Raw genomic sequence first — 57671 nt, forward strand, 5'->3', positions numbered from 1 at the left:
GACTCGTTCGTCGGGCACTCAGGGGAAACCAACAGAAGCTTGCAAGCACTTGACAAATCAATCTTTGGCGAATGATAGCCGGCTAATCTATCTGGATGAATCAACTCCCAAGTGCTGATCCCCATCTCATGTAAATACTGTTTCTCGTTAATCGACATTTTTCGTCACCTGTTTGAACCAGGCAATACTATCAAATAATGGTAGCGATACCCAATAACCTCGATTATTTGAGTCTATAAGAAGTGGTCTGAGAAAGTTAGGAAGGATAGTGATAAGAGTTGGGAATCGAAAGTAAGAGAAAAATCTATTCACTTTAATGTTTGATGGAACGAGAATACAGCCAGCTCATGTAAACTGGCTGCTTTATTGCTTATAACTCTGAGAACTCTGGTGAATACTCAATACGTCCAGAAAGTCCTGCGCATTGGCCTTCGACTAACTCTGCAACTCGAAATGCACCATCTGGCACTTCCCAAGCGCATTCAAATCCCATCTCTTCGCTGGCTTTAAAACCTTGACGGGCATAGTAGTCTGAATCCCCAAGGACGACACACACTGGATAACCAAAAACGCGTAAGGTTTCGAAGCCTTCTTTAATCAATTCGGCACCGATACCTTGACGGCGATAATCCTCATGAACAGCCAATGGTGCAAGCCCTTGCCATAACAAATCTTCACCATTTAATGTAACTGGACTAAACAAAGCATGACCAATTACCTCGCCTTCATCCGTACACGCCACCAGCGACAAGGTAAGCTTGCCGTTCTCACGTAAACGCATTACCAAATTGGCTTCTGCATCCGTTGGAAATGCGTGTTTCAATAAGCGGTCAATAGTAAGAATGTCCGCAGGGGCTTCAGTTCGAATAAGCATTCGCTACTCCGGGTTGTTGTGCAGGCTCTTGAACCCCTTTTTGGACAAAGTCAGCCAGTTGGTTCAGCGCTACTTGCATTGCTTTTGGTAGCTGCTCTAAGTCGACACTGTCCATCAGGTTTTTCACTTCTAAGCCAAGCTCAGTGTCACCTTCTATAGAAAGGCGACGTTGGAAGAACAGCGTGTCAGGGTCTTCTTTACGACCAGCAATCAGTACTAGGTCGTTTAGATTACCACTAAAACTCACATCTTCCTGAACTGCTTTTTCAGCTACGACTAATATTTCATCTTGATAGCTGATATACCATGCTAAGTTCAAGTCTTTAATCGCAACTTTTAACCACTTATCTTCCAAAAATTCAAAGTCGCCATCTTCCAAGGCCTCTTTAAATACCATTTTAAGCCCTTCAAGCAAGGCTTTTTTCTGAACCGTTTGTGGTAATAACTGGACTGGAGAACGCAAGATGTTGGCTGCGTTCTTGACTAGTTGACTGCGAATCTTGTTTAACACGTTCATTATCCGTTACTTTATCATCAGAACGGTCATATTACGCAAATGCGTGTGTCTCATACCTGTTATGTATCAATAAACAGTTTGTTTTCATATGGCGGTTTATTCTCCATTAATGTATCGTTTTTTGAACTTACGTGAATTATTGAAGCCAACAGAGAGATAAACGCTTTAATTGCCGTATTTTCAAAGTTATAGTTATCAAGCGCATATATTCAGTTGATTTCAAGTAGCCAATTAAGTCAAAGACTTAGTTGCGCACAATACAAACTTGAAACCACCGAGGCTAACTTACTCGACTCGCGCGTTTAAAAAACGGATGAATTATCTGGCTCATCGGAGATCGGTAAGAACCTCATGCCTTCCCAACAATTACAACATTGGTTTGCCACGCTAACCTCAAACAGCCCCTTCTTCTTTTCCATTCTTGATAAAAAACACAGTTATCGAATGGTGAGTGACCGCTATTGTGATATCGCTGGCTTAAGTAATGAAGAACTCATTGGGTTAACCGATAAACATGTGCTGGGAGAAGAGTTTTACAAGAAACTCGCGCCTTATTATCAACGTGCTTTTGACGGCGCACATATTGAAGCGGAAATAACCCTGGATGAAACCGATCTAGAAACCAGCCTGCATTTCAGCTTGTCGCCAGTCTATGAAGGAAGTGACGTAAAATGCGTGATTTTTCATGCTGTTGATACGTCCGAAAAACAAATTCTTGTCCGTTCACTAGAAGAGTCAGAAAGTAAATTTGCCAAGCTCACGCAGCTTTTACCCGATGGTTTGTTACTCATCGAAGATGACATCATCATCTCAGCCAACCCGGCATCTGCAAGACTGTTGGGGCTAAACTCCCCCCACGATTTGCTTGGCGAAAAGCTCAGTCGCTTGTTCATTGATGAAAACACGAAGAGAGTCTTTAGCCACCCTTTAAATACTCTGATTTCAGATAAACCATTTGTCTGTTTAACCAGTGCGCGATGCGGATTTGAGCGCAAAGTACAACTGCACGCGGACTCGACGGCAATATTAGGTAACACGTCGCAAATCATTCTGATACAAGATGCTGACGATACACCTAAAAACTTATCGTCGGCGTTCAATGAAGACGCTCACATTGATTCACTGACAAAACTCTACAACCGTTTTGGTTTTACTATGCGTCTGGAACAACTGCTCAAAAGCCAGACACCATTACTGCTTTTTTATCTGGATATAGATAACTTCAAAAACATCAATGACTCACTGGGTCACCACATTGGTGACAAAGTGATCCAAGAGGTCGCGACTCGCCTAAAACGCCTGCTCCCGAGTCAGGCAATCATTGGCCATCTTGGCAGTGATGAGTTCGGAATTCTGCTACCTGAACCTGAAAACTCTCGCATGGCCGAAATTCTTTCAGACCGCATTATCTCATTGATCAACCAACCTTTTGATTTGCACCATTTTAGCAAGCGTCTTGCGTGCTCAATTGGGAGTGTTCGTTATCCTGAAGACGGTAACGATGCCAGAATTTTGCTGCAAAACGCCGATACCGCGATGTATGAAGCGAAAGATCGCGGACGTAATCGTCTCATCAAGTTTAATGACCAGATGAATAAAGAAGCACGCATGCGTTTGTGGCTGGAAATCGAATTGCAAAAAGCACTGCAGCAAAATGGCTTGGAAGTCTGGTATCAGCCAAAAGTGAACGCTCGCGATTTCAGTATCAACGGTGCGGAAGCCTTGGTTCGCTGGAAACATCCGGTCGAAGGTTACATCAGCCCGGGGGCATTCATTCCCGTAGCGGAGCGCGCGGGATTAATTGAACACTTGGGTCGTGTGGTAATGCGCGATGTATTTAACACCGTCAAACGCTGGAAACAGCAAGGCATTTTACCGGGTCGTGTGGCGATCAACTTGTCTCCAGAACAGTTTGGTAATCCGCTGCTTATCGACTTCATGGAGAAGTTACTGCGCACTACCGATCTCGATCCTGGCTGCATTACTTTTGAGCTCACTGAAACCGCTGTTATGAGCGACAGTGATCATACACTGCAAATGCTCAACGCCATCAAGAAACTTGGCTTTGCCCTGTCTATCGATGACTTCGGAACTGGCTACTCTTCGCTGTCTTATTTGGCTCGCTTCCCTATCGATGAGCTCAAAATTGACCGGGCTTTTATTAATGATATCGATGCCTTACCGAAGCAAGTTACTGTGATTGAAAACATCATCAATCTGGGTAAATCACTCGATTTATCCGTCGTCGCTGAAGGGGTAGAAACCCATCAGCAAGCCACATTGCTTTCTAATCTGCAATGTAACTCGATTCAGGGGTTTCATTTTTATCGACCTCAGCCTAAACAGGAAATCGAAGAACTCTTTGTACAAAACCGCCGACATAAGAACTAAGTCCTTACTCTCAAGGGGTAAATATTAAGTTTATTGAGCTAAACCTAACTTAGGTCAAATTAGCTATTAATAATTCTTCATAAAATGCGAACACCTTTTTATTCTCAATGATTGTGAGCATATGGAACTCTTGTGTCCTGCGGGTAACCTGCCTGCGTTAAAAACCGCTATTGATTGCGGTGCAGACGCCGTATACATCGGCTTCAAAGACGATACAAACGCTCGTCACTTTGCTGGCTTGAACTTTCACGGTAAAAAACTAGATAAAGCGGTGCAGTACGTTCATGACCACAACAAAAAGATCCACGTTGCACTCAACACGTTTGCCCACCCTAACGGATTTGAACGCTGGACTAATGCGGTCGACAACGCGGCAGCTTTAGGTGTGGATGCTCTGATCGTCGCTGATATTGCAGTACTGGAATACGCGTCTCGAAAATACCCGGAATTAGAACTTCATTTATCGGTACAAGCGTCAGCAACCAACGTTGCGGCTATCGAGTTTTATAAGCAAAACTTCAACGTAAAACGAGTAGTACTTCCACGTGTGTTGTCTATTCATCAGGTAAAACAGTTATCTCGTAATGTCACCAGCGATGTAGAGCTGGAGGTGTTTGCCTTTGGGAGTTTATGCATCATGTCCGAAGGTCGCTGTTATTTATCGTCTTACATGACAGGTGAATCGCCAAATACCGTTGGCGCTTGCTCTCCGGCTAAATACGTACGCTGGCAAGAGACCGAGCAAGGTTTAGAATCACGACTCAACAACATTCTGATTGATCGTTACAGCGCAGGTGAAAATGCGGGTTACCCAACCTTATGCAAAGGCCGTTTCGAGGCTGAGATCGAAGGTGAGAAAAAACGCTATCACGCACTGGAAGAACCAACCAGTCTGAATACCCTTTCTATGCTTCCTGAACTTTTTGCCGCTAACGTTGCATCGGTAAAAATTGAAGGTCGTCAGCGCAGTCCCGCCTATGTGGAGCAAGTGACTCGCACATGGCGTGCCGCGATTGATCGCTACCAAGCAAATCCTGAGGCTTATCATGTAGAAGCAGCGTGGGAAGCGGCACTGGCCAACGTATCTGAAGGCACACAAACCACGTTAGGTGCTTATCACCGCCAATGGCAATAGAGGTTTAGATGGATAATTCAATGAAATACGCACTTGGTCCATTACTGTACTTCTGGCCAAAACAAGACGTCGAAGCGTTCTACCAACAAGCAAAAGAGAGTGCAGCCGACATCATCTACTTAGGCGAAACCGTCTGTTCAAAACGCCGAGAAATGAAACCTGCTCACTGGTTTGACATTGCGAAAGAGTTGTCATCAGCAGGCAAACAAGTAGTGCTATCGACCATGGCTCTGCTAGAAGCGCCAAGTGAAGTTAACATCATGAAGAAGTATATCGACAATGGTGACTTTGCTATCGAGGCCAATGATGTCTCTGCGGTTCAGCTCGCCTCTGAGCATAAAGTGCCTTTTGTCGTTGGCCCAGCTATCAATACCTACAACGCGCACACCCTGAATCTGTTTCTCAAGCAAGGCATGACTCGCTGGTGTATGCCGGTAGAACTATCACGTGATTGGCTAAGTGGTACATTGGCGCAGTGCGAGGAGCTTGGTATTCGCAATAAATTTGAAGTAGAAGTGTTCAGCCATGGTTACCTGCCGTTAGCCTACTCTGCACGCTGCTTTACTGCTCGTGCCGAAAACCGTGCTAAAGACGATTGTGAAACCTGCTGTATTAAATACCCAACCGGCATTCAGGTAAGCAGCCAGGAGGGACAAGAAGTGTTCAACCTCAATGGAATCCAAACTCAATCTGGTTACTGCTACAACTTAATCAATGACTTGCCGAGTATGCGAGGACTGGTGGATGTGGTGCGTCTGAGTCCACTTGGCATCAGTACCTTTTCTGAGCTTGAACAGTTCCGTGCCAATGAAAAAGGCGAAAAGCCTCAGAAGCTCGAAAACCGTCAATGTAATGGTTACTGGCACCAACTTGCTGGTCTCGATGTTAAAAATATCTAGCTCTGGATGTAAAAAAGCGAGGTTAACGCCTCGCTTTTTGTACGACTCTATCAATGTTAAGAAGCTTGTAAGGTTGGTTCAACTGAGCCCTCTCGGAGCAATTTCTTAACGTCACGCCATAACATGGTCATCACCACTAAACTTAACGCTATGTTAGACAGTGGGAAGGCGATCCAAATACCAACCATGCCAAATATTTTGGGCATGATGAACAGAAATGGAAGCTGAACCATCATATTGCCAACCGTGATAAACATCGCCTTACTACCTTTGTTCATCGATTGATAATAAGCGGCAGAAACCATCAAAAATCCATCTAGAAACAGCGCAAACATATGAAGTCTGATGCCCAATACTGCGTTCTCAATCAGTTGTTGATCTGTGCTGTTGAACACCGATACCAACTCGTAAGCAAAAATATTCATCAAGACAACAAAGGCGACACCACCAAGCACCGCAGTTCCCATAGCTATTTTAAGTAACTTACGAATATTTTCCGGCTTGCGCGCTCCGTGAGCGTAACTCACTAATGGTTGCATACCGTTGGCTATGCCCTCAGCAACCAAGAAATAGACAGTTACGATATACCCTAAGATCGCATAGGCACCGATTAATAGTGCGCTGCCATATTGGGCAAACAACGAGTTATGTAGCGCAACCATCGTAGAGCCATAAGCGTACATAAAGAAACTCGAACCACCAATCTTCACAATCTTAGGCACAATGTCCAACTGAACTTTTACGTCGCTCAAGCTTAAACGCAGTTTGGCCTTTGATGTAAAGAAATAGTAGATTCCCAGCACGGTCACGACCATTTGCGCCGTCGCGGTCGCAATCGCCGCCCCTGTTAATTCCCAGTCAAGCCAGGCAATAAAAACATAATCCAACACAATATTGGTGATAGCGCCTGTCACCATTAGCATCGTAGCTAAATTAGGACTGTCGTCATTACGTAATAAAAAAGGCATCGCTATTGAGCCAAGCGTGAAAATGCATGAAACAATAAGTATGTGTAAATACTGAAGGCCAAGCTCATACACCCTGCCTTCCGCTCCCTGCAAGTGAATAAACACATCTGAAAAGTAGAACAACGTTGTTGCAACTAGTGGCATCAAGGCAACTAACAATAGCAGCCCAGTAGTCAAAATCCGCTTGGCGCCTTCCTGATCTTGCTCGCCCCGCTTGATAGACACGAGCGCTCCGGTTCCAACCCCAACCATCATGCCAATTCCGAGAATAGAGCCGATGACCGGCCAAGCCACATTGATACCTGCTAATCCTTCGGCACCGACATAACGACCAATAAAAATGCCATCAATCACTTGATACAAACCGTTCACCAACATTGCGGCGACGGTTGGAATGGTATATTTCCAAAATTGTTTATAAATCGAGCCTTGCATAACTACCACCTACAGTTAGCACCGCTAACTCGTTTAACTGAAAATCAAATTTTGTCATGAGGTTATTTGTATTTACGCAGAAAAATGCCGTGTGAACGTAGCATGAACTGACGTTAACGAAGAGTTCTAACTTCAAGCTAACTAACCTGCGAATATGATTAGATTTTGATAGTGAGCGACAAAGTAAAAAATACCCTGCCTATCAAAAAGCCGCTCAGTAAGCGGCTTTAAACTATTTTTCTATTGCTCTGCGGCTTTTAACTTAGCCATCCTATCTTGCTGAAGCTGCTCATAAATCTGGGCTAATTCCAGAAATGAGTATCGATGTTCCACGTAATCATAGACATTGAGGGATATCGCTAGTTTGTAGAGTGATATCGCGCTCGCAAAATCGCCCTCAAGCTGATGACGTTTACCTAAATAAAAGTAGGTTTCGGTTAATCGCTCAGCGAGTCGGTAGTTCTCTCTCGTACCATCCATTATGACTTTCAGAGCCTTATCGTCTGAAACATCGCGCAGCATAATCGCGACCAAAACCCAGCCCCACTCTTCGCTGCGATCGCGTTGATAGTGTTTCTTGAGATTCGCTTTCGCTTTTTCTGGATCCTGATCGGCTTCAATAATATACAACCACAACGCTCGGAATGGATCGCTCGGCATCTCTTCGTAGTGCTTGGTCATATCTTCCAGCGCAAGATCGATACGGCCACCATAGTACAACGCAATCGCACGGTTGCGTTCAGCGTAGGTGTTATCTGGAGCAAGTTCTAAGGTCGAGTCAAAGGCTTCATAAGCAGCGTCAAACTCCCCAACCTGAGTAAAATAAACGCCCAACAAATTGAAGATATCTGGTTGAGCAGGGTTCAACTGTAAAGATTGGTTGAAATCCAAACGAGCAAGATCACGCAAACCCACACTGTCATAGTAATTGCCACGCTCGAAATGCATTTTTGCACGAACTTCATCACTGAGATCAGGTCGTTGTAAGAGCTGTGATAAACGCGCAATTTGAACTTCCTGCTGCACACTAGGTTGCAGAGGAACAGCCATTGGCGGATAAGCCAACTTCTGTTCTGGTTGCTGAGAAATATTTGCACAACCAGTCAGCACGATAGCAACACATAAACTTGCGGTTTGAAACCATTTCACTAATTGATACTCCTGTTGGGACCGCTCCGGGCCTGCTTCTCTTATGCACCATAGGTCATATAGCCTCATGTGAGGCTAAGCTTCTCGAAACAGACCAAAAAAAAGGGAGCAAAAATGCTCCCCTTTATAGCATGCTTTCAGTCTCTTAAGCTATTAAAAGACCGAAAGGCTATCTGTAGATTACTCGTCTTTAGCTGCAGGTGCTTCAGCCGCTGCTTCTTCAGCTGGCTTTTCTACCGCTTCTTTCATGCTCAGACGTACACGGCCCTGACGGTCGATTTCAAGAACTTTAACTTGAACTTCTTGACCTTCAGTCAGGTAATCAGACACTTTCTCAACACGCTTTTCAGCAATTTGAGAAATGTGCACAAGACCATCTTTACCAGGAAGTACAGTTACGAACGCACCAAAGTCTGCTAGACGTGCAACTTTACCAGTGTAGATACGGCCTACTTCAACTTCAGCAGTGATCTCTTCAATACGACGGATCGCTTCTTTCGCTGCCGCACCTTCAGTTGCTGCAATCTTGATAGTACCGTCGTCTTCGATTTCGATTGTTGTGCCAGTTTCTTCCGTTAGAGCACGGATAACTGCACCACCTTTACCGATAACGTCTTTGATCTTCTCTGCGCTGATCTTCATTGTGTGAATGCGAGGAGCAAACTCAGAGATATCGTCACGAGCACCAGAAATTGCTTCATCCATTACAGATAGGATGTGCTTACGCGCACCTTGTGCTTGGTTAAGCGCAATTTGCATGATCTCTTTCGTGATACCTTCGATCTTGATGTCCATTTGAAGAGCAGTAACACCAGTGCTAGTACCTGCTACTTTAAAGTCCATATCACCTAGGTGGTCTTCATCACCAAGGATGTCAGAAAGAACAACGAAGTCATCGCCTTCTTTAACAAGACCCATCGCGATACCCGCAACAGATGCTTTGATTGGCACACCAGCATCCATAAGTGCTAGAGATGTACCACATACAGAAGCCATTGAAGATGAACCGTTAGATTCAGTGATTTCCGATACAACACGTACTGTGTATGGGAACTCATCAATAGAAGGCATTACTGCTGCAATACCACGTTTCGCTAGCTTACCGTGACCGATTTCACGACGCTTAGGAGAACCTACGAAACCAGTCTCACCCACACAGTATGGAGGGAAGTTGTAGTGTAGTAGGAAGTGATCTTTACGCTCACCAGTTAGCTCATCGATGATTTGCGCATCACGTTGAGTACCTAGAGTCGCAGTCACTAGAGCCTGAGTTTCACCACGAGTGAATAGCGCAGATCCGTGTGTACGTGGAAGAACACCTGTACGTACGTCTAGCGCACGAACCATGTCTTTCTCACGACCGTCGATACGTGGGTTACCCGCGATGATACTACGACGTACCACAGTCTTCTCTAAATCATGGAAGATAGTGTGAATTTCTTTAGTGTCAGCTTCTGGATCTTCAGCAAGTAGTGCTTCGTTTACTTGTGCCGCAATCTCATGGATACGGTCGTAACGAGCCATCTTCTCAGTGATTTGGTAAGCCTCAACAAGCTTAGCTTCTGCTAGTACAGCAATCTTATCGTTAAGCGCTGTGTTTGCTTCAGGTGCAACCCAATCCCAAGCTGGAGTTGCAACTTCAGCTTTGAACTCGTTGATTGCGTTGATAACAACTTGTTGCTGATCGTGGCCGAATACAACCGCTGCTAGCATTTCTTCTTCAGTTAGGTTGTCTGCTTCTGACTCAACCATTAGTACTGCTGATTCTGTACCTGCTACCACAAGGTCTAGACGAGACGCACCTAGTTCTTTCTCACTTGGGTTAAGTACTAGTTGACCATCAATGTGACCAACACGTGCTGCACCGATAGGACCGTTGAACGGGATACCAGAGATAGCAAGTGCTGCAGACGTACCAATCATTGTTGGGATATCTGGTTGAACATCTGGGTTTACAGATACAACAGTAGCGATAACTTGAACTTCATTAGTGAAACCGTCTGGGAATAGAGGACGGATTGGGCGGTCGATTAGACGAGCTGTTAGCGTTTCACCTTCAGATGGACGGCCTTCACGCTTAAAGAAACCACCAGGAATTTTACCTGCTGCGTAAGTACGCTCTTGGTAGTTAACGGTAAGAGGGAAGAAGTCTTGACCTGCTACCGCTTCTTTTTTACCAACTACAGAAACGAATACTGCTGTATCGTCCATAGTAACCATTACTGCTGCTGTAGCTTGACGTGCGATAACGCCAGTTTCTAGAGTAACCGTGTGGTTACCATACTGGAACGTTTTAACAACTGGTTTTTCGAACATTGTTATTCCTTGTTTCTAAGTGTACTGATAAACAGCCACTTAGGTGTGTTAATAAACACTCAAGGCATTACGAATCGCGACTAGTAAAAAGAAATTCAAACAAATTTCCTTTTAATAGCCGCGACCTTTTGGTCGACGAGGTTGACTGTAATGCAATGAGCTAATTGAAACTTAGATATACCGGCTTAAGCCGTGACCTGCACTTATCTAGAACAGTATCAAAAGATTAAGCCGCCAGTATTATAACGGCTTAAGGATGATTTGGCTAAGCTATAGCAGTCAAAATAAGTAACGGGCAACAAAAAAGGGGCATAAAGCCCCTTTTTTGACAAACTGCTATGCAGTCGCTGATTAGCGACGTAGGCCTAGACGCTTGATTAGGTCTTGGTAACGATCTAGGTTTTTACCTTTTAGGTAATCTAGAAGCTTACGACGACGAGAAACCATACGTAGAAGACCTCGACGGCTGTGGTGATCGCCTTTGTGAGCTTTGAAGTGACCTTGTAGGTGGTTGATAGAAGCTGTAAGTAGAGCTACTTGAACTTCTGGTGAACCAGTGTCGCCTTCGCCTTGTGCGTATTCTGCAACGATTGCTGCTTTAGTTTCTGCATTCAGAGACATAATTCTCTCCTAATAAGAGTAAGTTAATATTTGTGCCAGCCAATCTCTGATTCAGCCGACACGAGGAGCGCGAATTATAAGGAAGTTTCCTTACTCGCGCAATATAAAAATACCGACTTAAAAGCCGGTATTTTTCAAACTTCACAGAGGTTACTCTTCGTCGCGAAAAACGACTAAACGTTTTGGCGCGATTTTTCCGTCGTTGTTCATCTCGCCAACGCCGATAAATAAGCGCTCTTCTCCCATGGTAAGGCGAAGAGAGCCTTCTGTAGGAGAACCACTCACTTGAACAGGCTGGCCATGTTGAACCATGTCAGCAAGCTCTGGTATCAAGTTCACTTCTGGTAAGTCTTCTACAGCCGTGTCCATTGGCATAAGCAGCGGGTCCAAAAGTTCACGTGGAGCGAGTTCTTGACGATGCGCTTGCTCTAGTAACTCGTTAAGTTGCTCAAGTGTCACCATCTTTTCATATGGGTATTTAGCAACGCCTGTACGACGCAGCATAGTGACGTGAGCACCACAGCCTAGCATTTCCCCAAGATCATCAACGATAGTGCGAATGTAAGTACCTTTCGAGCAGTGTACTTCCATCTCTACTTCGTCACCTTCAAATCGATGAAGAATGATTTCGTAGACCGTAATTTTACGAGATTCGCGCGGAACTTCGATTCCCTTACGCGCATACTCGTACAACGGTTTACCTTGGTATTTAAGCGCAGAGAACATAGAAGGTACTTGATCCGATTCACCTCGGAATTTTTCAATGCACGCTTCTAGCTTCTCAAGATCTACATCAACCGGACGAGTTTCGACGACTTCACCATCAGAGTCTGATGTATTTGTACGCTCACCCAGTTTCGCAATCACTCGGTAACGCTTGTCTGAATCCAATAGGAACTGAGAAAACTTGGTCGCCTCACCCAAACAGATCGGCAACATGCCCGTCGCTAGAGGATCCAAAGCACCAGTGTGACCCGCTTTTTCAGCAAAGTAGATTCGCTTTACTTTTTGCAGCGCGTCATTGGAAGAAATACCTGTTGGTTTATCCAACAAGATAACACCGTTAATTGGACGACCTTTACGACGACGAGCCATTATTCCTCGTCCTCACGGCCAGAGTTTTTTTGCTTTTGCTTGTCTGAGTTAACGACTTCAGTAACCAGATTAGACATACGCATACCTTCTACGAGTGTGTTGTCGTAGTAGAAACGGATTTCTGGAGTCAGACGAAGACGAATACGCTTGCCTAACATCATACGGATGTGAACTTCGTGTTCACGAAGTGCTGCCAGACAAGATTCAGGCGTCTGCTCACCCACACATAGAAAAGTAACGAATACTTTTGCGTAAGCCAGATCGCGAGATACTTCTACATCTGAGATAGTAACCATTCCCAGACGTGAATCACGAACTTCACGCTGAAGAATCATGGCAAGTTCTTTTTGCAGCTGCTGTGAAACACGCTGCGTGCGGCTAAATTCTTTTGACATATCTTTTCTCTTATATAGAAAGAATGGGGGGTTGGTCAAAGCCAGCCCCCCATGGTGTATTCAACAACCAATTACTACTTATCTATCAAAGACTGTTCTATCCAAGATAATAGGTGTAATTTTAGTCAATTAGTCTAGAGTACGTTGAATCTCAACGATTTCGAATACTTCGATTTGGTCACCAACGCGAACATCATTGTAGTTCTTAACGCCGATACCACACTCGTAGCCATTCTTAACTTCTTGAACGTCATCTTTAAAGCGACGTAGTGATTCTAGCTCACCTTCGTAAATAACAACGTTATCACGTAGAACACGGATTGGATTGTTACGCTTAATCAGACCTTCAGTAACCATACAACCAGCGATTGCACCCAGTTTCGGAGACTTAAATACGTCACGAACTTCAGCAAGACCAATGATTTCTTGCTTGAATTCTGGAGCAAGCATACCGCTCATCGCCTGTTTAACTTCATCGATTAGCTGGTAGATGATTGAGTAGTAACGTAGATCAACACTTGCTGCTTCAATAGCACGACGAGCAGAAGCATCAGCACGTACGTTAAAGCCAAGAATGATCGCGTTTGAAGCTTCTGCAAGTACTGCATCAGTTTCAGTAATACCACCAACACCAGAACCAACGATGTTTACTTTCACTTCGTCAGTAGATAGTTTCACTAGTGAGTCAGCGATAGCTTCCACAGAACCTTGTACGTCTGCTTTAAGAACTACGTTCAGTTCAGCAACTTCACCAGCAGTCATGTTAGAGAACATGTTCTCTAGTTTAGATTTCTGCTGACGAGCAAGTTTCACTTCACGGAACTTGCCTGCACGGTAGTTTGCAACTTCGCGAGCTTTACGCTCATCACGTACTACTGTTGCTTCGTCACCTGAAGATGGCACACCAGAAAGACCTAGAATCTCTACAGGAATTGATGGACCTGCTTCTGTGATCTCCTGACCTACTTCATCACGCATCGCACGAACGCGGCCGTATTCCTGACCACAAAGAACGATATCACCTTTACGAAGTGTACCAGACTGAACAAGTACGGTAGCAACTGGACCACGACCTTTATCAAGGCGAGATTCAACTACAACACCAGATGCCATGCCTTCTTTAACTGCTGTAAGTTCTAGAACTTCAGATTGTAGAAGGATTGCTTCTAGTAGACCGTCGATGTTTGTACCCTGTTTTGCAGAGATGTGAACAAACATGTTCTCACCGCCCCACTCTTCAGGAATAACGTCGTACTGAGCTAGCTCGTTCTTAACGTTATCTGGGTTTGCATCTTCTTTATCGATCTTGTTTACAGCAACAATCAAAGGTACGCCCGCCGCTTTCGCGTGCTGGATAGCTTCAACTGTTTGTGGCATTACACCATCATCTGCAGCAACAACAAGAACAACGATATCTGTCGCTTGAGCACCACGTGCACGCATAGCAGTAAACGCTGCGTGTCCCGGAGTATCAAGGAACGTGATCATGCCGTTCTCAGTTTCTACGTGGTATGCACCGATGTGCTGTGTAATACCACCAGCTTCGCCTGACGCAACGTGTGTGCGACGAATGTAGTCCAGTGTTGAAGTTTTACCGTGGTCAACGTGACCCATGATAGTAACAACAGGAGCACGAGGAAGTGCTTCTGCGTTTGTATCACGATCTGACAGTACCGCTTCTTCTAGTTCATTCTCTTTACGAAGAACAACTTTGTGACCCATTTCTTCAGCCACAAGCTGTGCAGTTTCTTGATCAATCACTTGGTTGATAGTCGCCATTGCGCCCATCTTCATCATCACTTTGATAACTTCTGTCGCTTTCACAGACATTTTGTTAGCAAGTTCAGATAGAACGATCGTTTCACCAATCACAACATCTTGCTTAGCAACTGTCGCAGACTTATCAAAGCCGTGCTGCATTGATGTTGGCTTAGCTAGTTTGCCTTTACGACCGCCTTTTCCGCCACGCTGGGCGCGAACACCATTACGTGCCTGATCATCCTTTTGAGAAGGTTTTGTCTTCTTCTTATTACGACGACCAGCTTCTTCTCTGCGATCTGCTTCATCTTCGGCTTCACGTGCGTATCGTGAAGTCGTTACATGGTAATCTGTATCTTCCATATCACCCTTTTTCTCTTCTGCAGCAGACCAACGCTCTTTATTTTTCTCAGCCAATTCGCGAGCCTCTTCGAGCTTGCGCTGACTTTCCTCTTCAGCCTTACGCTTAGCTTCTTCTTCCTGACGACGTTTAAGCTCGTCGGCCTCTTTTCGCGCTGCTTCTTGCTTAATTTTATCTTCAGCGTCACGTTTCGCTTTTTCTTCAGCGTCACGTTGTGCTTTCGTATCTACGTCACGTTTCACCATTTCTTCAGCTTCACGTTTCGCTTTCTCTTCAGCTTCACGTTGTGCTGCTTCTTCAGCTTCACGTTTTACAGCTTCTTCAGCTTCACGCTTTGCTGCTTCTTCAGCTGCGCGTGTTGCTGTTTCTTCTGCTTCACGTTGTGCTGCTTCTTCAGCTTCACGTTTCGCTTCATCTTCAATTGTGCTGCGCTTCACGTACGTACGTTTCTTGCGCACCTCAACCTGAACATTCTTACTCTTACCACCACCCGCGTTTACACTAAGTGTACTACGAGTCTTACGCTGTAGCGTAAGGCGAGTCGGCTCTGAATCACCAGATTTATCACCGTGTTCTTTTTTCAGATGAGAGAGAAGCTTTTGCTTCTCATCATCAGTAACATTATCAGAGCTCGCCTTGTTAATACCAGCGTCAGCAAGTTGCTCAATCAAGCGGTCGACTGGAGTACCAATCTCATCACTCAGTGCTTTAACTGTTAATTGTGTCATGCCGCTTCCTCCTTGCTGAAATTATGCTTCTTCGCCGAACCAACAGATGTTACGTGCGGCCATAATTAGCTCACCTGCACGCTCTTCGGTCAGGCCTTCAATACCTTCTAAATCGTCAATGCCTTGGTCAGCTAGATCTTCAAGTGTTGCAACACCTTTCGCTGCCAATTTGAATGCCATTTCACGTTCTAGGCCTTCAAGACCAAGCAGGTCTTCAGCAGGCTCAAGACCTTCAAAGGATTCTTCTTGCGCTAACGCAATTGTGGTTAGCGCGTCTTTCGCACGACCACGTAGCTCTTCAATAAGCTCTTCGTTCAGACCATCGATTTCAAGCAATTCGTTAACCGGAACGTATGCAACTTCTTCTAATGTTGAGAAACCTTCTTCAACAAGTAGTTGTGCGAAATCCTCTTCAATATCAAGGTATTTCATGAAGTTGTCGATAGACGCTTGTGATTCTTCAGCGTGTTTCTTCTGAAGATCAGCAACAGTCATAACATTCAATTCCCAACCAGTCAGTTGAGAAGCAAGACGAACGTTCTGACCGTTACGACCGATAGCCTGTGCTAGGTTATCTGCTTCTACAGCGATGTCCATTGAGTGTGCATCTTCATCAACGATGATTGAAGCAACGTCAGCAGGCGCCATTGCGTTGATAACAAACTGAGCAGGGTTATCATCCCAAAGAACGATATCGATACGCTCACCACCAAGCTCGCCAGAAACAGCTTGTACACGTGCACCACGCATACCAACACACGCACCAACAGGGTCAATACGCTTGTCATTCGTTTTTACTGCGATCTTTGCGCGAGAACCAGGATCACGAGCCGCACCTTTAAGTTCGATGATTTCTTCTGCGATCTCAGGAACTTCTACACGGAATAGCTCTGCAAGCATTTCTGGCTTAGAGCGAGTAATAAACAGTTGGAAACCGCGAGCTTCTGGAGCAACTTTGTACAGCAGACCACGTACACGGTCACCTGGACGGAAGTTTTCACGAGGAAGTTGATCATCACGTAGGATAACGGCTTCAGCGTTGTTGCCAAGGTCAAGAATGATAGCGTCACGGTTTACTTTTTTAACAACACCGGTGATCAAATCACCTTCATTGTCAATAAACTGCTCAACGATTTGTGCACGTTCAGCTTCACGAACTTTTTGTACGATAACTTGTTTAGCAGTTTGAGTCGTAATACGGTCGAAAGTTACTGATTCGATCTCGTCTTCTACGTAGTCGCCTAGCTGAACTGAATCATCTTCATATTGTGCTGCTTCGATAGAGATCTCTTTTGTTGGGTTCTCTACATGGTCAACAACCAACCAACGACGGTAAGTAACGAACTCGCCTGTTTTACGGTCAATAGCAACACGTACGTCGATTTCAATTTCGTATTTTTTCTTTGTAGAAGTTGCTAGAGCAATCTCAAGAGCTTCAAAGATACGCTCACGAGGTACCGCTTTTTCGTTCGATACTGCTTCTGCTACCGCTAAAATTTCTTTACTCATTGTATTTAGCCTCTAAGCTTAAACTTTTTTAGGGAACTAAAATTTAGGGATCAGGTTAGCTTTTGAAATGTTACTTAAAGCAAACTCTTCTTGTTGACCATCAACAGTAACTGTCACTGTTTCACCATCAACGCCGTGGATAATACCTTTCCACTTACGACGGTTTGCTACAGCCATTTTCAAAACGATGCTGACCTCGTGACCAATAAATTGCTCGTAATGTGCTGCTTTGAAAAGCGGTCTTTCTAGACCTGGAGAAGACACTTCTAAGCTGTAAGCCACCGAAATTGGATCTTCAACGTCTAATACCGCACTCACTTGGTGGCTAACTTCTGCACAGTCGTCCACGTTAATACCATTCTCATGGTCAATATAGATGCGTAACGTTGAGTGCGCGCCTGCTCGAATGAATTCTAATCCAACCAACTCATAGCCCGATGCCTCAACAGGTGCTTCAAGCATTTCAGTAAGTTGTCTTTCTAAACCAGTCATTTAAACCACTCCAGAAACAAAAAAAGGGCTCAGAGCCCAATCAAAAAACCAAGCAGTGACCTGAGTAAAATAAAAAACTCAGATAACAAAAAACCCCGATAGTCGGGGTTTTGTGCTGCTGGACCCTGATACGTTAAGAATAGTCAAAAATACTCTTCTTAACTCGTAGTGTGGTTAGCACTACGCAAACTTGCCAATCATCTTTTTCTAATATTTAGAAGATATTTTCTAACATTTAGAAAAGATTGGTTGCGGGGGCCGGATTTGAACCGACGACCTTCGGGTTATGAGCCCGACGAGCTACCAAGCTGCTCCACCCCGCGTCCGACTTGCTGAGCATTATACTCGCAAACAAGTGATTTACAAGTTTGTAAATACATGGTGCCGAGAGAGGGACTCGAACCCTCACACCTAAGGCACTAGCACCTCATGCTAGCGTGTCTACCAATTTCACCATCTCGGCATCAAAACCTTGCAGCTTACTGAGGAATCTCATCACCAGTTGGTGCTGGCACTTCACTCGCTGCATCTTTAACTTGTTCTACAACTGGCTGACCTTGTGTCGGGTTTACCCATTGTGACTCAGTCTTATGTGTAGACATACGACCAAGTGCCAAGCTAACGATAAAAAATACGGTTGCTAAAATAGCAGTTGTTCGGGTTAAGAAATTACCTGAGCCGCTAGCACCAAACACTGTGTTTGAAGCACCAGCACCGAACGAAGCTCCCATATCTGCGCCTTTACCTTGTTGAATCAACACAAGGCCAATCACACCAAGCGCTGCCAACAGGTAAATCACAAGTAGAACTTGAAACATTTTTCCACCTATGTCCTAATTGTTGAGCCAGCGCCGCTCAAAAATAATCAGCTGATTAAATGAACAAGGCTAGCGACCTCCTGACGGGAGGCGCTGCAATACTAGCGAAAGCCAGTAACGCTGACAAGGGAAAATTAGTAAAAAATCAACCTTAGCGCATCAAGCGCTCAAAAAAAGGGCAAAATATACCCTTTTCTTTTGATAATTGAATTAAGGTGATGATTAGAAACTTGCTTTTACAGCCTCAGCAATTTTTAGCGCGGAGTTCTGTACAAGCTCTGCATCTTCACCTTCTACCATGACACGTATCAGTGGTTCTGTGCCTGATTTGCGTAGCAACACTCGCCCTTTCTCACCCAGCTCAGCTTCAACTTCTGCGACAGAATCAAGCACCGCCTTTGCTTCAAGTGGATTACTATCGCCGGAGAAACGAACATTCTCTAAGACTTGAGGGTAAAGAGTCATGCCTTTTGAAAGCTCATACAGAGACATATCACTACCCACGATAGAAGCAAGAACTTGTAGTGCTGCCACAATAGCATCACCGGTTGTCACCTTATCTAGCAGGATAATGTGGCCTGAGTTTTCAGCACCGATTTTCCAGCCTTTTTCTAGAAGTTTCTCCATTACATAGCGGTCACCGACTGCGGCGCGTGCAAATGGAATACCTAACTGTTTCAGGCCGTTTTCCATGCCCAGGTTAGTCATCAGCGTACCAACAACACCACCCTTGAGCTCACCACGACGTAGCGCATCGCGAGCAATGATATAGGCAATTTGATCGCCGTCGACTTTATTGCCTAGATGATCCACCATGATCAGGCGATCGCCATCACCATCAAATGCCAGACCTAAATGCGCTTGTTCATCTACTACACGCTTCTGCAGAGCTCTTACATCCGTTGCACCCACTTCATGGTTAATATTAGTACCATTAGGCTCAACGCCCATCGCGATCACGTCAGCACCAAGTTCGCTGAATACGTTTGGAGCGATGTGGTAAGTGGCGCCATGTGCACAGTCGACAACAATCTTTAGATTCGAAAGGCTCAATACCGATGGAAACGTACTTTTACAGAACTCAATGTAACGACCAGCAGCGTCGTTTAATCGTGTTGCTTTACCTAACAGCGCAGACTCAACACATTCGATATCTTTATCAAGTTCCGCTTCGATGGCTAGTTCGATATCATCAGGAAGCTTGGTGCCTTCAGATGAGAAAAATTTGATGCCATTATCGTAGTAAGGGTTATGAGATGCTGAGATTACAATGCCAGCTTCCGCTCGGAACGTTTGAGTTAAATAAGCAACGGCAGGCGTTGGCATCGGACCGGTAAAGGTCGCTTTAAGGCCAGCGGCAGCCAGACCAGCTTCTAGCGCTGATTCCAGCATATAGCCAGAGATACGAGTATCTTTGCCGATAATCACTTTCTTTGTGCCTTGTTTCGCTAATACGCGACCAGCAGCCCAACCAAGCTTAAGTACGAAATCAGGTGTGATGGGATATTGTCCAACCTTGCCACGTACACCGTCTGTACCAAAGTAGCGTCTTTTATCAGACATACACTTTCCTTTGTTATTTTTTAAATATTGTTTAGTGTCATCTCAACGATTTTCAATGCTTCAATTGTTTCTTCAAAATCGTGAACTCGAATGATCTGCGCGCCTTTCATGGCTGCTATCGTGGCACAAACGACACTCGCATTTGTACATTCAGCTGCAGGTTTATCCAGCACTTTGAAAATCATCGATTTACGAGACATACCCGCCAAAATAGGTAAGCCAAACTCATGAAACTTCTCAAGATGAGCGAGCATATGATAATTGTGTTCTACCGTTTTTCCAAAGCCAAAGCCGGGATCAAGAATGAGATTCTCACGAGCAATCCCCGCAGCCTCACACACTGCCATACGCTCAACCAGAAACTGTTCTACCTCTTGCATCAGATCATCATACTGAGGATTCTGTTGCATCGTCTTAGGCTGGCCTTTCATATGCATTATGCAAACTGGAACATTCGCTTTTGCTGCAACTTCCAGTGCACCCGGTTCGGTCAAAGAACGGATGTCGTTGATCAGATCAGCGCCCGCTTCCACCGATTGACGTATCACTTCAGCTTTACTGGTATCGACAGAGATCCACACTTCCGGGAACTTAGCTCGAATCGCTTTAACTACCGGAATCACCCGTTGGAGTTCATCTTCCAAAGTCACTTCTGGTGCACCTGGTCGGGTAGATTCCCCACCAACGTCGATAATACTGACACCTGCCTTTATCATGCACTCGACTCGCGTAAGAGCTAAGTCCAGTGAATTATATTTCCCACCATCAGAGAACGAATCAGGTGTGACGTTAAGGATTGCCATTACGTGTGGACGAGAAAGGTCCAAAGATTTGTTTTTTGCTTTAATAATCATAATAAATACAAAAACCCCGAGCGAACTCGGGGTTTATTAATGTCAACGATTGTTATTCAGAATCTTTCTTTTCTGGAGTTTCAGTTGAAGTTGTTTCTTGCGAAGCTGACTGCTCAGTATTTTCAACAGTATTCGCCTTTTTCTCTTCTTCTTTCACTTCAGTTGCAGCCTGAACTTTGTCATCGGCCGGTGTCTTATTAGAAGGATTATCCCCCCAACCAGCTGGATCACGAATTTCAGCTTTGCGTTCCATTAGGTCATCGATTTGGTGTGCATCAATGGTCTCATACTTCATCAGCGCATCTTTCATCGCATGCATGATATCCATGTTATCTTCCAGAATCTTTTTCGCTCGATAGTAGTTGCGGTCAATGATTTGACGAACTTCATCATCGATAAGTTTCGCTGTGTCGTCAGACATGTGTTTTGTCTGAGTCACGCTACGACCTAGGAACACTTCACCTTCATCTTCTGCGTATAGTAGAGGACCAAGTTTTTCTGAGAAGCCCCATTGCGTCACCATCTTACGAGCAATCTCTGTTGCACGTTCGATATCGTTAGAAGCACCGGTAGATACTTTGTCCACACCGTAAATCAGCTCTTCTGCAAGGCGACCACCGTATAGACTAGAAATCATCGATTCTAGATGCTGACGAGACATGCTCACACGGTCTTGCTCAGGTAAGTACATCGTTACACCTAACGCACGACCACGTGGAATAATAGATACCTTGTACACAGGATCGTGCTCAGGAACTAAACGGCCAACAATTGCGTGACCAGCTTCGTGGTACGCGGTTGATTCTTTAGTCTCTTCCGACATTACCATCGAACGGCGCTCTGCACCCATCATGATCTTGTCTTTCGCAAGCTCGAACTCAACCATAGATACATTGCGCTTGTTACCACGTGCAGCAAACAACGCAGCTTCGTTGACAAGGTTTGCTAGATCCGCACCAGAAAAGCCCGGTGTACCACGCGCAATTAGAGACGGTTCAACATCGCCAGCCAGAGGCACTTTACGCATGTGAACTTTAAGAATTTGCTCACGGCCACGAACATCTGGTAGACCAACCACAACTTGACGGTCGAATCGACCAGGACGCAATAGTGCAGGGTCAAGTACATCCGGACGGTTAGTCGCTGCAATAACGATAATACCTTCGTTACCTTCGAAACCATCCATTTCAACCAACATTTGGTTCAGTGTTTGTTCGCGCTCATCGTGACCGCCACCTACGCCAGCACCACGCTGACGGCCTACTGCGTCAATCTCATCGATAAAGATGATACAAGGTGCCGCTTTTTTCGCTTGTTCAAACATGTCACGCACACGAGATGCACCAACACCCACAAACATTTCTACAAAGTCAGAACCAGAGATAGTAAAGAATGGTACTTTAGCTTCACCAGCAATAGCTTTAGCAAGCAGCGTTTTACCTGTACCAGGAGGACCAACCATTAGTACACCAGTTGGGATCTTACCACCCAACTTCTGGAAACGACTTGGGTCACGTAGGTAGTCAACCAGTTCTTTTACGTCTTCTTTTGCTTCGTCACAGCCAGCGACATCAGCAAACGTAGTTTTGATTTGATCTTCGCTCATCATTCGAGCTTTGCTCTTACCGAAAGACATAGCGCCTTTACCGCCACCGCCTTGCATTTGACGCATGAAGAAAATCCATACACCAATCAGTAAGATCATTGGGAACCAAGAAATGAAAATTGTACCTAGCAAGCTTTGCTCTTCAGGAGGCGTACCTTGCACTTTCACGTTTTGATTAATGAGGTCATCCAGAAGCTTTTGATCGTACACTGGCATGTACGTAACCATTTTGGCACCACCGCCACGACGAACGAAGCTAATCTCACCGTCTTTAAATGTTGCTTCTTGAATCTGGCCTTGGCCAACTTCCTGTACAAACGTGGTGTAATCCACGGTTCTGCCATTACTTTCTCCAGGGCCAAAGCTCTGGAATACCGACATCAGAACGACAGCGATAACAAGCCACAGAATTAAATTTTTTGCCATGTCACTCAAGGTGTAAGCCTCTCGATAACTAATTGTAATTAAAGGTAGGGTACTACAGTTCATTGACTGTAGCCATAGTGTTAACACGCTCCTATGGGAGCAAAATGGTTAACCTTTGTAACCAGTGGCTACTACAAAGACCTCTCGTGAGCGAGCTCGCGATGAGTCTGGTTTTCTGACTTTTACGACTTTAAACATGTCGCGGACTTCTTTCACATATTGATCAAAGCCTTCACCCTGGAAAACTTTAACAACAAAGCTACCATTAGGCGCTAGAACTTGTCGACACATATCTAAAGCCAATTCAACTAAATACATAGCCCTAGGCTGATCGACAGAGTTATTACCCGCAATATTAGGTGCCATATCAGACATTACCACGTCTACCATTGACGGTTGGATTCTGTCTAACAAAGCTTCTAATACTGCATCGTCACGAAAGTCACCTTGTAAAAAGCTTACACCAGCAATTGGATCCATTGGTAACAAATCACAAGCAATAATTTGACCGTTATCTCCTACTATTTTAGCAGCATATTGAGACCAACCACCCGGTGCAGCGCCTAAATCGACAACTGTCATACCCGGCTTCAGCAGCTTATCTTTCGTTTGGATCTCATCGATCTTGAAATAAGCGCGTGAGCGGTAGCCTTTTTTACGAGCTTCATTCGCGTATTTATCATCAAAGTGTTCTTTCAACCAGCGACCAGAACTAGCCGAATGTTTTTGTTTACTCATTTTAATCCTAACAAAGCGCAAATAGGAGCTATTGTTTCAATTGGCGTAACCTATTACTCAATAAATTATAGTCTTCAGCAATAGATGGCGTTAAAATAGCTTTTTTCAACCCTTATTTTAAAGAAAATTGGCCGCGTAATGAACCTAAGCACCAAACAAAAGCAGCACCTAAAAGGCCTGGCTCACAGTTTAAAACCTGTTGTGCTAATGGGCGCAAATGGACTTACAGAAGCCGTGCTAGCAGAAATTGAAATCGCTCTAAACCATCACGAATTGATCAAAGTAAAAGTTGCTTCAGAAGATCGTGAAACAAAACAGCTAATCATCGACGCTATCGTACGTGAGACGGGCGCTGAAAAAGTTCAGACCATCGGTAAAGTACTTGTGCTGTACCGTCAATCTGAAGAGCGTAAAATTGAAATCCCTCGTAAGTAGCATCTACTAACGTAAAGAAAACACTTACGTTGCAGAATAAAAAGGTCGCCGATGGCGACCTTTTTACGTTTGATCAGCAGATGAATGATCTAATTAAAGATATTCAACTCGGTCAATCTCGAAGTCTTTTGCACCGCCGGGGGTTTGGATAGCAACTTCGTCGCCTTCCATTTTACCGATAAGACCACGAGCGATTGGAGAACTGACTGAAATACGGCCAGATTTAATGTCAGCTTCATCATCACCGACAATCTGGTAGGTTTTTTCTTCATCAGTATCGATATCAATCAAAGTCACGGTTGCGCCAAAAATGACCTTACCAGTGTTTTCCATCTTAGTCACATCAATAACCTGAGCGACAGATAGTTTGTATTCGATATCACGGATCTGTGCTTCACAAATCCCCTGCTCTTCACGTGCAGCATGGTATTCAGCGTTTTCTTTTAAATCACCTAGCTCACGAGCTTCAGCAATTGCCTGTGAAATTTGAGGACGCAGCTTAAGTAGACGCTCTAGTTCTTCACGTAGCATTTTTTCGCCACGTAGTGTCATAGGAACTTTTTCCATTATATAACCTCAAGCCCAATTTGTTTTTGGACAAAATAACCCTACCCTGCCGTTAGACTGGGTAGTGTGTTTGAAGATGTGTTTTCCCTAGTGTAAACAAACTCAGAAGCGAAATCACCCAAATTCGAGATCGAGTATTCCTTAGGTTTCTCAATCGAATCATACAACTCATTCTGCGATGAATACATTGTCGTAATTTGTTGAAAAACAGCACTATTCACTGCGTAAAAAACATCAAAAAAAGTAAAATCTAATCAACATCAAATAAACAAACAAAATTGAAAATCACTTAATTTACAGATAGATACCAAACAAAACACAGTAATGGAACAGTGTTCAAAACAGAAATTTATATCATTTTACTAACTCATCATGAAACTTTAGCGGTAAAACGTGTCCAGCAAGTCGACTTATCAATGAGTTACCAGCTCCGGCTATCTAGCAAATAGAACAATTTGATACTGATGACTTTTGAGAGCAGGCCTCTCCCCCATACAAAAATTATTATGGACAAGCTTACTAGGACAAATAAGATGAAAAAGACTCTAATTGCTCTTTCTGTATCTGCAGCAGCAATGGCAACTGGCGTAAACGCAGCTGAACTTTACAACCAAGACGGTACTTCTCTAGAAATGGGCGGCCGCGCTGAAGCACGCCTATCTATGAAAGATGGCGATGCTCAAGACAACTCTCGCATCCGTCTAAACTTCCTTGGCAAACAAGTAATCAGTGACGAACTATACGGCTTTGGTTTCTGGGAAGGTGAATTCACTACAGCTGATTTTGACGACCAAGGTAACGACATCAGCGGCGAAGACTCTCTAGACACACGTCTTGCATACGCTGGTCTAGGCGGCGCTTGGGGTGAGTTCTCTTACGGCAAAAACGAAGGTGCACTAGGCGTTATTACCGATTTTACAGATATCATGGCTTACCACGGTAACTCAGCGGCTGACAAACTAGCAGTAGCTGACCGTTCAGACAACATGATGTCTTACAAAGGTCAATTCGAGAACCTAAGCGTGAAAGCAAGCTACCGCTTTGCTGACCGTGTAGAAAACGAACAAGCTGGTACAATCTCAGACAATGACCAAGATGGCTACTCTCTATCTGCTATCTACGCTCTGGCAAACACTGGCCTTGAGCTAGGTGCTGGTTACGCAGAGCAAGACGAAGCTAACGAATATATGCTAGCTGCATCTTACACTATGGGTGATCTGTACTTCGCAGGTATCTTCACTGACGGTGAGAAGATGACTGACAACTTCCAAGATACTGTTGACTACACAGGTTACGAGCTAGCGGGTGCATACACTCTAGGTCAAACTGTATTCACAACATCGTACAACAACGCAGAAACTAATGACGAGACTTCTGCGGACAACATCGCTATTGATGCGTCTTACTACTTCAAGCCTAACTTCCGTGGTTACGTTTCATACAACTTTAACCTAATCGACTCTGGCGATAAGTTTGGCTCTACAGGTACTAAAACAGTCGCGACTAAGATCGACGCAGAAGACGAGCTAGCTCTAGGTCTACGTTACGACTTCTAATTCCAGTCTTTCGACTAGAATACTAAGTGCCCGCATCTTGCGGGCATTTTTATATCTTTAGTTTAATATCATACCCTTGGTTTATTAATTTTTGTCTCATCTATAGATGACCAGAAAACGATTATTCCTTCACCTAGCATCTTGGTTTAACTCGGGTATACTCATTTACATAACTCATCTCAGAAAGTGTCACTATGCGTTTACGTTGGTCCCTATTCTTACTTTCCCTGCTTAGTCCCTTAGCCTCACAAGCCTACCCTCATCAGGAAGTGTTGCCAGAAGGTGCACGCATCAGTTTGGTTGCACAAAAACTTAGTGGAAATGCTGAGCTCACAGGTATTCACCCAACAGAGCAGCTTTTTCCTCCTGCAAGTACACTAAAGATCGTGACCGCTTTGGCAGCAAAACTAGAGTTGGGTGATACATTCAGATTTCGTACCGCTATTGAAACATCAAGTTCAGATGCCGTTATTCGTTTCGTTGGTGACCCGACACTGCAAACAGAAGACTTAAAAAATCTGCTCATCCTTGCAAAGAAAAATGGCTTAAACCGAATTGAAGGCGATTTGTGGCTCGATAACAGCTTGTTTACTGGTTATAACCGAGCGATAGGATGGCCGTGGGATATTCTTGGTGTCTGTTATAGCGCTCCGGCATCAACCATCACACTCGATAGAAACTGCGTGCAAGCTTCTATTTACACGCAAAAGAATGGCGGGACTCGAGTATTCGTCCCCGAGCACCAGCCAATCTATGTTAAAAGTTCTGTAGAGACGGTATCAAGAGCAATTCAGAAAAGCCGACACTGTGATTTGGACTTACTCGCCAACCCTGACAACCGCTACGAACTAAAAGGTTGCCTGGTTGACAGAAAGGATCCGCTACCACTCAAATTTGCGGTTCAAGACCCAGATCTCTATACCAGTAAAAAGCTGGCTACTTTACTTAGACAACTCAATATTGAATTGAAAGGTAAAATACGAGTCGGGGAGGCTCCAAAAAAACAGCGTAAACTTTTGGCACAACATCAGTCAAAGTCACTACCCGACTTACTCGATCAGATGCTCAAGCACTCAGACAACCTAATTGCTGACACCCTAACGAAAACACTTGGCGCTAAGTTTTTTGTCCAGCCAGGCAGTTTTACTAACGGCACAGAAGCCATCAAACAAATCATATTTGCTAATACTGGGGTGGACATTCGTCAGGCACGACTAGAAGATGGCTCAGGCTTGTCGCGCAACAACCGTATATCTGCAACAAAAATGGCCGACATACTGCGCTATATCTGGAAACATGAGAAAGAACTTAACCTGATTGCCATCATGCCAAAATCAGGTGAGTCTGGCACTCTGCAGTATCGCCAAAGCATGCGTAATGCTCCGATCAAAGGACAACTGATAGCGAAAAGCGGCTCTATATACGGTACCTATAATATGGCGGGATATGGGCTAGATAAAAATGGCAAACCAGCTACCATTTTTGTCCAGTTTGTTTCTGATTATTTCCCAGAAAAAAGGGACGGTAATAAACCTGCCGTTGCCCCAATTACACATTTTGAGAAACTATTTTATAGCGATGTGGTGAATTTTAGTCAGGCAATGCCCAAGAAGTAACTCACGTCAATGAAGTCCATCTACATCCCTGATAACACACCCTAAATAAAAAGCGCCCTTTTGGCGCTTTTTATTTCAGATAGTTACGGGTTACTGAATCGTAATACGAGCAAATTTGCGTTTACCTACCTGGAATACGTAGGTACCAGCTTCAGGTGCAAATTTAGCGTCTTCCACCTTCTCGCCTTCCATCTTAGCTGCGCCTTGTTTTACCATGCGCATTGCTTCTGAAGTTGAAGCACACAAGCCCGCTTCTTTCAGTAGGTTAGCAACTGGAGTACCCGCTTCGAAATCAAACTCTGGCATCTCATCAGGAATTTGGTTCTTAGCAAAACGGTTAACGAACTCTTGCTCAGCCGCGTCTGCATCCGCTTCGCTATGGAAACGAGCAATGATTTCTTTAGCAAGTAGCACTTTGATATCGCGAGGGTTTTTACCCGAAGCAACGTCTGCTTTGAACTGAATGATTTCCTCTAGAGGGCGGAAAGAAAGCAGCTCATAGTAGCTCCACATCAGGTCGTCAGAGATCGACATGATCTTACCAAACATCTCACTAGGCGCTTCGCTGATACCGATGTAGTTGTTAGCAGACTTAGACATCTTCTTCTCGCCGTCTAGACCAACAAGTAGAGGCATCATCAGTACAACCTGAGGTTTTTGACCATGAGATTTTTGTAACTCGCGGCCCATTAACAGGTTGAACTTCTGGTCTGTACCACCGAGCTCAACATCCGTTTTCATTTCAACTGAGTCCCAACCTTGCAGTAATGGGTACATGAACTCATGAATTGCGATTGGCTGCCCACCTGTGTAACGCTTTTTAAAATCATCACGCTCTAGCATGCGAGCAACAGTTTGGTTAGCAGCAAGGCGAATCATACCTTCAGCACCAAGCTCGGATAGCCACTCAGAGTTAAACTGAATCTTAGTTTTCGCAGGATCTAGAATTTTAAAAACCTGCTCTTTGTAAGTTTCTGCATTACGAAGCACGTCTTCGCGGCTAAGCGGTGGACGAGTTGTGTTTTTACCTGTTGGATCACCAACCATTGCTGTGAAGTCACCGATAAGGAACGTCACTTCATGACCTAGCTCTTGGAACAAGCGAAGCTTATTGAAAATTACCGTATGGCCTAGGTGAATGTCTGGTGCCGTAGGATCCGCCCCCAATTTAATACGTAAAGGACGGTCTTCTTTTAGTTTTGCGATCAGCTCTTCTTCTGGAATCAGCTCTTCAACACCGCGCTTAATCTCGGCTAATGCAGCTTCAATGCTCGCCATTCTTGTTCACTCCCACAGATTTGGCAAAATATAATAGCTGAACATATTACTTGAATAGCGATGTATTTTGAAACACGTTAGACTATGTAGTTGTCATTTTTTACGTTTAATTGAGCAATCACGTACCCCATGCATTCGATTTTTGTCCGACTTCCACTCTTGCACAAAGTACTGATCGGTTTTTTTAGTGCTCTGATTATCTTTGCACTGTTCTTTTTGCCCGATCCGCAAGACCTGAGCCCACAACAAAGCCGATTAATCGTCGGGCAATCTTATCCTGTGCCGATTTCTATGGGGCTGACAACATTAAATGGTGCTTCGGCTACGTCTTCGGTATTGCGCTGGGAGACTTATAGAGTCAAAGACGGGGAAAGTGCAGCCGTTCTCTTTAGCCGTGTCGGCTTATCACCTCGCATACTGCATGAATTAGTGTCGTCTGATAAAGAAGTGGAAGAACAGTTAACTCGTCTTCGACCAGGAGACAGCCTGCAATTCGGTTTCGATGAGGAGAATAACTTAGTTCAGCTGAGACGCACTTTGAGCGCTTTCGAAACCTTCCGTATAAAACTGCAAAATGGTAAGTACGTATCTGAAATTGATAAAAAAGAGGTCGATTACCAATACAACTTTGCAGAGGCGACCATCAAATCCAACTTCTGGAATGCCGGTATTTCCTCCGGATTAAATGGCAACCAAATCATGGAGTTAGCTGGAATATTTGGCTGGGATATCGACTTTGCCTTAGATATTCGTAAAAACGATACCTTCCGCGTACTTTATCAGGAGGAAGTTGTAGAAGGTGAAGTCATTGGACGCGGTAAAATTATCGCGGCGGTGTTCAAGAACCAAGGCGAGACCTTCACTGCGATTTTAGATGAAAAAACGGGTAAATATTACGATGAGAACGGCCGCGCCATGAGAAAGGCCTTTTTACGTGCTCCATTGGATTTCCGTCGCGTAAGCTCTAACTTTAACCCACGTCGTCTCCACCCAGTGACTGGTCAGGTTCGCCCACACAGAGGGACGGACTATGCAGCACCGGTTGGCACCCCAATTTGGGCGGCAGGTGACGGCGTTGTAGAGAAGTCGTCATACAATAAATTTAACGGTAACTATGTGTTTATCAAACACAGTAATACTTACGTTACCAAGTACTTACACTTAACCAAGCGCACAGTAAAAACGGGGCAGCGTGTAAAGCAAGGCCAAACTATTGGTACGCTAGGTGGTACAGGTCGCGTGACAGGCCCTCACTTGCATTACGAGTTCTTGGTTAATGGCGTTCACAAGAACCCGCGTACGGTTAACTTGCCTCAGTCACAATCCTTAACAGGGCAAGCACGAAAATCGTTTATGGCAAATGCCAAAATTCATATGGCTAAGCTCGATCGTTACAGCGAATTATTAACCATGAAATAACCATCTCAAACGGAAATGAGGCCACTTATGTGGCTTCTTTTTCTTCTGATGGTTGCGACTCTTCAGATGGGGTATCTCTGCCGAGCATCAACAGACATGGTGTTAACACTAAAGTTAGTAAAGTCGCAAACGCCAAACCACCAGCAACGGCCGTTGCTAGCTGAGACCACCACTGCGTGCTGGGTGCACCAAATTCAACTTTCTGATTTACGAAATCGATATTCATTTCTAAAACCATAGGCAATAAGCCCAAAATAGTTGTAATGGTGGTAAGTAATACAGGTCTTAAACGTTGAACACCTGTACGCAAAATGGCCTCAGATTTGTTCATACCTCTTTTACGCATTTGGTTATAAGTATCAATCAACACGATATTGTTATTCACGACAATACCCGCCAGCGCAATCACACCAATACCAGACATGATAATACCAAATGGCTTTTGGAAGATAAGTAAGCCAGCAAACACACCAACTGTTGAGAATAACACTGCACTCAAAATCAAAAAGGCTTGATAAAAACTATTGAACTGAGTGATTAAGATGAGTGCCATCCCCCCCAATGCGACAACAAAAGCACTTTGTAAAAAAGCTGACGAATTATCCTGCTCTTCATTCTGCCCACGAATCTTGTACTCAACGCTTTGAGGCAAACCGAGCTTATCGATTGCTGTTGCTATTTTAGGTAACGCCAAAGCCAGATTGTAACCTTCAGCTATATCAGCCTGAATATTGATAACCCGGTGCCCATCAACGCGACGAATTGTACCTTGCTTATGATCTGGCTTAATTTGAGCAAAATTGGTGATCGGAATCATACCTGCTGCGGTCTTAACTCTGAGCTGGTCAAAGCGACCAATATCGCGTTTATCTTGAGGGTAACGCACCAGAATATCCACTTCTTCATCAACGTCATCCGGCAAGTAGTCACCGATTTTTAGGCCGTTCGTTACAAATTGAACCGTGTTACCGACTAAAGTCGCGTCAGCTGCAAAACGTGCTGCGTCATCTCGTCGAATATCAATTTGCCAATCAATGCCATCTTTATTGGTGGTATCACTCAGGTTGGTCAGTGCGGGATTCGCATCAGCCCAAAGACGTACCATTTTAGCCGCAGAATCTAAATCGCTGATGCTGCTACTCCGAGAAGAAACCTCAATGACTACATCGTGCTCAACTGGGGGACCTGCGTCTGCAAATTTATATTCGAGTTCAACGCCAGAAAAACGGTCGGTGACTTCTTTTAGCTCATCAATGATGATTCTGACTTTACGTCTGTACTGCCAATCAACCGGCGTAATTTGAATCTGGCCGATTTCATCCCCATTGTTACTCGCTCCTGTTCGGGTATATACGCTCTCGAATTCATCATGACCAAGCATCACCTGCTCTATTTGACGCATTACAGTATCTTTTTCATTAATCGAAAGGTCACCATAAGAACGCACTTTCACCGTGAAGAAGGCCGGATCAACTTCCGGGAAAAATTCTGCTCCTAGCCCCGCTTTACTGTACGTAACGCCGATTCCCGCGGCTAATAAAATAGCGCTGAGTAACACCTTCCAAGGGTGACGAATCGCAACCGATAACGTCTGATAATAAAGCTTAGTTATGCCTGTCGCTTTATCAAAATTGCCATGATAGAGCTCAACCATCTCTTCCTTCGCTTTAGAATCAATGGATTGAGGCTTGCCGATAATTCCGCCTATCACGGGTACAAACAGTAAGGCCATCATCAGTGACGCAGCTAATGTAGCAATTAACGTTAGTGGTAAGTATTTCATGAACTCACCCGTGATATCTGGCCAGAAAAGCAGAGGTGCAAACGCAGCTAAGGTCGTAGCCGTCGATGCTGTGATAGGCCAGGCCATGCGTTTAGCAGCATCTCGGTAAGCCGCTTTGCGTGGTGTTCCTTCTTGCATCCGGCGATCGGCAAATTCCGTCACCACAATGGCACCATCCACCAACATCCCCACCGCCATGATCAATGCAAACAACACAACAATGTTGACGGTAAGACCAAATATTGAAAGTACTAGCAACCCTGTAAGGAAAGAGCCGGGAATTGAAATGCCCACCAATAGCGCGGTTCGTACGCCCAAGATCGCAATGATGACTATCACCACCAAAATAATGGCGGAAATAACATTATTTTGCAGATCGCTGAGCATGAGTTTGACATCGTCCGACTGGTCACCAGTATATTTAACCTGCAAATTGTCTGGCCACTCAGCCCGTTTTTTAGCTTGAGTTACCACCTCTTTGATTAATTCTACGGTCTCAATGATGTTCTCCCCTGCTCGCTTCTTCACATCTAAAACGATGGCAGGAGCACCATCCAAGCGGGCAAAGCTTTCCGGATCACGAAATGCCCTGCGTACCACCGCGACATCGCCAAAAGTGATCACTTCTTTACCATTCACTTTGATTGGCAACTCGAGTACATCTTTTAAAGAATCAAACACTGACGGGACTTTTACTGAGAAACGCCCATAGCCGGTATCAATAAAACCAGCAGCCACTACCCGATTGTTCAGAGCGATCAAATTATAAATATCAGCTTGATCCAATCCGTAGCTTTCCATTAGAAGAGGATCAACGGCGATCTCGACTATATCTTCGCGATCCCCAGCGATATCCACTTCTAACACCTGACGAAAACTCTCGAGTTTATCTCTTAACGCTCTGGCAATTTGTACGATCGTCCGCTCGGGGACCGTTCCATAAAGTACGACGGTCAACACTGGCATTTCAGAAGCAAATGTCACTTCATTGACGGTGGGTTCGTCACTTCCTTCCGGCAACTTAGGCTTAGCCAGGTCCACGGCCTCTCGCACATCGGCCATCGCCTTATCAAGATCGACCCCAACACTAAACTCCAAAGTAACTGAAGCATGACCTTCCGACGCAACAGAGGTCATCTCCTTCACTCCTTCAATCGAACGTAATTCTTGCTCTATTGGACGCACCAATAAACGCTCAGCATCGATGGGAGAAATTCCCTGATGAGCAACAGATACATAAATAATTGGAATGGTAATATCCGGGCTGGATTCTTTCGGAATAGTGACGTAAGTAATGACACCAGCAATCAGGATCATTACCAGAAAAGTCATCATGGTGCGTGATCGGGATAAGGCAGCATCGATTAGCGAATACATACCGCCTCCTTATTGCTCGTTTAATGTGCTAGAAACCACATTGTCTGCTCTGGTCGCGATGACAGGGTCACCATCACGAACAAAACCCTGTCCAAGAACGATAATGTCACTCTTCGCTCCCAGACCAGAGAGCCAAACTCCATCTTTTTCTGCCTTAACCAGTTGAATTGGTATAAATTTAACGTGATCATTGAGCAGCGTTTTAACCCCAAGATTCCCTTCTTCGTCCAAAGCCAACATTGCTGCGGTGATTTTTATTGCGAGCACTTCTGTCAAAGGCAGGAGCACTTCTGCACTTATCCCCGCAGGCATCCTCGACTCTCGGTTATCAATCTCGATTTCAATGGGAAAAGTGTTTGTAGAAGCGGAAGAGATACGGCCTATATAACGCAACGTGCCTTGAAAATGCTGCTCGTTAACCATTCTCACATCGGCTTTTAATCCCTCGACCAGATACTGAATGTGCCGCTCACTCACATCTGCTTCTATTACTAAGGTGTCTAAATCAATAACGGTCGCAATGGAGTCTCCAATACCAACAAAATCCCCGACTTCAACGAAGTGATGGTCAACAATGCCATCAAAAGGAGCCTTCACTTCGGTATTCTTCAATGCGGTTTGAACATTACTTAGATTAGCCCGGGCATCCACAAGAGCAGCTTCAGCGGTAGCGAACGCAACCTCACCTTGAAGACCTTTGCTCTTGAGAGAACGAGCCGCATTAAACTCTTTTTGTTTTACCACAAGCATGGCCTGAGCCCGCTGAAGTTGAATGCCAAGATCACGCTTATCAATATTAGCGATGATCTGACCACGCTTAACGGTTTGACCTTTTTCTATATTTAGACTGATGATTTTACCCGCGACTTCAGCCCCTAAGCGTGCCTGACGATTGGGAGCAGTGCGGCCATATAACTCAAGGGTTTTTCGGGTAGGTTGAGCAATAAAGGTGTCAAACATCACCTTCGCAATGGGTGTCTGACTGGATTGATGTGTTGTAGAAATAGACGGTTCGTCTTGCGCGTTAAACTGTCCAATAGCCAGCCATGCGACAAGAACAACAACAAGAATTAGAGATATTAGCCAAGGACGCCCGACACGTTGTCGCACGAAAGAAATAGCAGACATAAAAAGTCCTTATTATTTTCTTTCTTGCAACCTCTTACAGGGAGCGTCTTTACGTAATAGCTACATAAAGCTCAGGCAGCCACAGGCTGCCCTTAATCGTGCTTGTTACACGCTAAATGATGCACCACAACCACAAGTGGTTGTTGCATTCGGGTTATTAACGAAGAAGCGAGCCCCTTCCAAACCCTCGGTGTAATCCACAACGCCGCCGATAAGATATTGCAAGCTCATAGGGTCTACAACCAGTGTTACGCCACTGTTTACTATCGTTGTATCACCGTCATTCACGTTCTCATCAAAAGTGAAGCCATATTGGAAACCACTACAGCCGCCACCAGTAATGTATACGCGCAATTTCAATTCTGGATTTTCTTCTTCCGCAATCAGCGCCTTAACGCGTGATGCTGCAGCATCAGAAAAAGATAATGGTACGTTTACTTCGCTCACGAAGACCTCTCTCACTCGTGTAATGCGTCAAGCCTGGAGCAAGACGTCAAATTTGTACTAATTGTTTACGATTATCCAATACCTGACAAACTCGTTCAAGTATTCACCGCCGATTCTTTATATCGAATACGGATATATAATATTACGCGGAAAAACAACACATAAATTGAGCAAAACGTTTCTAAGTTGATTATAGCTAGGTACAATGCGCTCCACTTGGTCCGAGCAATCAAAAGAGGATAATCCCATGACCAAATCATCAGAGCTGTATCAAAAAGCTCAGAAAACCATTCCTGGCGGTGTAAATTCACCAGTTCGTGCATTCAACGGCGTTGGCGGTTCTCCGCTATTTATCGAACGAGCAGACGGTGCACTGATTTTTGATGCCGATGGTAAAGCGTACATTGATTACGTAGGTTCTTGGGGGCCAATGATTCTTGGCCACAACCATGCGGTAATTCGCGAAGCGGTTATTGACGCAGCACAACGTGGTTTGAGCTTTGGCGCACCAACCGAATTGGAAATCTCCATGGCAGAGCTAGTTTCTGAACTTGTGCCATCAATGGAGCAGCTCCGAATGGTAAGCTCTGGTACTGAAGCAACCATGAGCGCAATTCGTCTTGCTCGTGGTTTTACTGGCCGCGACAAAATCATGAAGTTCGAAGGTTGCTACCATGGTCACGCAGACAGCTTACTTGTGAAAGCAGGGTCTGGCGCGCTAACTCTCGGTCAACCAAGTTCACCTGGCGTACCAGCAGACTTTGCTAAGCATACCCTAACTGCAACGTTTAACGATTTGGATTCAGTACGTGAACTGTTCGCCGCAAACAAAGGTGAGATCGCGTGTATCATCGTTGAGCCAGTTGCTGGCAACATGAACTGTATCCCGCCAGTAGAAGGCTTCCACGAAGGTCTACGTGAAATTTGTGACCAAGAAGGCGCTCTACTGATTTTTGATGAAGTAATGACAGGCTTCCGCGTTGCACTTGGTGGTGCTCAAGCCTACTACAACATCAAGCCAGACCTGACGACATTGGGTAAAGTGATCGGCGGCGGCATGCCAGTTGGTGCTTTCGGTGGCCGTAAAGAAGTCATGCAATACATTGCTCCGACAGGCCCTGTATACCAAGCGGGTACGCTTTCAGGTAACCCAGTAGCAATGGCCGCTGGTTACGCTTGTTTGAGCCTGCTAAAAGAAGAGGGCAACGAAAAACGCCTTGCGTCAAAAACGAAGCAGCTAGCAAACGGCTTTAAGTCTCTGGCAGAAAAACACGGCATTCCTTTGGTGGTTAACCAAGTAGGTGGCATGTTCGGTTTCTTCTTTACAGATCAAGAAAGTGTAACCTGCTACGAAGACGTGACTAAGTGTGATGTTGAACGCTTTAAACGATTCTTCCACCTTATGCTCGATCACGGCGTATACCTTGCCCCATCTGCATTTGAAGCCAGCTTTACGTCTTTAGCGCACGGCTCAAAAGAAATTGATGCGACATTAGAAGCCGCTGACCGCTGTTTCGCCATCTTGGCTGCAGAAGCAAAATAATCGCTAAGCTACAGATATATAAGTACATAAAAGGGCCTTCTCGGTCCTTTTTTACTTTTACCGCCAGTTCAAAATAACTAACAGCGCGAACACACTCATCGCGATGGCAAACCACGGGATGCGTTTGCTTTTTTTCGCACTTTGACATTTCTTATCACCGTCACAACAACCCATTCTGCATCTCCCGATTGATAACCAACTGATTTGTGGTCATTATATCAATGTATTCTACTAAGCCATAATTTCATGATGTTTTAAGGAATTTATGGGCAAAGTAATAAAGGTTCAAAGCTACCACAATAAGCTAGAAACCGTAAACGTCATCCGTTAGTTGGACTTATCTTATGTCAAACAATGTAAAAATCACGTCGAGTCATCGCGTTCTAATGGTCGCCCTGCTCGCCGCTGCTTTTGCTTGCTATTTACTGGTCGAACCCTACATCAATTCGATCGTCATGGCTTTTATCATCTCGTTGCTCATGTTCCCGATTCACGATTGGTTTGAACAAAAAATGCCTACACATCGGAACATGGCATCGTTACTGTCTTGTGTTGTGCTGACCTTTATTATTGTTATCCCACTTTTGTTTGTGTTTGCCGCTATCGTTCAACAAGGATCCGTCTTTTCGCAAAACACCTATAAGTGGGTAACGAACGGAGGCATTCAGGACATTTTCCAGCATCCTTTAGTTGTAAAAGGTTTGTCGTTGGTTAATGAGTACTTACCTTTCGACAAAATTGAACCTAAAGCAATAGCAGAAAAAATTGCGCAGTTTGCGACTTCATTCGGTTCAAACCTTGTAGCGATCAGTGCCAAGATTTTGGGGGACGCAACAAACTTCTTAATGGATTTTTTCCTTATGCTGTTTGTTCTGTTCTTCTTACTACGCGATCACGAAAAAATCATTTCTGCTATTCGTCATATCCTGCCCCTGTCTCGTAGTCAGGAAGACAAAATCCTGACCGAAATTGAGCAGGTTTCGAAATCGGCGGTGATGGGATCGTTTCTTACCGCCATTGCGCAAGGATTTGCGGGTGGTATTGGCATGTGGCTAGCCGGTTTCCCTGGGTTATTCTGGGGCACAATGATGGGTTTTGCTTCGTTCATCCCTGTTGTGGGTACCGCGTTAATCTGGATTCCAGCCGCTACGTACCTGTTCCTAACTGGTGACACCACTTGGGCCATTTTCCTCACCGCATGGAGTGTGGTTATTGTCGGATCCATTGACAACTTATTGCGCCCACTTCTGATGCAAGGCAGCGCGGGCATGAACACCTTAATGATTTTCTTCTCGCTATTAGGTGGTCTGCAGCTGTTTGGTTTAATCGGCCTGATTTATGGCCCACTGATTTTTGCCGTCACCATGGTGCTATTTAATATTTATGAAGAGGAATTTAAAGACTTCCTCAACGATCAAGACAACAGCTAGTCACTCGTTAATTACTTCAAGCTTGGGCCAGATTGTGCGAAAATCTGGCCCACATTATTTCTGATAAACCAAATTTATGTCTGCTTATATCGCTCCAAGCCAAATAGCTCTACGCCAACTGGAATACTTCAATGGTAAGCATGTATTAGTTGCAGGTGAAGTCGAAGATTTTTTTCCGCTAGAACTGACTGCACACTGTGAATCTGTCGAAGTTTTCACGTCCAACTACAGCTATTACCGCCAAATTCGTACCTCTGACAAAATCAAAAGTCACTTTGGTTCAGAATTTGACATCGATACTCAAGCCGACATGCTGTTGCTGTACTGGCCAAAAGCCAAAGCCGAAGCCGAATACTTACTTGCGATGCTCATGGCGAAACTTGGCGTCAACACAGAAATTGTTGTGGTTGGAGAAAACCGCTCTGGTGTCAAAAGCATTGAAAAAATGTTTAAAGAGTATGGTCCAGTGAACAAGTATGATTCTGCGCGCCGCTGCTCTTTTTACTGGGGTCAATGCTTAAATGAGCCTGCGCCATTTAATCAGCTCGACTGGTTTAAGTCATACAATATAAACCTGGGTAGCCAATCGCTGGTAGTTAAAAGCTTGCCCGGCGTCTTCAGCCATGGCGAGTTCGATTTAGGCAGCCAGCTATTACTCGAAACCTTGCCGCCATTATCCGGTAAAGTGCTCGACTTTGGTTGCGGTGCTGGTGTACTGGGTGCGTTTATGGCAAAAACCAATCCAGAAATCGGGATTGAGATGTGTGATATCAATGCCTATGCAATCACATCAAGCCAAGCAACACTGGAAGCCAATGGTTTAGCAGGTAAAGTGTTTGCTTCTGACATCTACTCAGATACCGCAAACGACTATCGATTTATCATCAGTAACCCACCATTCCACAGCGGTCTGGACACGAACTATAACGCGGCAGAAACCTTACTTGGTGATGCGCCAAAATATCTTATGCGCAATGGCGAAATGATCATTGTTGCTAATAGCTTCCTAAAGTATCCACCAATTATTGAAAGCGCTTTCAGTAATTGCGAGACGCTAAATAAGACCAAAAAGTTCTCGATTTACTACGCTAAAAAGCCTTAATCACCTTCCGCGCAGATAACAATCTGCGCAATTTTTAGCTATAAACTCACAAATCGCACGAAAAACTGCGTGACTCTGCACGCTTTGCACTCAACTTTCTTGTCAAAGAAAAAAAACTCGTTAATTTTGTTATTTCTATCGAATTTAACTTCTATCCGTTTTTGACGAGAACCTCGGCAGCCGTGAATATGTTTTCTGCTGCCCTTTATGAGTTGCAATCTTACCCATGTTCAAATTTTACAAAAAACAGAAGTTTAAGCGTCTTCAGAGTACGCTGATGACTGCGTTTCTTGTCCTCAGCCTTACACCTCTAACTATTACTGCGATTTTTTTCCTGCGCTCCCATAGCCAAGACCTGCAAGAACAAAGCACATCACACCTTTTGTCCGTGCGCGATTCCAAGCAACAGCAAATTGTTGACTACTTTGAAGCCCGCGAAACCGAGGTTATGGGGTTTGTTCGCTCTGAACTTGCCTACGCCAGCGGAGGCCGCTTTTATGGCTTAGTCAATGCATTCAGCCGCTTAGGAAACGACATTGAAGAGTCACGTAAAAATGCACAACAACGTTATATTGAAGGCAGCGGCGATCAAATAAAAACGTCGATTTTGCCGGAGTCTTCCAATTATGTAGGGAGCGAAAGGTACCGTCTGCTCCACAAACGCTACCATTGGGCTTATTTAGAACTCCTCAAGCGATCTGACTTCAATGACATCCTATTGGTCGATATCAACGGCAACGTCACCTACTCAATTAATAAAGACGACAATTACGGCACTAACCTCCTATCCGGACATTATAAAAACTCTTCGCTCGGTAAAGCATTTAGTCGCTTGGCGGATGATGTTAACGAGCGCCGAAAAGTGAACGAAGACTACACACCAGTGATCGTTTCCGACTTCTCACTTGAAAATGGTAAACAGGTCGCTTGGTTGGGCGCTCCAATTGTTCAGCAAGGTTACCTTCACAGCTACGCTATGTTCAGCTTACCAAGCAATGGCGTCACCAAACTTGTTGCCGATCAGAACCGAGAATCATCAATTGAAACGTTACTTGTGGGAAGTGACCACCTGCCTCGCACTATCAACACGAAACAAGATGATATACAAAATAGTCTGGAAGTCGTCGACTTGGCGCTTTCTGGGAACACAAGCGTAGGAACCTATACCAATGGACTAAGTGAAGCGATCATTGCCGCCTACGCCCCAATCCGAACTCGCGGAATTAACTGGGCATTGGTGGTGCAGTTACCAGAGAAGGAAGCCTTTTCGCGTATTCATCAGTTGGAAAAGTTGTTCATTATTGCGATGTTCACCGCGATTATTCTCGTCGTCATTGCCTCACACTATTTATCTAACTTCATAACCTCTCCATTGCTCAAACTGACCTGGGCAGCAGAGCGAGTATCCGCAGGTGATCTGGACGAAACAACGTTTAATACCGAAAGAAAAGACGAAATAGGCCGTTTGGCAATCAGCTTTGAGCGTATGCAACGCTCAATTCGCGAAAAGATCCAAACCATCAAAAAGCAAAACGAAGAGCTGGAAAGCAACATCCGATTAATTCAGAAGCAGAATGATGAGTTACAAATTGCCGACAAATTAAAAGATGAGTTTCTTGCGACAACTTCACATGAACTACGCACACCTCTACACGGTATGGTTGGTATTGCAGAAACTCTTATATCCGGAGCGAATGGTGCTATCCCAGCAAGCCAAAAATATCAGCTTGATATCATTATTAAAAGTGGTCAGCGTCTGGCCAACCTTGTCGATGACTTGTTGGATTACCATAAAATGCGCTATGGCAGCATGGACATTCAAAAATCCGCAGTCAGTCTGGCAAGTTCTACGCAGTTAGTACTTGAGCTATCCAGTCATTTACTTGGTAACAAAACCATTCGAATCATCAATCAGGTACCTAACGATCTAAAAGCAGTATCGGCAGATCCTCAACGCTTGGAACAAGTGCTATACAACCTGATTGGTAACGCAATTAAGTACACTTCCGAAGGAAAAATTGTAATCTCCGCAGGTGTAGTGGATGAGTACGTGCGAGTTCAAGTAGTAGATACCGGTCAGGGTATCCCTGCGGAACATCTTGAGCACATTTTTGAACCTTTAATTCAGGCTGGGCAGGATGAAAGCCGCTACCGTCAAGGAGCAGGATTGGGATTATCTATCAGTCGACAATTAATTGAACTGATGGGGGGCTCATTATATGTCAGCAGTCAACCAATGGTTGGAACAACCTTCAGTTTCACTCTCCCGCTGGCTAGTGAAGAAGAGATTATGGCCACACAGACACTGGCAGCCCGTGGACATTTCCAGATACCAGAACTCAATTTGGATAACGCTGATAACCTGTCTTTACCTGAAAACCCAGATGGCCCACTACTCTACGTGGCAGACGATGAACCCGTTAACCTTCGAGTACTAGAAAGCTTTTTACGTTTAGAAGGCTATCGTGTCCGTACTACTTGTGACGGCCCGGAGACACTTTCACTGATCGAGAAAGAGAAACCCGAGCTTCTCCTGTTAGACATTATGATGCCAGGAATGAGCGGCTATCAGGTGTGTAGTGAACTTCGTCAAACCTATGATCATGCCGAGTTACCGATCATTATGTTAACGGCACTCAGCCAAACTGAAGACCGCGTCAGAGGATTCGAAGCAGGAGCAAATGATTACTTATCTAAACCATTTAATAAACAAGAGTTAGCCGCGCGAATTCAGGCACATTTAACTGCTAGCAAAGCGGAGATGCGCCATCTCGAGAATAAGTTACTTGAATCTGAACTTCGCCAGCGAGCGCAAGTCGAAGCAAGCCTGCTTGAGACTCAGGGCCGATTGCTTGAACAGCTTGAATCAGCACCAGAAGCCATCATCTGCTTGCGTGAAGATCAGCGTATTCGCTTTGCGAACGAGGCGGCATGTAAGCTATTTAAACGCAGTTTAGAGCAACTCAAACGCTCTTCAGCTGATGAGTTGATTGCGCCTAAATTCCTGACGGTTAAGCAGCCACATTACTGTGGCAAGATTGATATATACATCGAAGATATTCGTCAGAATATTGAAGCGGATATTCTTAAACTGCCTGAAGGCTCCGGCTTAGATATCATGTACATATTTAACGTCGGGGGTGGCGCGAATGCGGCACGTATCCATAATTTGGAAACAGCGGTAGAGGTGCTATCTGGCTATGCATTCGACGGTGATAAAGAACAGCTACAGAAATTGAAAGAGCTAGGTGGTGAGTTCACTCGTTTAGCAGATAAAGCATTAGGCAACAAAAAAGACAAACAGGAATTGATGCGTGAAGTGTTAGTCGACGTGATGACGCACGCTCTAGAATACTGGGAGTCAGCAACGGGAGAAAGTAAATTTACCTTTGCTGAACAAAGTGGTTTATGGCGGGTATATCTCGATCGCAGCACGTTGCAGACCCGTACATTAGACAAATACATGCGCATTGAAACATTACCTAAAACGCCACGCTGGAGAACGGTTCTCAGCTCTATCGAATTCATCCTTACTCACTGTAAGGAGCAACGCCCAGAACGAGCTTACATAGAAGCACAGCGTGATAAACTACAGAGATTACTTACCAGCTAACTCACTATATCTTAAACGATAATAACCCAAAGCCCCGTACAGTCGGGGCTTTTCATCGTTATGCGTTAATTACTACCTAAAGTCAGGCTTTTCGTAAACGGCGCGATATTATTTTACTTGAACCTGCACTGACCTACACAGATTGCCATGCCTTCACCGATATTTACCTAATCTGAGGCAACATCATCTTCCGTAACTCGGTTTATGTTATCCGTTGCTTTGGATATTGGAGTTTTAGGTATCCACAAACCGTATGAATAAGTGACTTACAAAGTAGCCAGACATGCAGATGAAACTCTTATTTCAAGATTGAAAAAACACTAATTACCACTTCCTTTTCAATATAAAAAAAGGGCATTAAAGGCCGGAAAATCGACCATTAAAAATCGAATAAAATTATCGAAGAACACTAAGTTGACGAACAATTGATACAGATTGCGAACTCAATCACAACAGAACGGCAGATTAAATTTTATCTGATAAATTAACATGCTCGATGCATGTGAGCCAGATCTCCGAACTTAAAATGACACTAAAAATGTAGAGATTAAAAGAGCAATCAAGTTAGCGAATACTAACAAACAACTTTTTTGCGAATATCCGCTGCGACGCATATCAAGGTTTAGTTTTGAGCTCCAACTGGTTTAAAAGCAAACAAAATGACGTTTATAACGTAGATAAAGGCTTTTTTAACGTTTTTGACGGGATGCGAGTTTGATTATTTTTTGGAGAAGGTGTTTTCTTACTTCTGTCAAAGGCCTACAGGCCACTCTTAACGTGATGATATGTGAAGAACATATGTTGCGATGAAGCTAAGAGGTGGGTCTTGGCGAGTGTTTATCAATTGATGACATTCAATTCCATTAAGTGAAATGAAGCAAACAGTAAGGAACAGCTATGCTTGCCAATATTAAAAAAACAGCACTAGCAACTGCAATTATTGCTACAGCTACTACAGGTTTTGCATCGGTAGCGACTGCGGCTGAACGCAGTGAACTGACTATCCACCCTAAAGAGTTTACAACTTTCGTTCGTAACTTTAACCCTTTCTTGGGTGCAACTAACCTGCACACAACAACCGACTTTATTTACGAGCCACTTGTGGTTTTCAACGAAATGCACGGTAACACTCCTGTATTTCGTCTAGCAGAAAACTTCCAAATGGCTGACGACTTGATGAGCGTGACTTTCGATATTCGTAAAGGCGTTAAATGGTCTGACGGTCAAGCGTTTACAGCGGATGACGTTGTGTACTCTTTCAACCTGGTAAAAGAGAAACCTGAACTAGACCAATCAGGCATCAACTCTTGGGTTACTGGCGTAGAAAAGGTGAACGACTACCAAGTTAAATTCCGCCTAAGCGAAGCTAACTCAAACGTTCCTTACGAAATTGCTAAAGTACCAGTTGTACCTAAGCACGTTTGGAGCAAAGTGAGCGATCCTACAACGTTCACCAACGAAAATCCTGTTGGTACAGGTCCATTCACAGTGGTCGACACTTTCACTCCTCAGCTATACATTCAGTGTCAAAACCCTAACTACTGGGATGCAGACAACCTAGATGTAGACTGTCTACGTGTTCCTCAAATCGCAAACAACGACCAGTTCCTAGGTAAGATTGTAAACGGTGAGATGGATTGGACTTCTTCTTTCGTACCAGATATCGACCGTACTTACGCAGCTGCGAGTCCTAACCACCAATACTGGTACCCGCCATCAGGTACTCAAGCGTTCGTAGTGAACTTCAAAAACCCAGATGCAGCGAAGAGCGAAGCACTTACTAACGTAGACTTCCGTCGTGCATTCTCTATGGCTCTTGATCGCCAAACTATCATCGACATCGCATTCTACGGTGGCGGTACTGTGAATGACTTCGCTTCAGGTCTAGGCTACGCATTCGAAGCTTGGTCTGATGAAGAAACTCACAACAAATACAAAGGCTACAACACATACAACGTTGAAGGTGCTAAAGAGCTTTTAGCTAAAGCAGGCTTTAAAGACGTAAACAAAGATGGTTTTGTTGACACACCATCAGGTAAGTCTTTTGAACTTCTAATTCAATCACCAAATGGTTGGACAGACTTTAACAACACAGTACAACTAGCCGTAGAGCAACTAGCTGAAGTAGGCATCAAAGCTCGTGCCCGTACACCAGACTTCTCGGTATACAACCAAGCAATGCTTGAAGCTACGTACGACGTAGCATACACCAACTACTTCCACGGTGCTGATCCGCACTTGTACTGGAATAGCGGCTACAACTCGAAGTTACAGTCTGGTGACGGTATGCCTCGTTTTGCTATGCACTTCTACAAAAACGAACAGCTAGACAAATTACTTAACAGCTTCTACAAAACTGCTGATAAGCAAGAACAGCTAGCAATCGCTCATGGTATTCAGAAGATTATCGCTACAGATCAAGTAACTATCCCTGTATTGTCTGGTGCATACATGTACCAATACAACACAACTCGATTCACTGGTTGGTGGAACGAAGAAAATCCTAAGGGTCGTCCAAACATTTGGGCTGGCATCCCAGAGCGTCTACTACATGTACTGGACCTAAAACCAGTTAAATAAGTAGAAGTTCATTCCTCGCGGCATATTCTCCGTATGCCGCTTATAAAAATCCCCTCATAACGGAACCAATTTATGGCGCTCGTCGTCAGGGGATTTTTCGCTCTAAATTTCGCTAGGAGCGATCTGGAACCAGAAACAGAGAAAAAAATCTGGGTGAGTAAGGTGTGAGTTATGGGTTATTTTTTAAGACGTTTGTCGTTCTATCTTGTCGCGCTCTTAGTTGCAGCGACGTTAAACTTTATTATTCCGCGAGCAATGCCTGGTGACCCAGTTACCATGATGTTTGCTAACGCTTCCGTACAGGTAACACCAGAGCGAATCGCAGCAATGAAAGAGCTGCTAGGATTTGTTGATGGTCCGATTTATATCCAGTACCTGTCATACATTAAAAACACTCTGAGCTGGGAGCTAGGGACTTCAATTCAGTTCTACCCACTTTCAGTAAATTCTTTGCTTGGTAGTGCATTTGGTTGGTCTCTGTTCCTTGCAGGTACTGCAGTAATCCTTTCCTTTTCGATCGCATCTGTGCTTGGCATCTTTGCAGCCTGGAAACGCGGTAGTAAATACGATGCTTTTGTGACTCCTGGAACCCTAATTATTCAGGCGATTCCGCAAATGGTTATCGCAATGCTGGCTCTCTTTATCTTTGCTATCGGTTTGAAGTGGTTCCCATCTGGTTACGCTTACACACCGGGTACCGTTCCGGACTGGACTAGCTGGGAATTCATCAAGGACGTTGGCTATCACGCAGTGCTACCTCTTTTCTGTGCAACCATCGTTCAAATTGGTGGCTTCCTGGTCAACATGCGTAACAACATGATCAACTTGTTGGCTGAAGACTACATCACGATGGCTAAAGGCAAAGGCCTGAGTCAAAACCGTGTGGTTTTCAATTACGCAGCACGTAACGCATTACTTCCAAGTGTAACGGCGCTTTCAATGTCTCTCGGCATGGCGATTGGTGGTCAGCTAATTATCGAAATGATCTTTAACTATCCGGGATTAGGCACCGTGCTTTTGAATGCGATACACGCTCGAGACTATCAAGTACTTCAAGGTCAGCTCATCATCATGACGATGTTCATGCTCTGCTTCAACCTGATGGCTGACATGCTGTACATGATTCTAGACCCTCGCCTACGTAAGGGAGGCAAATAATCATGAAAAACTTATTTAAACTCATTTTAGGCAACTCCTTCGCCCGTATTGGTTTAGCCATTATTACGCTGTTTATTTTCGTCGCAGTTGCTGCTCCATTTATCACAAAACATGCGCCAGACAAACGTACAGGTAATCCACATGAATACCCGAGTTTTGTCGTGAAACAAGCACAAAGTAACCCGGAAGGCTGGACTGCAAAGAACCTGGCTGATGACCGCCGTACACTGTTAATGTCTAAAAAAGCCGATCACGTGCTAGGTACTAGCCGTATGGGTCGAGATATTTGGTCACAAGTCGCTTACGGCGCTCGCGTCTCACTTGGTGTTGGTTTTGGTGCAGGTATCATTGTGTGTTTCTTAGCCACGGTTATCGGCATCTCCGCTGGTTACTTCGGTGGCAAAGTAGATGACATTTTAAGTGCCGCCATGAACATCATGCTGGTTATTCCCCAGTTACCTTTACTGTTCGTACTCGCTGCATTTATCGGCGAAGCAGGCCCATTCACTATCGCGCTCATCATTGCAGGTACCTCTTGGGCATGGGGCGCACGTGTTGTCCGCTCACAAACCATGGCACTGCGTGAAAAAGAGTTCGTCAAAGCCGCTGAAGTACTGGGCGAGTCTTCATTCCGAATCATCTTTGTTGAGATTTTACCAAACCTAATCCCTATCGTAGGCGCAAGCTTTATCGGCTCAGTCATGCTGGCCATCAACACAGAAGCGGTTATTTCATTCCTCGGTTTAGGCGACTCGAACACCGTCAGCTGGGGCACCATGCTTTACAACGTTCAAACCTCTTCAGCAATGCTGATTGGTGCATGGTGGGAAGTATTAGCACCTTGTATCGCATTGACCGTGTTAGTGACTGGTCTAGCTCTGTTGAACTTCGCAGTAGACGAAATTGCTAACCCTCAGCTTCGTTCTCACAAAGGGATGAAACGCTGGAAAAAGCTAGCTGAGAAAGACAAGAAAGAACGTGAGCCTGAATTGGCACCACAAAATGCACTATGGAGCGGAGATAAATAATCATGACTGCACCACTAATTTCTATCCGCAACCTATGCGTCGATTACATTACAGATGCGGGCGATGTCCGCGCCTGTAATAACGTCAGCTTTGATATTGCACCGGGCGAAGTCTTTGGTCTGGCTGGAGAATCAGGTTGTGGTAAATCAACCGTTGCTTTCTCGCTAATGCGTTTACATAAGCCGCCAGCGTTTATTACTGGAGGCGAAGTGATCTTCAATGGAGATGACATTCTCAAGTACAGTGATGACCGTATGCAGGCATTCCGCTGGAGTGAAATGTCAATGGTGTTCCAGAGCGCGATGAATGCTCTGAACCCGGTTCTCACCATGGAAGAGCAGTTCTGCGATGTAATCATGCGCCACACCAACATGACTCGCGAGCAAGCGAAGAAACGTGCTGAAGGATTACTGGAAATTGTAGACATTCACCCTAGCCGGCTCAACGACTACCCTCACCAATTCTCTGGGGGCATGCGTCAACGTTTGGTTATTGCAATAGCTTTGGCACTGAATCCTAAGATGATCATTATGGATGAGCCAACCACAGCCCTCGACGTAGTGGTCCAACGCGAAATTCTGCAAAAGATCTACGCGCTAAAAGAAGAGTTTGGATTCTCAATTCTGTTCATTACCCATGACTTGTCGTTGATGGTTGAGTTCTCTGATCGCATCGGGATCATGTACTCAGGTGAACTGATAGAAGTCGCACCTTCTAAACAAATATTGGAAAGTCCTTACCACCCATACACTAAAGGTTTGGGTAGCTCTTTCCCTCCATTGACTGGTCCAAAAACCAAACTGACTGGCATTCCTGGCAACCCTTTGAACTTGCTTGAAATTCCTCAAGGTTGTCGCTTCCAGGCTCGTTGTGACCGTGTCCACGAAACCTGTACTAAAGTACCAACTCAGTTACGCCAAATTGAACCAAGCCGTTTCTCAAACTGCCATTTGTACGGCGAAACCATTGCTCAAGCTAAGATTTAACAACCCAAAATCACGCTAGCTACGAACAAAATTACACTGGAGAGAATTATGAGCAAACAACTCGGTGAACTGCTGATTGAGGGTAAAAATGTCGTCAAGGACTTCCCGCTAAATAGCAACTCTATCAAGCAGTCTAAGATGCGTGCGATTAACGACGTATCATTCAAAATGTATAAAAGCCGCGGTTTGTCTGTAGTGGGTGAATCTGGTTCAGGTAAATCTACAACCGCGAAAATGATCGCGAAAATGTATGCACCGACCGATGGCATCATCGAATACAAAGGACGCGATATTCAAGAAATCAAATCGAAACACGATTTGATGGCGTATCGTGAAGGGATACAAATGGTCTGGCAAGATCCTTTTGGCTCTCTAAACCCTACACACAATATTTTCCACCATATTGCCCGACCACTGCTTATCCATAAAAAAGTATCGCCAGGGAACAAAAAAGAGCTGAAAGAGCGCGTGTATGACTTGCTGGAACAAGTGGGCCTGATTCCACCTAAAGAAACGGCACAGAAGTTCCCCCACCAGCTTTCGGGTGGCCAGCGCCAGCGTGTAAACCTGGCTCGTAACATTGCTGTTGGCGCAGAGGTTGTACTGGCAGACGAACCGACATCGATGTTGGACGTATCCATTCGAGCAGGTGTTCTTAACCTGATGGAAGAGATGAAGTTCGAGAAACAAATGTCCCTTCTGTACATCACTCACGATATCGCAACAGCACGTTACATCGCAGAAGACTTAGCGGTGATGTACGTGGGCCACATGGTGGAATGGGGTGACACGGAGGAAATCATTCATGATCCGCAACACCCATACACTCAGTTGCTGGTGTCTGCAGTTCCCGATCCTTCGAAATCGATTCACGAGAAACTAAAAGGGAATAAAGGGGAAATCCCACTTTGGACACCAGAATCTGTAGGTTGTCCATTTGCAGGTCGCTGCGTTCACGCCACAGATAAGTGTCGCCAACAGTTACCTGCTGTTACTCAACTATCAGACAACCATTTCGTCCGTTGTTATTTATTTGAAAACTAAGCATAACCAGGGTCAGGTAAGACTGACCCAATTCTATTTTTTATTGTTTCGCGGAGACATTGAATGCTGCTACTGACTAATCACATTGGTTATGAGCGTCTAGGCCAGAAAAAAGCGGTCATCCAGACCGAACAACCACACTTGTCTACTGATACCGCTGAATTGATCTGCGCCAAAAGCGCCCAGGCTGTTGCGACATTCAAGATACAAGAGCAAGGCAAAGTAGCGAACTGGCACCAAGGCTATTTCTACCTCATCGACTTTTCATCCTTTGAGCTTCCAGGTCACTATTATCTTCGCTTTGATAACGTATATTCATCTCACTTCGAAATCGGTGAGCATGTACTACTGGGCCACACATTGTCCGATGTGATCCATTATTTTAAGTCGCAGCGTTGTAGCGGTATTTTCGATCATGCCGATCGTAAAACTCCGCTACTGAATTCAGAACAAACGGCCGATGTTCATGGCGGTTGGTATGACGCCTCTGGTGACGTTAGCAAATATCTGAGTCACCTTTCGTACGCAAACTATCTTAATCCTCAACAAACTCCGATGGTGGTTTGGAATATACTGAAGGGCCTTTCTCTGCTAGAAGCTAGCGAAAGTATCGCAGCATTCACGCGCACTCGCCTTATTGAAGAAGCACTATTTGGTGCAGACTTTCTTGTCCGCATGCAAAACGAGAAAGGTTTCTTCTATCTGACGGTGTTTGATAAGTGGAGCAAAGATACCGCTCAACGAGAAATTTGTGCTTTCGAAACTCAACTCGGTCACAAGTTTGATGACTATCAGGCAGGTTTTAGGCAAGGCGGTGGTATCGCAATCGCTGCACTTGCCGCAGCATCACGCTTACATGTTCACGGTGAATACGATCAACAGAAATACCTTAACGCTGCAGAGAATGGCTACTGGCACTTAGCAGAATACAATCAAGGTTATCTCAACGATGGTGAAGAGAACATCATCGACGAGTATTGTGCTCTGTTGGCAAGTATTGAACTGTTTAAATCCACCAAAGAAACTCGTTATCTAGACGAAAGCCGCCAATGGGCTAAACGTTTAGCTTCACGTCAAATGAGCGATGACCTGATCCAAAACTATTGGTCAGCAAACCAAGATGGTAGTCGCCCATATTTTCACGCAGCAGAAGCTGGATTACCTGTTATTGCGCTGTGTGAGTATCTATCGATTGAAGACGACTCTGTGTTGGCGGAACCCATTTTTCGGATCGTCAATCTAGCCTGTGAATTTGAAGTAACTATCACCAATAAAGTCACGAACCCATTTGGCTACCCTCGTCAGTATGTCAAAGGAGTAGATGAGGCAAAACGTGATGCTTTCTTTGTGGCACACAACAATGAGTCAGGCTATTGGTGGCAGGGTGAGAATGCTCGCTTGGGCTCATTAGCATCAATGGGTTACCTCGCTCAGGCTTATATCGAATCCCATGAAACGCAACAACAGCTGATGCATTTTGCCCAAAATGCACTCAACTGGATCGTTGGCCTAAACCCTTACGATATGTGCATGCTTGATGGTCATGGCCGCAACAATCCAAATTACTTACCTCAGTACGGTTTCTTTAACGCTAAAGGCGGTTTGTGTAATGGCATTACGGGCGGCTTTGATGACGAAGAAGACATCGCCTTCAATCCACCAGAACAAAAAGACGACATGCTGCAAAACTGGCGTTGGGGAGAACAATGGATCCCTCATGGTGCTTGGTACTTGCTCGCAATAATGAGCCAAGCACAGCACCTTTCGCATTCAGTGATAACGCAAGAAGTTAAGGAACAATAATCATGGGAATGTATTTTGTTGGGATAGATGGTGGCGGTACTTCGTGCCGCGCCCGTATTAAAGATTCCCATGGAAAATTTCTTGGTGAAGCAAAAACTGGCAGCGCCAACATAATGTTAGGCGCTGAAATTGCGATGGCTTCTATCATCGAGTCCATTACGCGAGCTGCTGAACAGGGAGGACTAACTCAACAAGCCTTTTCTTCTATGCATGTTGGCCTCGCTTTAGCTGGCGCAGAACATAAAACATCTTGGCAATCGTTTATGTCTCTTCCTCATCCCTTTGCCAGCATGACATTAAATACTGACGCCTACGGCGCATGTATTGGTGCACATAACGGTGAAGACGGCGCGATCATGATTGCAGGAACCGGTTCTTGCGGCATCTACCTCAAAGGATTGGAACAGCATGTTGTTGGAGGACGCGAATTTCCGATATCAGACCAAGGCAGCGGCGCCGTCATGGGACTTCGTTTAATTCAGCAAGTTTTACTGGCAGAAGACGCTATTCGAGCAAAAACACCGCTTGCAGACAATGTGATGAATCATTTTGAAAATGACATCGACAACATTGTTGCCTGGTCTAAACAAGCACTTCCTCGTGACTACGGGCAATTCTCTCCCGCTATTTTTCAATTTGCTGAGCAAGGCGATGAACTAGCGATTGAAATGCTAAAACAAACGGCCGCTGATATAGAAATGTTTCTTATGGCACTCAACAAACGTGGAGCGACCCGTATTTGTTTAATGGGAAGTATTGCTGAACGTATTTTGCATTGGCTTTCGCCTCCTGTTCAGCAGTGGATTGTAGAGCCTCAGTTTGATGCGATTGAAGGAGCAATAATGTTCGCAGGTAAGCCTGAACATAACCTTTACCCGCTATTGGTAGATTAGGAGTAGATATGGAATATCGCCTTGACCTCGTTGTCCTGTCAGAACAAAAGCAAAATTGTCGTTTTGGACTGACCTTTCATAATTTAAGTGACCAAGACCTCCACGATTGGCGCCTGACTTTCGCTTTTGACCGATACATTCTTCCTAGCAGTATATCTAATGGATTACTGACTCAAATAGGCAGCTTTTGCACCCTAAAGCCAGAAGGAATGGTGTTAGCGGCAAATCACAACTTTTACTGCGAATTCAGTATTGGTTCAAACCCATTCCGCTATTATTCAGACGGATTTAACGAAGCCCTGATTGATTATGTCGTGAATGGCAACGTCTATCGTGCCGAGGTAGATGTCACCCCTATCGTACTGGCCTCACCTTACCGTGAGCGTAGTGAGATTCCGTCGAGTTTGATTCACTCTCAGCCTTTACTACCAAAACCAAATCATATTGAAGTTCATGACAATTATTTCACCTTCAATGAAAAAGCCGGTATTGCCGTTTACTCAGATTTAGCCAACTCAGCCAAAGAGTGGTTGCTTGAGGAGTTATACCGCATTCACCAGTTTGCACCTTCATCATCCAATAACAGTCAAGTTATCTTCAAAGGAAACCCAACGTTAGATGAGGGCGCATACAAACTTAAAGTGACTGAAGCATCGGTTAAAATTGAGGCGGGATCGTCGTCGGGTTTTACCCACGCCTGTGCTACCTTGCTACAGCTTGTCAGACGTAGTGATCAGACACATACAATGGAAGTGGTTTGCTGCTCAATTAAAGACAGTCCTCGCTTTCGCTATCGTGGAATGATGCTCGATTGTGCTCGACATTTTCACTCTGTGGATCAAGTGAAGCGTCTGATCAACCAATTAGCTCACTACAAATTCAACGCATTCCATTGGCATCTCACTGACGATGAAGGCTGGCGGATTGAAATTAAGTCACTGCCTGAACTAACAGATATTGGGGCGTGGCGTGGTCTGGACGAGACTATTGAGCCTCAGTACACACACCTGTCTCAACGTTACGGTGGCTTCTACACCCAAGACGAAATTAAAGACGTTGTAGCCTATGCATCACAACGAAGCATTACCGTCATCCCAGAGATTGATGTGCCGGGTCACTGCCGCGCAGCCATCAAATCACTGCCTCATTTGTTAGTAGAAGAGAACGACACCACCGAATTTCGCAGTATTCAGCACTACAAAGACAACGTCATTAACCCTGCGCTTCCGGGGAGCTACGAGTTTCTCGATAAAGTACTGGAAGAAGTCGTTGAACTATTCCCTGCCCCATTTGTACATATTGGCGCTGATGAAGTTCCACATGGCGTATGGTCAAAGAGCCCTGCCTGCCAAACGTTGATGGAGCAACTGGGCTATAGCGACTACAAAGAGCTACAAGGCCACTTTTTACGCTATGCCGAAGACAAGCTACGCAAACTTGGCAAGCGCATGTTGGGTTGGGAAGAAGCTCAACATGGCGACAAAGTGAGTAAAGATACCGTTATCTACTCTTGGCTAAGTGAAGAAGCCGCTCTGAATTGTGCTCGTCAGGGATTCGATGTTGTTCTGCAACCAGCCCAAACCACGTATTTGGATATGACCCAAGATTATGCGCCAGAAGAACCCGGTGTGGATTGGGCCAACCCAATACCTCTCGAGACCGCATACAACTACGAACCATTGGCACAAGTAGCAGACAACGATCCGATCAGAAAACGTATCTGGGGTATTCAGGCGGCACTTTGGTGCGAAATCATCAACAACCAATCTCGCATGGACTACATGGTATTCCCAAGGCTAACCGCGATAGCAGAAGCCTGTTGGACAGATAAACCACACAGAGATTGGGCTGATTATTTATCGCGCCTGAAAGGACACCTTCCTCTGCTCGAGTTGCAGGGCGTGAATTACCGTAAACCATGGAAGTAGCGTAAAGCCATATATAAACGGCGCGCTTTCAAGAATTTTTAAATTTTGGCTGCTAATGCAGCTTTGTAAAAAGGAAATACACAAAATGAAATACGGCTATTTCGATAACGAGAATCGTGAATACGTCATTACTCGCCCAGATGTACCAGCACCTTGGACTAATTACCTGGGGACTGAAAAGTTTTGTACGGTTATTTCACACAACGCTGGTGGCTACTCGTTCTACAACTCTCCAGAATACAACCGTGTTACTAAGTTTCGCCCAAATACGACATTCGATCGCCCAGGACACTATGTTTACCTTCGTGATGATGAAACAGGTGACTACTGGTCAATCTCATGGCAGCCAGTAGCAAAGAGCCTCGACGAAGCAAATTATGAAGTTCGTCACGGTCTGTCTTACTCTAAATTTAAGTGTGAATACAGTGGCATCACGGCAACAAAAACGTTGTTCGTACCAAAGGGTGAAGATGCAGAAGTTTGGGATGTGGTAATTAAAAATACCTCAGACAAACCACGCACTATCAGTGCATTCTCATTTGTCGAGTTCTCATTCAGCCACATTCAGTCGGATAACCAGAACCATCAAATGTCTTTGTACTCGGCAGGCACGGCATACAAAGATGGTGTGATTGAATACGACCTTTATTACAATACCAACGATTTTGAAGGCTTTTACTATCTGGCTTCTACATTCGATCCAGATTCATACGATGGTCAACGTGACAGCTTCCTGGGCTTGTACCGTGATGAGTCGAATCCACTGGCGGTTGAGCAAGGCAAGTGCTTCAACACCGCGCAAACTTGTTACAACCACTGCGGCTCTTTGCACAAACAATTCACTATTCAGCCAGGTGAAGAAGTTCGTTTTGCTTACATTCTGGGTATCGGTAAAGGTAACGGTGAGCGTCTACGCGCGAAGTATCAAGATCTAGCTGAAGTAGATAATGCATTTGCGGGTATCAAAGCGCACTGGGACGAACGTTGTGGCAAGTTCCAAGTGAAATCGCCAAACGAAGGTCTGGATACAATGATCAACGCCTGGACACTTTACCAAGCAGAAACCTGTGTGGTTTGGTCTCGCTTTGCGTCATTCATTGAAGTTGGCGGACGTACTGGTCTTGGTTACCGTGACACGGCGCAAGATGCGATTTCAGTACCTCATGCAAACCCGAAAATGACTCGTAAGCGTATCGTTGATCTTCTGCGTGGTCAGGTAAAAGCAGGTTACGGTCTACATCTATTCGATCCAGATTGGTTTGATCCTGAGAAAGCAGACGTTAAACCATCGAAGTCACCGACAGTGGTTCCAACGCCTTCTGACGAAGATAAGATCCACGGCATTGAGGACACCTGTTCTGATGACCATCTATGGCTCGTACCAACGATCTGTAAATACGTAATGGAGACGGGTGAGCACAGTTTCTTCGACGAAATGATTCCTTACGCAGATGGAGGCGACGCGACTGTTTATGAGCACATGAAAGCCGCATTAGACTTCTCTGCAGAATACGTAGGTCAAACTGGCATCTGTAAAGGTCTGCGTGCAGACTGGAACGACTGCCTAAACCTAGGTGGTGGTGAGTCTTCAATGGTGTCTTTCTTACACTTCTGGGCCCTGCAAGAATTCATCGATCTGGCGAAATTCCTGGGCAAAGACGCAGACGTAGCGAAATACACTGAAATGGCAGCCAACGTTCGCGAAGCGTGTGAAACGCACCTTTGGGACGATGAAGGCGGCTGGTACATTCGTGGTCTGACAAAGAACGGAGACAAAATCGGTACAGCGCAGCAGAAAGAAGGTCGCGTACACCTTGAGTCAAACACTCTCGCGGTACTGTCTGGCGCGGTTTCTCAGGAGCGTGGTGAAAAAGCGATGGACGCAGTGGATGAGAACTTATTCTCTGAATACGGCTTACACCTAAACTCGCCTTCATTCGCAACACCAAACGATGACATTGGCTTCGTTACTCGCGTATACCAAGGTGTGAAAGAAAACGGCGCAATCTTCTCACATCCAAATCCATGGGCCTGGGTTGCAGAAGCAAAACTCGGCCGTGGTGACCGAGCAATGAAGTTCTACGATGCTCTAAACCCATACAACCAAAACGATATCATTGAAAAACGTGTCGCAGAACCTTACTCATATGTTCAGTTCATCATGGGCCGTGACCATCAGGATCATGGGCGCGCAAACCACCCGTGGCTAACTGGTACATCGGGGTGGGCTTACTTTGCGGTCACCAACTTCATTCTTGGCGTGCGTACTGGTTTCGATGGTCTGACTATCGATCCATGTATCCCTACTAACTGGCCTGGGTTTGAAGTCACTCGCCAATGGCTTGGTGCAACTTACCACATCAAAGTGATCAACCCAGATTCAGTCAGCAAAGGCGTGACGTCGATTACAGTCAACGGTGAAGCTGTTACTGGTAAGTCAGTTCCAGTACAAGCTGAAGGTTCAGTAAACGAAGTGATCGTTACTTTGGGTTAATCCCTTTATAAAAAGTCCACTGCACTTGGACACTTTGAGTCAGTGCAGTGGGTTCGCTAGTAAAAGTTTAAGGCGCGGTGCATTGCCGCCCTTACTGAGGATCAAATCATGATCAAATTTGGTACAGGTGGCTGGCGTGCATTTATTGGTGAAGAGTTCACTAAAGAGAATGTACGTTTGGTTGCTCAGGCAGTTGCAAACATCACCAACGCGGAGTCAGTGGCAGAGCGTGGCTTTGTGATTGGCTATGACCGCCGATTTCTTTCCGACAAGGCTGGTCGTTGGTTTGCAGAGGTTTTAGCTGCAAACGGTATAGTTGTCAACTTCATTGATAAGTTTGTTCCTACTCCTATCGTCATGTTCAAAGCGAGAGAGATGAACTGCGCATACTCAGCTTGTATTACCGCTTCACACAACCCTGCAGACTATAACGGGATCAAAGTTTTTATCGAGGGCGGCCGTGATGCAGATGAAATCATCACACAGAAAATCGAATCTCAGATCGCTACGATCACAGAACAAGATGTGCAATACGTCGACTTTGACCAAGCTGTAGAAGATCGGTTAATTCAAATCATTAATCCGATGAACGAATTCGTTGATTCAATCATCAACTTTGTCGACATTGAGGCGATCAAAAAGGCAAACCTTCGCGTACTTATCGATCCAATGTTTGGTGTGGCAAAAAATGCCCTACAAACAGTGTTGATTAATGGCCGCTGTGAAGTCGATGTAATCAACGACGGTAAAAACCCGGATTTTGGTGGCTTGATGCCATCACCTAGTGCTGCAACGCTTTATCGACTGATGCACCT

Annotated in this window: 43 protein-coding genes and 2 tRNA genes (2 of these 45 only partly in view); 21 read left to right on the forward strand and 24 right to left on the reverse strand. The window is 44.9% G+C overall.

Annotation, left to right across the window (positions count from 1 at the left end):
- The 3 genes from WJM94_RS15165 to ubiT form a co-directional block, all read right to left on the reverse strand.
- A protein-coding gene (locus WJM94_RS15165) for a DNA polymerase III subunit psi (protein WP_444495032.1) crosses the window boundary here: on the reverse strand, positions 1-158 show its start. 241 nt of this gene lie to the left of the window's left edge; 158 of the gene's 399 nt are visible here — the first part of the coding sequence; it begins with the start codon at positions 156-158; the stop codon falls past the left edge of the window.
- A gap of 212 nt (positions 159-370) precedes the next feature.
- Complete coding sequence (locus WJM94_RS15170; protein WP_444495033.1) at positions 371-874, reverse strand: GNAT family N-acetyltransferase; 504 nt, start codon at positions 872-874, stop codon at positions 371-373.
- Positions 858-1385: a ubiquinone anaerobic biosynthesis accessory factor UbiT gene (gene ubiT, locus WJM94_RS15175; protein WP_444495116.1), complete on the reverse strand. Its 528-nt coding sequence runs from the start codon at positions 1383-1385 to the stop codon at positions 858-860. The genes WJM94_RS15170 and ubiT overlap by 17 nt, the downstream gene beginning before the upstream one ends.
- A 357-nt stretch (positions 1386-1742) precedes the next feature.
- Between ubiT and WJM94_RS15180 the strand changes: the two genes are divergently transcribed.
- The 3 genes from WJM94_RS15180 (at position 1743) to WJM94_RS15190 (ending at position 5816) form a co-directional block, all read left to right on the forward strand.
- Positions 1743-3782 (forward strand): EAL domain-containing protein, encoded by a 2040-nt coding sequence (locus WJM94_RS15180; RefSeq protein ID WP_444495034.1) that lies wholly within the window; start codon positions 1743-1745, stop codon positions 3780-3782.
- A gap of 121 nt (positions 3783-3903) precedes the next feature.
- Positions 3904-4917 carry a ubiquinone anaerobic biosynthesis protein UbiU gene (gene ubiU / locus WJM94_RS15185; protein WP_444495035.1) on the forward strand — a complete coding sequence of 338 codons (1014 nt, stop codon included), beginning with the start codon at positions 3904-3906 and terminating at the stop codon, positions 4915-4917.
- A 20-nt stretch (positions 4918-4937) separates the two neighbouring features.
- Positions 4938-5816, forward strand: a complete 879-nt coding sequence (locus WJM94_RS15190) for a U32 family peptidase (RefSeq protein WP_444495117.1) — start codon at positions 4938-4940, stop codon at positions 5814-5816.
- A gap of 56 nt (positions 5817-5872) precedes the next feature.
- On the opposite strand, the gene WJM94_RS15195 is transcribed toward WJM94_RS15190, so the two are convergent.
- The 16 genes from WJM94_RS15195 to rlmE all read right to left on the reverse strand — a co-directional run bounded on the left by WJM94_RS15195 (position 5873) and on the right by rlmE (position 23648).
- The gene (locus WJM94_RS15195) at positions 5873-7219 is read right to left on the reverse strand and encodes an MATE family efflux transporter (protein WP_444495036.1); all 1347 of its coding nucleotides are present in this window, start codon (positions 7217-7219) and stop codon (positions 5873-5875) included.
- Positions 7220-7459: 240 nt separating this feature from the next.
- Positions 7460-8368 carry a lipoprotein NlpI gene (gene nlpI, locus WJM94_RS15200; RefSeq protein ID WP_444495037.1) on the reverse strand — a complete coding sequence of 303 codons (909 nt, stop codon included), beginning with the start codon at positions 8366-8368 and terminating at the stop codon, positions 7460-7462.
- Positions 8369-8548: 180 nt separating this feature from the next.
- Complete coding sequence (pnp, locus tag WJM94_RS15205) at positions 8549-10684, reverse strand: polyribonucleotide nucleotidyltransferase (protein WP_444495038.1); 2136 nt, start codon at positions 10682-10684, stop codon at positions 8549-8551.
- Between the two features lie 351 nt (positions 10685-11035).
- Positions 11036-11305 (reverse strand): 30S ribosomal protein S15, encoded by a 270-nt coding sequence (gene rpsO / locus WJM94_RS15210; RefSeq protein ID WP_444495039.1) that lies wholly within the window; start codon positions 11303-11305, stop codon positions 11036-11038.
- Between the two features lie 150 nt (positions 11306-11455).
- Entirely contained in the window at positions 11456-12400 is a 945-nt protein-coding gene (truB, locus tag WJM94_RS15215) for a tRNA pseudouridine(55) synthase TruB (RefSeq protein ID WP_444495040.1), read from the reverse strand.
- On the reverse strand, positions 12400-12795 hold the full coding sequence (gene rbfA / locus WJM94_RS15220) for a 30S ribosome-binding factor RbfA (RefSeq protein ID WP_444495041.1): 396 nt from the start codon (positions 12793-12795) through the stop codon (positions 12400-12402). Before rbfA ends, truB begins: the two co-directional genes overlap by 1 nt.
- 129 nt (positions 12796-12924) lie before the next feature.
- A complete protein-coding gene (infB, locus tag WJM94_RS15225) occupies positions 12925-15642 on the reverse strand; it encodes a translation initiation factor IF-2 (protein ID WP_444495042.1) in 2718 nt (905 codons plus the stop codon).
- Positions 15643-15663: 21 nt separating this feature from the next.
- Entirely contained in the window at positions 15664-17151 is a 1488-nt protein-coding gene (gene nusA, locus WJM94_RS15230) for a transcription termination factor NusA (RefSeq protein WP_444495043.1), read from the reverse strand.
- Between the two features lie 36 nt (positions 17152-17187).
- Entirely contained in the window at positions 17188-17643 is a 456-nt protein-coding gene (gene rimP / locus WJM94_RS15235; protein WP_264904610.1) for a ribosome maturation factor RimP, read from the reverse strand.
- Between the two features lie 246 nt (positions 17644-17889).
- Positions 17890-17966 (reverse strand) — tRNA-Met (locus WJM94_RS15240).
- Between the two features lie 56 nt (positions 17967-18022).
- Positions 18023-18106 (reverse strand) — tRNA-Leu (locus tag WJM94_RS15245).
- Positions 18107-18122: 16 nt separating this feature from the next.
- The gene (secG, locus tag WJM94_RS15250) at positions 18123-18461 is read right to left on the reverse strand and encodes a preprotein translocase subunit SecG (RefSeq protein ID WP_444495044.1); all 339 of its coding nucleotides are present in this window, start codon (positions 18459-18461) and stop codon (positions 18123-18125) included.
- Between the two features lie 222 nt (positions 18462-18683).
- Positions 18684-20024 (reverse strand): phosphoglucosamine mutase, encoded by a 1341-nt coding sequence (gene glmM / locus WJM94_RS15255; RefSeq protein ID WP_444495045.1) that lies wholly within the window; start codon positions 20022-20024, stop codon positions 18684-18686.
- A gap of 20 nt (positions 20025-20044) precedes the next feature.
- Entirely contained in the window at positions 20045-20878 is an 834-nt protein-coding gene (gene folP / locus WJM94_RS15260) for a dihydropteroate synthase (protein ID WP_444495046.1), read from the reverse strand.
- A gap of 52 nt (positions 20879-20930) precedes the next feature.
- Positions 20931-22910, reverse strand: coding sequence for an ATP-dependent zinc metalloprotease FtsH (gene ftsH / locus WJM94_RS15265; RefSeq protein ID WP_444495047.1), 1980 nt, complete (start codon positions 22908-22910; stop codon positions 20931-20933).
- A 108-nt stretch (positions 22911-23018) separates the two neighbouring features.
- Positions 23019-23648 (reverse strand): 23S rRNA (uridine(2552)-2'-O)-methyltransferase RlmE, encoded by a 630-nt coding sequence (gene rlmE, locus WJM94_RS15270; RefSeq protein ID WP_444495048.1) that lies wholly within the window; start codon positions 23646-23648, stop codon positions 23019-23021.
- Positions 23649-23786: 138 nt separating this feature from the next.
- Here rlmE and yhbY point away from each other — a divergent pair, with 138 nt between their 5' ends.
- Positions 23787-24083: a ribosome assembly RNA-binding protein YhbY gene (gene yhbY / locus WJM94_RS15275; protein WP_005380066.1), complete on the forward strand. Its 297-nt coding sequence runs from the start codon at positions 23787-23789 to the stop codon at positions 24081-24083.
- A gap of 93 nt (positions 24084-24176) precedes the next feature.
- On the opposite strand, the gene greA is transcribed toward yhbY, so the two are convergent.
- Positions 24177-24650, reverse strand: coding sequence for a transcription elongation factor GreA (greA, locus tag WJM94_RS15280; RefSeq protein ID WP_444495049.1), 474 nt, complete (start codon positions 24648-24650; stop codon positions 24177-24179).
- Between the two features lie 533 nt (positions 24651-25183).
- On the opposite strand from greA, the gene WJM94_RS15285 reads away from it, so the two are divergent.
- Both WJM94_RS15285 and dacB read left to right on the forward strand, forming a co-directional pair.
- Positions 25184-26206, forward strand: a complete 1023-nt coding sequence (locus tag WJM94_RS15285) for a porin (RefSeq protein ID WP_444495050.1) — start codon at positions 25184-25186, stop codon at positions 26204-26206.
- Between the two features lie 194 nt (positions 26207-26400).
- A complete protein-coding gene (gene dacB / locus WJM94_RS15290) occupies positions 26401-27822 on the forward strand; it encodes a serine-type D-Ala-D-Ala carboxypeptidase (RefSeq protein ID WP_444495051.1) in 1422 nt (473 codons plus the stop codon).
- Positions 27823-27912: 90 nt separating this feature from the next.
- On the opposite strand, the gene tyrS is transcribed toward dacB, so the two are convergent.
- On the reverse strand, positions 27913-29100 hold the full coding sequence (gene tyrS, locus WJM94_RS15295) for a tyrosine--tRNA ligase (RefSeq protein ID WP_444495052.1): 1188 nt from the start codon (positions 29098-29100) through the stop codon (positions 27913-27915).
- Between the two features lie 129 nt (positions 29101-29229).
- Between tyrS and WJM94_RS15300 the strand changes: the two genes are divergently transcribed.
- Complete coding sequence (locus WJM94_RS15300) at positions 29230-30519, forward strand: peptidoglycan DD-metalloendopeptidase family protein (RefSeq protein WP_444495053.1); 1290 nt, start codon at positions 29230-29232, stop codon at positions 30517-30519.
- Between the two features lie 25 nt (positions 30520-30544).
- On the opposite strand, the gene WJM94_RS15305 is transcribed toward WJM94_RS15300, so the two are convergent.
- From WJM94_RS15305 to erpA, 3 genes are all read right to left on the reverse strand, one after another.
- Positions 30545-33679 (reverse strand): efflux RND transporter permease subunit, encoded by a 3135-nt coding sequence (locus WJM94_RS15305; RefSeq protein ID WP_444495054.1) that lies wholly within the window; start codon positions 33677-33679, stop codon positions 30545-30547.
- Positions 33680-33688: 9 nt separating this feature from the next.
- The gene (locus WJM94_RS15310; protein ID WP_444495055.1) at positions 33689-34807 is read right to left on the reverse strand and encodes an efflux RND transporter periplasmic adaptor subunit; all 1119 of its coding nucleotides are present in this window, start codon (positions 34805-34807) and stop codon (positions 33689-33691) included.
- Between the two features lie 105 nt (positions 34808-34912).
- A complete protein-coding gene (gene erpA, locus WJM94_RS15315; protein WP_444495056.1) occupies positions 34913-35254 on the reverse strand; it encodes an iron-sulfur cluster insertion protein ErpA in 342 nt (113 codons plus the stop codon).
- A 247-nt stretch (positions 35255-35501) separates the two neighbouring features.
- Here erpA and hemL point away from each other — a divergent pair, with 247 nt between their 5' ends.
- From hemL to WJM94_RS15385, 14 genes are all read left to right on the forward strand, one after another.
- Positions 35502-36797 carry a glutamate-1-semialdehyde 2,1-aminomutase gene (gene hemL, locus WJM94_RS15320; RefSeq protein ID WP_444495057.1) on the forward strand — a complete coding sequence of 432 codons (1296 nt, stop codon included), beginning with the start codon at positions 35502-35504 and terminating at the stop codon, positions 36795-36797.
- 344 nt (positions 36798-37141) lie between these two features.
- A complete protein-coding gene (locus tag WJM94_RS15325; protein ID WP_444495058.1) occupies positions 37142-38227 on the forward strand; it encodes an AI-2E family transporter in 1086 nt (361 codons plus the stop codon).
- Positions 38228-38303: 76 nt separating this feature from the next.
- On the forward strand, positions 38304-39329 hold the full coding sequence (gene rsmC, locus WJM94_RS15330; RefSeq protein ID WP_444495059.1) for a 16S rRNA (guanine(1207)-N(2))-methyltransferase RsmC: 1026 nt from the start codon (positions 38304-38306) through the stop codon (positions 39327-39329).
- A gap of 226 nt (positions 39330-39555) precedes the next feature.
- A complete protein-coding gene (locus tag WJM94_RS15335; RefSeq protein ID WP_444495060.1) occupies positions 39556-42942 on the forward strand; it encodes a response regulator in 3387 nt (1128 codons plus the stop codon).
- Between the two features lie 897 nt (positions 42943-43839).
- Complete coding sequence (locus WJM94_RS15340; RefSeq protein WP_444495061.1) at positions 43840-45522, forward strand: ABC transporter substrate-binding protein; 1683 nt, start codon at positions 43840-43842, stop codon at positions 45520-45522.
- A 171-nt stretch (positions 45523-45693) separates the two neighbouring features.
- On the forward strand, positions 45694-46680 hold the full coding sequence (locus tag WJM94_RS15345) for an ABC transporter permease (protein ID WP_444495062.1): 987 nt from the start codon (positions 45694-45696) through the stop codon (positions 46678-46680).
- Between the two features lie 2 nt (positions 46681-46682).
- Positions 46683-47708: an ABC transporter permease gene (locus WJM94_RS15350; protein WP_444495063.1), complete on the forward strand. Its 1026-nt coding sequence runs from the start codon at positions 46683-46685 to the stop codon at positions 47706-47708.
- A gap of 2 nt (positions 47709-47710) precedes the next feature.
- Positions 47711-48694, forward strand: coding sequence for an ABC transporter ATP-binding protein (locus tag WJM94_RS15355; RefSeq protein ID WP_444495064.1), 984 nt, complete (start codon positions 47711-47713; stop codon positions 48692-48694).
- 48 nt (positions 48695-48742) lie between these two features.
- On the forward strand, positions 48743-49738 hold the full coding sequence (locus WJM94_RS15360) for an ABC transporter ATP-binding protein (protein WP_444495065.1): 996 nt from the start codon (positions 48743-48745) through the stop codon (positions 49736-49738).
- A 63-nt stretch (positions 49739-49801) separates the two neighbouring features.
- Positions 49802-51541 (forward strand): glycoside hydrolase family 9 protein, encoded by a 1740-nt coding sequence (locus WJM94_RS15365; RefSeq protein WP_444495066.1) that lies wholly within the window; start codon positions 49802-49804, stop codon positions 51539-51541.
- Between the two features lie 2 nt (positions 51542-51543).
- The gene (locus WJM94_RS15370; protein WP_444495067.1) at positions 51544-52434 is read left to right on the forward strand and encodes a BadF/BadG/BcrA/BcrD ATPase family protein; all 891 of its coding nucleotides are present in this window, start codon (positions 51544-51546) and stop codon (positions 52432-52434) included.
- 8 nt (positions 52435-52442) lie between these two features.
- Positions 52443-54362, forward strand: coding sequence for a beta-N-acetylhexosaminidase (locus tag WJM94_RS15375; RefSeq protein WP_444495068.1), 1920 nt, complete (start codon positions 52443-52445; stop codon positions 54360-54362).
- An 85-nt stretch (positions 54363-54447) separates the two neighbouring features.
- Positions 54448-56856, forward strand: coding sequence for a GH36-type glycosyl hydrolase domain-containing protein (locus WJM94_RS15380; protein WP_444495069.1), 2409 nt, complete (start codon positions 54448-54450; stop codon positions 56854-56856).
- Positions 56857-56964: 108 nt separating this feature from the next.
- Positions 56965-57671: the 5' portion of a phosphoglucomutase/phosphomannomutase family protein gene (locus WJM94_RS15385; RefSeq protein ID WP_444495070.1), read on the forward strand. It continues 706 nt past the right edge of the window; only the first 707 of its 1413 coding nucleotides appear in the window; the start codon lies at positions 56965-56967; its stop codon lies off the right edge, out of view.

This window comes from Vibrio sp. YIC-376, assembly GCF_052353105.1.
GTDB lineage: Bacteria > Pseudomonadota > Gammaproteobacteria > Enterobacterales > Vibrionaceae > Vibrio.

Bases quoted from the DNA above. Each gene is read 5' to 3' on its own strand.
- WJM94_RS15325 (WP_444495058.1), top strand. From the start codon at position 37,142: ATGTCAAACAATGTAAAAATCACGTCGAGTCATCGCGTTCTAATGGTC.
- WJM94_RS15180 (WP_444495034.1), top strand. From the start codon at position 1,743: ATGCCTTCCCAACAATTACAACATTGGTTTGCCACGCTAACCTCAAAC.
- ftsH (WP_444495047.1), bottom strand. From the start codon at position 22,910: ATGGCAAAAAATTTAATTCTGTGGCTTGTTATCGCTGTCGTTCTGATG.
- glmM (WP_444495045.1), bottom strand. From the start codon at position 20,024: ATGTCTGATAAAAGACGCTACTTTGGTACAGACGGTGTACGTGGCAAG.
- rsmC (WP_444495059.1), top strand. From the start codon at position 38,304: ATGTCTGCTTATATCGCTCCAAGCCAAATAGCTCTACGCCAACTGGAA.
- WJM94_RS15370 (WP_444495067.1), top strand. From the start codon at position 51,544: ATGGGAATGTATTTTGTTGGGATAGATGGTGGCGGTACTTCGTGCCGC.
- WJM94_RS15195 (WP_444495036.1), bottom strand. From the start codon at position 7,219: ATGCAAGGCTCGATTTATAAACAATTTTGGAAATATACCATTCCAACC.
- infB (WP_444495042.1), bottom strand. From the start codon at position 15,642: ATGACACAATTAACAGTTAAAGCACTGAGTGATGAGATTGGTACTCCA.
- WJM94_RS15170 (WP_444495033.1), bottom strand. From the start codon at position 874: ATGCTTATTCGAACTGAAGCCCCTGCGGACATTCTTACTATTGACCGC.
- pnp (WP_444495038.1), bottom strand. From the start codon at position 10,684: ATGTTCGAAAAACCAGTTGTTAAAACGTTCCAGTATGGTAACCACACG.
- WJM94_RS15310 (WP_444495055.1), bottom strand. From the start codon at position 34,807: ATGTCTGCTATTTCTTTCGTGCGACAACGTGTCGGGCGTCCTTGGCTA.
- rimP (WP_264904610.1), bottom strand. From the start codon at position 17,643: ATGACTGGTTTAGAAAGACAACTTACTGAAATGCTTGAAGCACCTGTT.
- nusA (WP_444495043.1), bottom strand. From the start codon at position 17,151: ATGAGTAAAGAAATTTTAGCGGTAGCAGAAGCAGTATCGAACGAAAAA.
- WJM94_RS15345 (WP_444495062.1), top strand. From the start codon at position 45,694: ATGGGTTATTTTTTAAGACGTTTGTCGTTCTATCTTGTCGCGCTCTTA.
- WJM94_RS15335 (WP_444495060.1), top strand. From the start codon at position 39,556: ATGTTCAAATTTTACAAAAAACAGAAGTTTAAGCGTCTTCAGAGTACG.
- yhbY (WP_005380066.1), top strand. From the start codon at position 23,787: ATGAACCTAAGCACCAAACAAAAGCAGCACCTAAAAGGCCTGGCTCAC.
- hemL (WP_444495057.1), top strand. From the start codon at position 35,502: ATGACCAAATCATCAGAGCTGTATCAAAAAGCTCAGAAAACCATTCCT.
- WJM94_RS15375 (WP_444495068.1), top strand. From the start codon at position 52,443: ATGGAATATCGCCTTGACCTCGTTGTCCTGTCAGAACAAAAGCAAAAT.
- WJM94_RS15360 (WP_444495065.1), top strand. From the start codon at position 48,743: ATGAGCAAACAACTCGGTGAACTGCTGATTGAGGGTAAAAATGTCGTC.
- greA (WP_444495049.1), bottom strand. From the start codon at position 24,650: ATGGAAAAAGTTCCTATGACACTACGTGGCGAAAAAATGCTACGTGAA.
- rlmE (WP_444495048.1), bottom strand. From the start codon at position 23,648: ATGAGTAAACAAAAACATTCGGCTAGTTCTGGTCGCTGGTTGAAAGAA.
- rbfA (WP_444495041.1), bottom strand. From the start codon at position 12,795: ATGTCAAAAGAATTTAGCCGCACGCAGCGTGTTTCACAGCAGCTGCAA.
- WJM94_RS15285 (WP_444495050.1), top strand. From the start codon at position 25,184: ATGAAAAAGACTCTAATTGCTCTTTCTGTATCTGCAGCAGCAATGGCA.
- WJM94_RS15365 (WP_444495066.1), top strand. From the start codon at position 49,802: ATGCTGCTACTGACTAATCACATTGGTTATGAGCGTCTAGGCCAGAAA.
- WJM94_RS15380 (WP_444495069.1), top strand. From the start codon at position 54,448: ATGAAATACGGCTATTTCGATAACGAGAATCGTGAATACGTCATTACT.
- rpsO (WP_444495039.1), bottom strand. From the start codon at position 11,305: ATGTCTCTGAATGCAGAAACTAAAGCAGCAATCGTTGCAGAATACGCA.
- WJM94_RS15340 (WP_444495061.1), top strand. From the start codon at position 43,840: ATGCTTGCCAATATTAAAAAAACAGCACTAGCAACTGCAATTATTGCT.
- WJM94_RS15190 (WP_444495117.1), top strand. From the start codon at position 4,938: ATGAAATACGCACTTGGTCCATTACTGTACTTCTGGCCAAAACAAGAC.
- tyrS (WP_444495052.1), bottom strand. From the start codon at position 29,100: ATGGCGAGCATTGAAGCTGCATTAGCCGAGATTAAGCGCGGTGTTGAA.
- WJM94_RS15305 (WP_444495054.1), bottom strand. From the start codon at position 33,679: ATGTATTCGCTAATCGATGCTGCCTTATCCCGATCACGCACCATGATG.
- ubiU (WP_444495035.1), top strand. From the start codon at position 3,904: ATGGAACTCTTGTGTCCTGCGGGTAACCTGCCTGCGTTAAAAACCGCT.
- WJM94_RS15355 (WP_444495064.1), top strand. From the start codon at position 47,711: ATGACTGCACCACTAATTTCTATCCGCAACCTATGCGTCGATTACATT.
- WJM94_RS15300 (WP_444495053.1), top strand. From the start codon at position 29,230: ATGCATTCGATTTTTGTCCGACTTCCACTCTTGCACAAAGTACTGATC.
- WJM94_RS15350 (WP_444495063.1), top strand. From the start codon at position 46,683: ATGAAAAACTTATTTAAACTCATTTTAGGCAACTCCTTCGCCCGTATT.
- secG (WP_444495044.1), bottom strand. From the start codon at position 18,461: ATGTTTCAAGTTCTACTTGTGATTTACCTGTTGGCAGCGCTTGGTGTG.
- dacB (WP_444495051.1), top strand. From the start codon at position 26,401: ATGCGTTTACGTTGGTCCCTATTCTTACTTTCCCTGCTTAGTCCCTTA.
- truB (WP_444495040.1), bottom strand. From the start codon at position 12,400: ATGGCTCGTCGTCGTAAAGGTCGTCCAATTAACGGTGTTATCTTGTTG.
- folP (WP_444495046.1), bottom strand. From the start codon at position 20,878: ATGATTATTAAAGCAAAAAACAAATCTTTGGACCTTTCTCGTCCACAC.